General features: G+C 57.6%; 48 protein-coding genes and 1 tRNA gene. 29 read left to right on the top strand and 20 right to left on the bottom strand.

The features are described from left to right. The first annotated feature begins 516 nt into the window (after positions 1–516). From ABJZ52_RS05485 to ABJZ52_RS05470, 4 genes are all read left to right on the top strand, one after another. Positions 517–593: transfer RNA gene (locus ABJZ52_RS05485), tRNA-Arg, on the top strand. Positions 594–739: 146 nt separating this feature from the next. Then, complete coding sequence (locus tag ABJZ52_RS05480) at positions 740–1,813, top strand: glycosyltransferase family 4 protein (RefSeq protein ID WP_348184349.1); 1,074 nt, start codon at positions 740–742, stop codon at positions 1,811–1,813. Between the two features lie 88 nt (positions 1,814–1,901). Beyond that, positions 1,902–2,840, top strand: coding sequence for a glycosyltransferase (locus ABJZ52_RS05475; protein WP_348184350.1), 939 nt, complete (start codon positions 1,902–1,904; stop codon positions 2,838–2,840). A gap of 29 nt (positions 2,841–2,869) precedes the next feature. Continuing rightward, positions 2,870–3,607 (top strand): hypothetical protein, encoded by a 738-nt coding sequence (locus ABJZ52_RS05470; protein WP_348184351.1) that lies wholly within the window; start codon positions 2,870–2,872, stop codon positions 3,605–3,607. Between the two features lie 9 nt (positions 3,608–3,616). On the opposite strand, the gene ABJZ52_RS05465 is transcribed toward ABJZ52_RS05470, so the two are convergent. From ABJZ52_RS05465 to gcvA, 3 genes are all read right to left on the bottom strand, one after another. Beyond that, entirely contained in the window at positions 3,617–4,339 is a 723-nt protein-coding gene (locus ABJZ52_RS05465) for a glycosyltransferase family 61 protein (RefSeq protein ID WP_348184352.1), read from the bottom strand. Positions 4,340–4,794: 455 nt separating this feature from the next. Further along, complete coding sequence (gene yegS, locus ABJZ52_RS05460) at positions 4,795–5,709, bottom strand: lipid kinase YegS (RefSeq protein WP_348184353.1); 915 nt, start codon at positions 5,707–5,709, stop codon at positions 4,795–4,797. A gap of 36 nt (positions 5,710–5,745) precedes the next feature. Continuing rightward, positions 5,746–6,669, bottom strand: coding sequence for a transcriptional regulator GcvA (gene gcvA / locus ABJZ52_RS05455; RefSeq protein ID WP_348184354.1), 924 nt, complete (start codon positions 6,667–6,669; stop codon positions 5,746–5,748). Positions 6,670–6,855: 186 nt separating this feature from the next. On the opposite strand from gcvA, the gene ABJZ52_RS05450 reads away from it, so the two are divergent. Further along, the gene (locus tag ABJZ52_RS05450) at positions 6,856–8,073 is read left to right on the top strand and encodes an acyl-CoA dehydrogenase (RefSeq protein WP_348184355.1); all 1,218 of its coding nucleotides are present in this window, start codon (positions 6,856–6,858) and stop codon (positions 8,071–8,073) included. Between the two features lie 59 nt (positions 8,074–8,132). Then, positions 8,133–9,314 (top strand): FAD-binding oxidoreductase, encoded by a 1,182-nt coding sequence (locus ABJZ52_RS05445; RefSeq protein WP_348184356.1) that lies wholly within the window; start codon positions 8,133–8,135, stop codon positions 9,312–9,314. A gap of 19 nt (positions 9,315–9,333) precedes the next feature. On the opposite strand, the gene ABJZ52_RS05440 is transcribed toward ABJZ52_RS05445, so the two are convergent. Continuing rightward, positions 9,334–10,254, bottom strand: coding sequence for an N-formylglutamate amidohydrolase (locus ABJZ52_RS05440; protein ID WP_348184357.1), 921 nt, complete (start codon positions 10,252–10,254; stop codon positions 9,334–9,336). Between the two features lie 337 nt (positions 10,255–10,591). Between ABJZ52_RS05440 and mgrA the strand changes: the two genes are divergently transcribed. Next, entirely contained in the window at positions 10,592–11,620 is a 1,029-nt protein-coding gene (mgrA, locus tag ABJZ52_RS05435) for an L-glyceraldehyde 3-phosphate reductase (protein ID WP_348184358.1), read from the top strand. A 172-nt stretch (positions 11,621–11,792) separates the two neighbouring features. Next, positions 11,793–12,971 carry an alanine--glyoxylate aminotransferase family protein gene (locus ABJZ52_RS05430; protein ID WP_348184359.1) on the top strand — a complete coding sequence of 393 codons (1,179 nt, stop codon included), beginning with the start codon at positions 11,793–11,795 and terminating at the stop codon, positions 12,969–12,971. Here the strand turns inward: ABJZ52_RS05430 and pap are convergent. Then, positions 12,968–14,434 carry a polyphosphate:AMP phosphotransferase gene (pap, locus tag ABJZ52_RS05425; RefSeq protein ID WP_348199987.1) on the bottom strand — a complete coding sequence of 489 codons (1,467 nt, stop codon included), beginning with the start codon at positions 14,432–14,434 and terminating at the stop codon, positions 12,968–12,970. The genes ABJZ52_RS05430 and pap overlap by 4 nt on opposite strands. A 305-nt stretch (positions 14,435–14,739) precedes the next feature. Between pap and ABJZ52_RS05420 the strand changes: the two genes are divergently transcribed. Continuing rightward, positions 14,740–16,797, top strand: coding sequence for a VTT domain-containing protein (locus ABJZ52_RS05420; RefSeq protein ID WP_348192896.1), 2,058 nt, complete (start codon positions 14,740–14,742; stop codon positions 16,795–16,797). Here ABJZ52_RS05420 and ABJZ52_RS05415 read toward each other — a convergent pair. Then, positions 16,754–17,833 carry a DUF1176 domain-containing protein gene (locus ABJZ52_RS05415; RefSeq protein ID WP_348192893.1) on the bottom strand — a complete coding sequence of 360 codons (1,080 nt, stop codon included), beginning with the start codon at positions 17,831–17,833 and terminating at the stop codon, positions 16,754–16,756. The two genes, ABJZ52_RS05420 and ABJZ52_RS05415, sit on opposite strands and share 44 nt — an antisense overlap. 209 nt (positions 17,834–18,042) lie before the next feature. Here ABJZ52_RS05415 and ABJZ52_RS05410 point away from each other — a divergent pair, with 209 nt between their 5' ends. The 6 genes from ABJZ52_RS05410 (at position 18,043) to ABJZ52_RS05385 (ending at position 24,652) form a co-directional block, all read left to right on the top strand. Then, positions 18,043–18,471, top strand: coding sequence for a YeeE/YedE family protein (locus ABJZ52_RS05410; RefSeq protein WP_348192891.1), 429 nt, complete (start codon positions 18,043–18,045; stop codon positions 18,469–18,471). Positions 18,472–18,476: 5 nt separating this feature from the next. Beyond that, entirely contained in the window at positions 18,477–18,926 is a 450-nt protein-coding gene (locus ABJZ52_RS05405) for a YeeE/YedE family protein (protein ID WP_348192888.1), read from the top strand. A gap of 108 nt (positions 18,927–19,034) precedes the next feature. Beyond that, the gene (locus ABJZ52_RS05400; protein WP_348192885.1) at positions 19,035–19,928 is read left to right on the top strand and encodes an MBL fold metallo-hydrolase; all 894 of its coding nucleotides are present in this window, start codon (positions 19,035–19,037) and stop codon (positions 19,926–19,928) included. A gap of 32 nt (positions 19,929–19,960) precedes the next feature. After that, complete coding sequence (locus tag ABJZ52_RS05395) at positions 19,961–21,637, top strand: TIGR01244 family sulfur transferase (RefSeq protein WP_348192883.1); 1,677 nt, start codon at positions 19,961–19,963, stop codon at positions 21,635–21,637. 82 nt (positions 21,638–21,719) lie between these two features. Further along, positions 21,720–23,504, top strand: coding sequence for a sulfate permease (sulP, locus tag ABJZ52_RS05390; protein WP_348192880.1), 1,785 nt, complete (start codon positions 21,720–21,722; stop codon positions 23,502–23,504). 53 nt (positions 23,505–23,557) lie between these two features. Continuing rightward, positions 23,558–24,652: a hypothetical protein gene (locus ABJZ52_RS05385; protein WP_348188808.1), complete on the top strand. Its 1,095-nt coding sequence runs from the start codon at positions 23,558–23,560 to the stop codon at positions 24,650–24,652. Here ABJZ52_RS05385 and ABJZ52_RS05380 read toward each other — a convergent pair. Then, the gene (locus ABJZ52_RS05380; protein ID WP_348192877.1) at positions 24,630–24,986 is read right to left on the bottom strand and encodes a hypothetical protein; all 357 of its coding nucleotides are present in this window, start codon (positions 24,984–24,986) and stop codon (positions 24,630–24,632) included. The genes ABJZ52_RS05385 and ABJZ52_RS05380 overlap by 23 nt on opposite strands. A gap of 372 nt (positions 24,987–25,358) precedes the next feature. On the opposite strand from ABJZ52_RS05380, the gene ABJZ52_RS05375 reads away from it, so the two are divergent. Beyond that, entirely contained in the window at positions 25,359–25,868 is a 510-nt protein-coding gene (locus ABJZ52_RS05375; protein ID WP_348199986.1) for an MmcB family DNA repair protein, read from the top strand. A gap of 55 nt (positions 25,869–25,923) precedes the next feature. Beyond that, positions 25,924–26,061: a DUF2256 domain-containing protein gene (locus ABJZ52_RS05370; protein ID WP_348188802.1), complete on the top strand. Its 138-nt coding sequence runs from the start codon at positions 25,924–25,926 to the stop codon at positions 26,059–26,061. Positions 26,062–26,064: 3 nt separating this feature from the next. Here ABJZ52_RS05370 and ABJZ52_RS05365 read toward each other — a convergent pair whose 3' ends face one another. The 8 genes from ABJZ52_RS05365 to xylF all read right to left on the bottom strand — a co-directional run bounded on the left by ABJZ52_RS05365 (position 26,065) and on the right by xylF (position 36,364). Next, complete coding sequence (locus ABJZ52_RS05365; RefSeq protein ID WP_348192872.1) at positions 26,065–27,441, bottom strand: trehalose-6-phosphate synthase; 1,377 nt, start codon at positions 27,439–27,441, stop codon at positions 26,065–26,067. Between the two features lie 64 nt (positions 27,442–27,505). Next, positions 27,506–29,314 carry a glycoside hydrolase family 15 protein gene (locus tag ABJZ52_RS05360; protein ID WP_348192869.1) on the bottom strand — a complete coding sequence of 603 codons (1,809 nt, stop codon included), beginning with the start codon at positions 29,312–29,314 and terminating at the stop codon, positions 27,506–27,508. Between the two features lie 3 nt (positions 29,315–29,317). Then, positions 29,318–30,055 carry a trehalose-phosphatase gene (gene otsB, locus ABJZ52_RS05355; RefSeq protein ID WP_348192866.1) on the bottom strand — a complete coding sequence of 246 codons (738 nt, stop codon included), beginning with the start codon at positions 30,053–30,055 and terminating at the stop codon, positions 29,318–29,320. Between the two features lie 124 nt (positions 30,056–30,179). Continuing rightward, the gene (gene xylA / locus ABJZ52_RS05350; RefSeq protein ID WP_348192863.1) at positions 30,180–31,490 is read right to left on the bottom strand and encodes a xylose isomerase; all 1,311 of its coding nucleotides are present in this window, start codon (positions 31,488–31,490) and stop codon (positions 30,180–30,182) included. Positions 31,491–31,501: 11 nt separating this feature from the next. Next, the gene (gene xylB / locus ABJZ52_RS05345; RefSeq protein ID WP_348192860.1) at positions 31,502–32,953 is read right to left on the bottom strand and encodes a xylulokinase; all 1,452 of its coding nucleotides are present in this window, start codon (positions 32,951–32,953) and stop codon (positions 31,502–31,504) included. Positions 32,954–33,094: 141 nt separating this feature from the next. After that, positions 33,095–33,883, bottom strand: a complete 789-nt coding sequence (locus ABJZ52_RS05340) for an ATP-binding cassette domain-containing protein (RefSeq protein WP_209008638.1) — start codon at positions 33,881–33,883, stop codon at positions 33,095–33,097. Between the two features lie 4 nt (positions 33,884–33,887). After that, positions 33,888–35,183, bottom strand: a complete 1,296-nt coding sequence (locus ABJZ52_RS05335; protein ID WP_348192857.1) for a sugar ABC transporter permease — start codon at positions 35,181–35,183, stop codon at positions 33,888–33,890. A 149-nt stretch (positions 35,184–35,332) separates the two neighbouring features. Beyond that, complete coding sequence (xylF, locus tag ABJZ52_RS05330) at positions 35,333–36,364, bottom strand: D-xylose ABC transporter substrate-binding protein (RefSeq protein WP_348192854.1); 1,032 nt, start codon at positions 36,362–36,364, stop codon at positions 35,333–35,335. Between the two features lie 311 nt (positions 36,365–36,675). Here xylF and ABJZ52_RS05325 point away from each other — a divergent pair, with 311 nt between their 5' ends. The 4 genes from ABJZ52_RS05325 to ABJZ52_RS05310 all read left to right on the top strand — a co-directional run bounded on the left by ABJZ52_RS05325 (position 36,676) and on the right by ABJZ52_RS05310 (position 41,394). Next, positions 36,676–37,887 (top strand): ROK family transcriptional regulator, encoded by a 1,212-nt coding sequence (locus ABJZ52_RS05325; protein WP_348192852.1) that lies wholly within the window; start codon positions 36,676–36,678, stop codon positions 37,885–37,887. Continuing rightward, complete coding sequence (locus tag ABJZ52_RS05320) at positions 37,884–39,335, top strand: di-heme oxidoredictase family protein (RefSeq protein WP_348192849.1); 1,452 nt, start codon at positions 37,884–37,886, stop codon at positions 39,333–39,335. The genes ABJZ52_RS05325 and ABJZ52_RS05320 overlap by 4 nt, the downstream gene beginning before the upstream one ends. After that, positions 39,332–40,990 carry a CRTAC1 family protein gene (locus ABJZ52_RS05315; RefSeq protein ID WP_348192847.1) on the top strand — a complete coding sequence of 553 codons (1,659 nt, stop codon included), beginning with the start codon at positions 39,332–39,334 and terminating at the stop codon, positions 40,988–40,990. The genes ABJZ52_RS05320 and ABJZ52_RS05315 overlap by 4 nt, the downstream gene beginning before the upstream one ends. Before the next feature lie 119 nt (positions 40,991–41,109). After that, positions 41,110–41,394, top strand: coding sequence for a hypothetical protein (locus ABJZ52_RS05310; protein WP_348192845.1), 285 nt, complete (start codon positions 41,110–41,112; stop codon positions 41,392–41,394). A 37-nt stretch (positions 41,395–41,431) separates the two neighbouring features. Here the strand turns inward: ABJZ52_RS05310 and ABJZ52_RS05305 are convergent, their stop codons facing one another. Then, complete coding sequence (locus ABJZ52_RS05305) at positions 41,432–43,687, bottom strand: bifunctional diguanylate cyclase/phosphodiesterase (protein WP_348192842.1); 2,256 nt, start codon at positions 43,685–43,687, stop codon at positions 41,432–41,434. 174 nt (positions 43,688–43,861) lie between these two features. Beyond that, complete coding sequence (locus tag ABJZ52_RS05300; RefSeq protein WP_348192839.1) at positions 43,862–44,857, bottom strand: ABC transporter substrate-binding protein; 996 nt, start codon at positions 44,855–44,857, stop codon at positions 43,862–43,864. A gap of 442 nt (positions 44,858–45,299) precedes the next feature. Between ABJZ52_RS05300 and ABJZ52_RS05295 the strand changes: the two genes are divergently transcribed. The 5 genes from ABJZ52_RS05295 to ABJZ52_RS05275 all read left to right on the top strand — a co-directional run bounded on the left by ABJZ52_RS05295 (position 45,300) and on the right by ABJZ52_RS05275 (position 48,919). Then, a complete protein-coding gene (locus ABJZ52_RS05295; RefSeq protein WP_348192836.1) occupies positions 45,300–45,854 on the top strand; it encodes a carboxymuconolactone decarboxylase family protein in 555 nt (184 codons plus the stop codon). 64 nt (positions 45,855–45,918) lie between these two features. Continuing rightward, a complete protein-coding gene (locus ABJZ52_RS05290) occupies positions 45,919–46,572 on the top strand; it encodes a DsbA family oxidoreductase (protein WP_348192833.1) in 654 nt (217 codons plus the stop codon). A 63-nt stretch (positions 46,573–46,635) separates the two neighbouring features. Further along, the gene (locus ABJZ52_RS05285) at positions 46,636–47,238 is read left to right on the top strand and encodes a helix-turn-helix domain-containing protein (protein ID WP_348192830.1); all 603 of its coding nucleotides are present in this window, start codon (positions 46,636–46,638) and stop codon (positions 47,236–47,238) included. Positions 47,239–47,352: 114 nt separating this feature from the next. Continuing rightward, positions 47,353–48,216, top strand: coding sequence for a glutathione-dependent disulfide-bond oxidoreductase (yghU, locus tag ABJZ52_RS05280; RefSeq protein WP_348192827.1), 864 nt, complete (start codon positions 47,353–47,355; stop codon positions 48,214–48,216). A 25-nt stretch (positions 48,217–48,241) separates the two neighbouring features. Continuing rightward, positions 48,242–48,919, top strand: coding sequence for a glutathione S-transferase N-terminal domain-containing protein (locus ABJZ52_RS05275; protein WP_348192824.1), 678 nt, complete (start codon positions 48,242–48,244; stop codon positions 48,917–48,919). 177 nt (positions 48,920–49,096) lie between these two features. Here the strand turns inward: ABJZ52_RS05275 and ABJZ52_RS05270 are convergent, their stop codons facing one another. Beyond that, a complete protein-coding gene (locus ABJZ52_RS05270) occupies positions 49,097–49,882 on the bottom strand; it encodes a metallophosphoesterase (protein WP_348192821.1) in 786 nt (261 codons plus the stop codon). 248 nt (positions 49,883–50,130) lie between these two features. Between ABJZ52_RS05270 and ABJZ52_RS05265 the strand changes: the two genes are divergently transcribed. From ABJZ52_RS05265 to ABJZ52_RS05255, 3 genes are read left to right on the top strand one after another with little or no spacing between them, the layout of a single operon-like run. Next, complete coding sequence (locus ABJZ52_RS05265; protein ID WP_348312368.1) at positions 50,131–51,204, top strand: ABC transporter ATP-binding protein; 1,074 nt, start codon at positions 50,131–50,133, stop codon at positions 51,202–51,204. Positions 51,205–51,215: 11 nt separating this feature from the next. Beyond that, positions 51,216–52,151: an ABC transporter substrate-binding protein gene (locus ABJZ52_RS05260; RefSeq protein WP_348192815.1), complete on the top strand. Its 936-nt coding sequence runs from the start codon at positions 51,216–51,218 to the stop codon at positions 52,149–52,151. Next, positions 52,151–53,854: an iron ABC transporter permease gene (locus tag ABJZ52_RS05255; protein ID WP_348192812.1), complete on the top strand. Its 1,704-nt coding sequence runs from the start codon at positions 52,151–52,153 to the stop codon at positions 53,852–53,854. Before ABJZ52_RS05260 ends, ABJZ52_RS05255 begins: the two co-directional genes overlap by 1 nt. 165 nt (positions 53,855–54,019) lie before the next feature. Here the strand turns inward: ABJZ52_RS05255 and ABJZ52_RS05250 are convergent, their stop codons facing one another. Together ABJZ52_RS05250 and ABJZ52_RS05245 are read right to left on the bottom strand one after the other, a co-directional pair. Next, positions 54,020–55,453 carry an NAD(P)(+) transhydrogenase (Re/Si-specific) subunit beta gene (locus ABJZ52_RS05250; RefSeq protein WP_348192809.1) on the bottom strand — a complete coding sequence of 478 codons (1,434 nt, stop codon included), beginning with the start codon at positions 55,451–55,453 and terminating at the stop codon, positions 54,020–54,022. Between the two features lie 12 nt (positions 55,454–55,465). Continuing rightward, the gene (locus ABJZ52_RS05245; RefSeq protein WP_348192806.1) at positions 55,466–57,037 is read right to left on the bottom strand and encodes a Re/Si-specific NAD(P)(+) transhydrogenase subunit alpha; all 1,572 of its coding nucleotides are present in this window, start codon (positions 57,035–57,037) and stop codon (positions 55,466–55,468) included. Positions 57,038–57,671 lie beyond the last annotated feature (634 nt).

Here is a 57,671-nt window from a genome sequence, read left to right as displayed (position 1 = left end):
TGATAAGATCTTGCCGCCAATCAAACATCAAAACTGATTAATTGAGCTCGTGTGAATCAATTATTTAAATGCATATCGGTAATGACAAACCAATTAGACCTTTGTAGGATTGCCGCCGTGGTCGATGGGGCCATGTGCACAGTAACTTTTTCGCGCGGTCCTACGGGTACCGCGCGTTTTTTTTGAACATCTCAACACCTTGATACCTTTAGCGATTCCGCTACCGTCGCCTGGAGCGTAGTCGCACTTGGTTTTTGATTCCCCCGTTCACTCCGACTTTTCCTGCCCATGTAACAGACCGCCTCCGGCTTGCCGCATATGCGAACCGACATTGGTGAGCGGGCTGGAAATATCAACCGGCACTCTTTTTAGATGCCAGTCGACCTGCCGCTTTCACCCAACTTGCGACTTACGACCTGTCCCGTCTGTCCAAAATCGAAAGAAAGCAATTGAAGCCCGCAGGCCAATCGGCTATCAGAACCGTCTATCCGCCCGGCTCAGCCGGAAACCGGTTCTGCACCCGTAGCTCAGCTGGATAGAGCGCTGCCCTCCGAAGGCAGAGGTCACAGGTTCGAATCCTGTCGGGTGCACCATTTCTCTTTTTTCAATTTGAAATTCAGTTAGAGCCATAAGATGGCTGATCTGGACGTTCGGCCCCTCAGGCTTTAAGACGCGACGATCATCGTCCGATTGAATTGGGCGGGTTCTCAGCGTTCCAGGGACAGGCCACGAGTTCACCATGAAGATTGCCGTCATTTTGCCGAGAGGCATGCAATTTTCTCCTCAAGGTGCGACGTCAATAGACATCGTTGCCCGAGACCTTATCCTGAAGAGCCGTTTTCGCGACGCAACCTATGTGATCGGAGCCGCGACGCCCGAGCCTTTTGAGGATGTTGATTTTCGTCCCGTGCATGCCACGAACCAGGTCTCGCTGATCCGCGAATTCCTCAAGAAGCTGCGCGCGGATCTGCCAGATGTTGTCGTGGTGCACCAGCACCCGGAGACGGCTGCCAGGATCTCAAAAGCCCTTCCCGGGACTCCCGTCCTTCTTCATCGCCACGGACTATTAAAAGAAAGCCGCAGCGTCATTTCGAAATGGAAGAAGCGGCGTCAGTTTTCGCGGCTAGCCGGGATCGTCTTTGTCAGTGGTTTCATCCGGGATCGATTTCTGGCGCAATTCCCAAGCTTTGAAGACCGCGAGACCGTCGTTTTCAACGGCGTCGACACCTCGGTCTGGGCACCTGCGCAAGCCAAGCGACAAGAGATTGTCTACGTTGGGCGCGCGAGGCAGGACAAGGGGCTGCTTCCCCTCATCGGCGCCTATCGGTCACTTTCGGCCAATGACTGGAGCCTCAAGTTGATCCTGGGCGTGCAGACCGAGGCGGAAACTTCTTTTGCCAAGCAGATCGATGTGTCCTGCGCCGACCTGGCAAATGTTGCCATCTTCCAGAACGCGCCATCGGCCGCGGTTCAAAGACACCTCTCCGAAGCGGCCATCGCCGCGCTTCCCTCCATTGTTCGAGAAGGTTTCCCCCGCGCCGTCGTTGAAGCCATGGCATCGGGCTGTGCCGTCATTGCGACTAACCAAGGCGGGACACCCGAAGCTGCGGGCGATGCGGCCCTTCTGCTCGACGAACCTGACACTGAGGACTTCGAGACGCGGCTCACGAACAGCTTGGCAGAACTGATAAACGATGGTCAGCGGCGTAACCAGCTGGCAACTGCCGGCCGCCAACGTGTTGTCGGCGCACTGGGCCTCGAAGCGGTCGCAAATCGCTACGACAACCTCCTTGAAAAACTGGCTGAAGCCTGAGCACGATCAAGTTCCTTGCCGGTTGACAGAAAATTACTTTGTCGCCATTGCTCCACGCTGACACTCATACGCGATAGGCAAACGGCATATGCAACGCATCGGCATCATGATCTGTACGGCACGCCGGCCGCAAATGCTGGAGAACTGCCTGCGTTCTCTAACGTCTCAAAAGTTCCCTGCGAGCTTGAAAGTCGAGATCTGCGTCGTTGAAAATGACAGCGCGCCGCGGAGCCAGGCGCGTGTCGAAGCCGTCGCTGCAGCCACTCGCTTTCCCATCCACTACGCCCTTGAAGAGAGACGCGGCATCCCATTTGCCCGCAACCGCACGCTCCATGAAGCGATCAAGCACAAATTTGATTGGGTCGCACTGATCGATGATGATGAAATTGCGCTTTCCGGATGGCTCGAAGCGCATTTGCGCTCTGCCCAGGAGCATGGTGCGGATGTCAGCTACGGCGCGGTGACCAAGAACTTTGAAAAGCAGCCGCCAGACTGGTGGTATCCGGAAATTGCCAGCACGAACCCCGCCGGGACCCTCTTACCGCGTGCTTCAACCAACAACGTGCTGTTTTCGGCAAAGCTGATCCAGCCACCGGCGGAACTGCGCTTCAATCCCGCCTTCCTTTACGGCTACGAAGATCTCGATTTCTTCGAGGCTGCCACGGCCAAGGGTTTCAAGATCGTCTGGTCACCGGATGCGGTGGTTGAAGAATATGTACCCGCAAGCCGCGTCGCACCGGAGAGATTGCTTGGCTGGTCAAGATCCAGCTCGGCGGCTCACGTGCAGGTCTCCGTGCTGCGCAAGGGCTATCTGAAATCAGCCGTGAAATTCACCATCAAGGGTCTACGACGCCTACTCGGAGGTATTATCGGGTCGGCACTGTTTTATCTCCCGGCAAAACTCGGCAGCGAACGAGCGGTCTATCGCTACTACAAAAGCCGCATGAGATTGGCGCGCGGCCTTGGAAACCTGCAGGGTGTCATGCAAAAACCCTATCGCTACTATGAAGTCATCGACGGGCAATAATTGGGACCTGGGATCAAACAAGGCCGAGCATGAAGAAGAACATTTTCGTTTTCTGGACCGGTGACAACGAAATGTCGCCAGCACGCTCGGCTTGTCTCAAGACGCTGGCGAACAGCCAATGCGATATAACGCTTGTGACGCCTGAAAACCTTGCGGGCTGGATTAAGAATGACGCGCCGCTGCACCCGGCGTATCAACATCTGTCGGCGGTTCACCGGTCTGATTACCTGCGCCCCTATTTCATGCACCACTATGGCGGCGGTTATGCCGACATCAAGGAAACGCATAGCTCCTGGCTTCCTGCCTTCAGTGCATTGGAGGCGACTCCGGAAGCTTTTGGCATCGGTTATCGCGAAAAATCGGCCAAAGGTGTCGCCAACATCCATCGGCACCGGATCGACGGGACAAGCTATCATCTGGACATGCAGACAAGCGCGTTCGCGAACTATCTGCGCTATCGCTTTTACCGGGCGAACTGGCGTCACATGATCGGAATGTGCGCCTATGTGTTCCGGCCGGGAACAGATTTTACGGCGCTTTGGCTGGCGCATGTCGAAAAGCGGCTGGACTTGCTGATGCCCTGGTTAAGCGCGCACCAGGCGCCAGAGCCACGTGCGGCAGCCGACGCGGCGGCCGGTGATACCAGTGCCGCCTACCCGGTGCCCTGGTCATTCCTTTGCGCGGATGTGATCCACCCTCTTGTCTACAGACACCGGGACCGCATTCTGCAAGGCCTTCCTACGCCGAATTTCAAGAATTACCTCTGACATCCTCGGTCACAGGTTCTGGAAAACCCGCTTAAGCGCATCGATATCGACTTCGGTCGATGCGGTGAAGGCACGGCCCTGCGGGTTGAGCGTCATCAGACTCTCGTAGGCAAAACCAAGCTCCTTCGCCAGCATGTAATAATGTGGAGACCCCATTGTCGGGCTGAAGAGCTCGATAATTCTGCAGGGCGCACACCGTCGAAACAGGATGTTGGTAAGAGCGGCCCCATGAGCACCGGCAATGACGGAAGCCTGGCTGAACAGGTCGATCTGTTCCTCAAGGGATAGGTTAGACGGATCCACCAGATCAAACCCGTAGCTCTCCGCAAGCGCATTGACCTCATCCTGATTGCGGAACGCACGACCATTCGCAGCGCTCTGTCCCCGCAAAACGAAAATATGTCGGCCGTTCCCGGATGGAGCAGGCACATCGAGACGGTCGCACACCCACTCAAAATAGGGCTTGTGGCAGAAAAACGCCCGTATGACATAGGCCTGCTCAACAGCGATCGTTTCCTTCCGCCCCTGAATTATGACCTGCCGTTCACCGAAGACCCCAAGATCCATGGCCTGTTTGAAGAACCTGGTACTGGCCGTCTTCTCCGGCACCAGAAACGGGGCTTCGACGGGAAGGCCGTGCCTTTCAGCTACGGCTGCTTTGCTCAGGACATAGAGAAAGAAATGGAAATAGTTGTCGCCATGAAAATGGTGCAACAGGATTGCGGTGGGCAAACTTCTCTTCGCCCTGCTCAAATGCGAGAAGAAACGTGGATTGCGCTCACGGTCCGGAATGTCACTCGACCCCCACATAACGCGGCCGTTGGAGAACAGGATCCCCATTTTAGGATCAACAGTACATGGCCGATCAACACGCAAAATCGCTTCGCGATCAGATACTGTTGACCAATAATCCAGGAATTCTTTTGCTTGGGCAGGTAGCAACTCAGGTCCGGAATCCCTGACAGGGGCATGTTGCTGATCCGTGAGCGCCGTTGTCACATTCGCAAAATCAGCCCTTGGCCACAGACCGTCAAGCGTTCGGCCGACGGCTTTGCGCGCCCTGTGAAATTCATCTCTTAGTGGATAGCTCATCGATCCAAACCCCGCCAGCGGACCAAATCCAGGCCGCTGTTCCTGACACAAGACCCCTTAATCCGCGGTCGTGCTTTCTACCAGTGCCAATCCCGTCACGGCCGCCGGAAAAAAATGCGCCCGGGCAACGTGGCGACTTCCAGGCGCGTGTCATGCACGGGCTCGCCGTCGAGATTGATCTGGAGCGGTTCTTTGGTTTCGATCAGGATGTCGCGGACCTTCCACAAGACCAGTTTCTCCTTCAGGCCTTCCTGACCTTTTTCGAACAGCTGCGCGAGCACCTCCGGAACCTCGTCTGCTTCCGGATAGGGAATCACGGTCAGATCAAGCAGGCCGTCATCGAGGATCGCGTCCGGACACAGTTGAACCCCTCCCCCGGCTTGTCGTCCGTTGCCGATCGCCAACGCCAGAAAGCGGCCTTCCCAGTGGTGATCATCCGCTGTGATGCGCCCCTCGCAGGCGGAAAGCTCAGAAAAGCGATTGAGTCCGGTGAAGACATAGGCGGCACCACCAAGCAAACGCTTCAAGGTGGGGTCAGTCTCTGCAGTCACCTTGGTTCCAAAACCGCCTGTTGCAACATTCACGAACGCCCGGCCATTGACGACACCCACATCCATGGCCCGCGCCGGGGTTTGCGCCGCTATCATCAAGCAAGCTCTCAAATCGCGCGGGTCCAGACCGATCCCGCGCGCAAAGTCATTTGCCGTTCCGAGCGGTAGCAGCCCGAAGGCAAAAGGCGTCGCCTCGTGCTGTGACGAACCCGCCAGCGCCGCCGACACCACTTCATTCAAGGTGCCGTCGCCGCCACCGGCAACCAGCGTGTCAATTTTCTCCCGCTTCGCTTCAAGAAGCGCCTCTTGAACCAGGCGCTGCGCGTCGCCAGCCTCCCAAGTGACTCGGACGGACACCTTGTGGCCCCGCTCGCGCACGGCGCTGACGGCTGCGCGAACGTCATCGCGGGCTGCCGCCTTGCCGTGAAGGATAAGGCGCAAATGAGAGCCTTCTGCCATTTCTTGTTCTCCGTTTGCTCGTCTTCTTTGCCGATATTATCCGGGCAGCATGGTTTCCCGGTCCATACGGGCGGAACGCGCCTCTTCCATGAGCCAGTTGCGGAAATTTGCCACAACCGGACGCATTGTTCGGTTCTCAGGATAGACAAAATAATAGGCCGAGTGCTGCGCAAGAGACATGTCAAAAAGGCGAACGAGCCTGCCCGACGCAAGTTCCTCCTGCACGAAAAAACGCGGCACCAACGCCGCCCCGGCATTGTGCACGGCCGCCTCGGAGATCATCACAAATTGTTCGAAACGTGCGCCTTGAAAGGCAGCATCTGTTTCCACACCTGCTTGATCGAACCACTGTTTCCATGCAAGCGGCCTGGTCGCCAGCTGGAGGCGCGGCACATGTGCGAGATCTCCAGGTGTCCGGATGCCATGCCGATCCCTGAACGCTCGTGAGGCGACAGGAATAACTTCCTCTGGGAACAAAGGCTCGGCGATCGCACCCGCCCAGACCGGATCGCCGTGGTGGATGGCACCATCAAAGGGCTCAGCCTCGAAATCGAAAGGCTGCAGCCGGACGCTCAGGTTAAGACCTGCATTTGGGTGCCTTCGCTGAAATTCAACAAGGCGAGGTGCCAACCACCTGGTTCCAAACGTCGGCAGAACAGCAACATTCAGCACATCCTCGCTGCCGGCATATGACATGACCTGGCGCGTCGCGGCCGTCATCTGATCAAGCGCACCGCGAATATCGTGAAGATAAAGCCTGCCCGCATCCGTCAGGACAATTCTCTGGCGCACGCGTCTGAAGAGCTCGACACCGAGACGATCCTCCAGATGGCGAACCTGTTTGGAGATCGCCCCCTGTGTGAGATGCAACTCTTCTGCAGCGCGGGTAAAGCTGGAGTGGCGGGCTGCACATTCAAAGGCGATCAATGCATCAGCTGGCGGCACAAAGGCGCGTTTCATGTCCGGATCCGTTAGGCCTGTCGAGTTCATTCCATCCTGGCATGATTAGAGGAGAAGAAATCTCTTTTTTGCAAGCAGATCTTTCTGCACACTCCATCTCGAGCATCATTTTCATTCCATCCTGGCGCAGCGACGAAGAGCGCCCCCGGACGTGGAAACCAGCCTCACGGCGCAAGGGAGAGCCCCATGAACGCATCAACGACCGCAAAATCCGCCCCGGCCGGAGGCGGAACCTTTGACTGGCAGGATCCATTTAAAATCCGTGAGCAGCTGGGAGAAGATGAAGCGCTGATCATGGACAGCGCCCGGTCCTATGCGCAGGAGAAGCTTCTGCCACGGGTCATAGAAGCCTACCGTGAAGAAAAGACCGACCGCGAGATCTTCAACGAGATGGGTGAGCTCGGGCTGCTGGGCGTCACCTTGCCAGAGGAATACGGCTGCGCCGGTGCCTCCTATGTCGCCTATGGACTCGTGGCGCGTGAAGTGGAGCGCATCGATTCCGGCTACCGGTCCATGATGAGTGTTCAGTCCTCGCTGGTGATGTATCCGATCTATGCCTATGGATCCGAAGAGCAGCGCAAAAAGTATCTGCCGAAGCTTGCGACCGGTGAATTTGTCGGCTGCTTCGGCCTGACCGAGCCCGATGCCGGATCAGACCCTGCCGGCATGCGCACCCGCGCCGAGAAAATCGATGGCGGCTACAAGCTGACCGGTTCCAAGATGTGGATCTCGAACTCCCCAATTGCCGACGTTTTCGTCGTTTGGGCGAAGTCCGAAGCGCATGATGGTGCGATCCGCGGTTTCGTGCTGGAAAAAGGCATGAAGGGTCTGTCCGCCCCGAAGATTGGCGGCAAGCTGTCCCTGCGCGCGTCGATTACCGGCGAAATCGTCATGGACAATGTGGAAGTCGGAGAGGACGCGCTGCTGCCGAATGTTTCCGGTCTCAAGGGACCGTTTGGCTGTCTCAATCGCGCCCGCTACGGAATTGCCTGGGGTTCCATGGGAGCTGCAGAAGACTGCTGGACGCGTGCGCGTCAATACGGCCTTGACCGCGAACAGTTTGGCCGCCCGCTGGCCCAGACCCAGTTGTTCCAAAAGAAGCTCGCTGACATGCAGACCGAGATCACCCTCGGCCTTCAGGCTGCCCTGCGGGTCGGGCAACTGTTCGATGCAGGGAAAGTCGCCCCGGAAATGATCTCGCTGATCAAGCGGAACAATTGCGGCAAGGCACTCGATATCGCCCGCGTTGCCAGAGATATGCACGGTGGCAACGGGATTTCCGAAGAGTATCACGTGATGCGTCATGCCCAGAACCTGGAGACGGTCAACACTTACGAGGGCACGCATGATGTTCATGCACTGATCCTCGGCCGCGCCCAGACCGGCCTTCAGGCCTTCTTTTAGGGAATGACGTTGCCGGAGGCCTCCCCCCGCCTCCGGCGCTTTTTTTCAGGCGGTTGCGAATGAACACAAGATCTGCAGATGTTGTCATCATCGGTGGGGCCGCCATGGGCTCCGCTGTCGCCTGCCAACTCGCACAGCGAGATGACTTTACCGGCCGCATTGTCGTTTTGGAGGCGGATCCAACTTACCAGATCTGCGCTTCGGCCCGCTCTGCAGCCTCGATCCGCCAACAGTTCTCCAGCGCCATCAACATCGAGATGTCGCTTTTCGGAATTGAATATCTGCGGACCATCGGGGAGAACCTGGAGGTCGGCGGCGAACAGCCAGTCATCGACCTTCATGAAGGCGGATATCTGTTTCTCGCGACGCCGGACAAGCGCGACCTGCTTCAACAAAATCACGCTCTCCAGTCAGAGCTCGGAGCAGATATCGGTTTTTTCGATGTTGCCGGCCTGAAGCAGCGGTTTCCCTGGCTCAAGACGTCTGATCTGGCCGCTGGTTGCCACGGCCTGACCGGTGAAGGCTGGTTCGATGGCTATGGCCTGATGCAGGCGTTTCGAAAGAAAGCCCGCTCCCTCGCAGTGACCTACCTGCCCGCGAAGGCGGAGCAGCTTTGCAAGGATGGCGACGGCTGGTCAATTGAACTTGGCACCGGCGAGACGATCTCTGCCGGTGTCGTCGTCAACGCGGCCGGAGCATCTGGAGGCGCGGAGCTTTGCCGCCAGGCGGGTCTCGACGTGCCGATACATTCCCGGAAACGCTGTGTATTCAGTTTCGATTGCCGGGAAGACCTGCCAAACTTCCCTCTGTTGATCGACCCAAACGGCACCTATGTGCGGCCAGAGGGACAGGGCTACATCTGCGGTGTCTCGCCCGCTGAGCAAGATGACGTCGACTGTGACGACTTCGATGTCGACCATGCCCTGTTCGACGAGCAGATTTGGCCGACACTGGCCGAAAGGGTTCCGGCATTTGAGGCCATTCGACCAGGAAGCGCCTGGGCCGGTCATTACGACATGAATCTCTTCGACCACAATGCCTTCGTCGGCTCAGTCTCGGGCCTGGATAACTTCTATCTGGCTCTCGGCTTTTCCGGCCACGGATTGCAACAGTCACCCGCCGTCGGGCGAGGGCTTGCGGAACTGATCACAACAGGCGGATACGAAACGCTTGATCTTGCGCCCCTTGGTCTCGATCGCCTGGAACAGGGAAAGCCGCTGATTGAACGCAATGTGGTCTGAAGCTGGAGCGGTTTAGGTCCTACTCGGCCACAAGCGGATAAGGCGTCCACTTGGCGTCGTCGTCCGCTTGCGGAGATGCATCGGCGGGCTCTGCCGAGGAAAGTTCGCTAACAGAGGACTGCATTACCCCCTTCGGGGTCGCCAAATGGCTTTCAGATTTCGTCCAGTCGATGGCCCGCGAAAACCCATCAATCAAGGCAGTCTTCAGGCGCGCGATACGCGCCTTGTCCGGTTCAAACGGCGGTGACTCGTGGCGTAGATAGACGCGCTGTGCGATCACGAGGGTGAAACACTGCAGGCCATCGGCAGGAGAGCCGTATTTTTCGGTGATATAGCTGCTGCCCAGAACCTCGTCGACGGCCACCGAGAAACCACTCAACCCGGTAAAAGACCCAACAAACGTGCTCTTTAATCCCTCTGAGCAGGATTGGCCGTTGGCCGTACCAATGTTGATAACCGGCAACTCACCCTCGACAAACCCGCGAATGCGAGAACGCATCGACTGGCAATCGAACAGAACAACTTCGTCGTGCAAACGTCTCAGTCGGCCAATCTGCTCCTCAAGCGCCTGATGAAAGGGCTGATAAAACAGGTGCTTCCGTTGCTCGGTCTCAATCGGCCCGGGTTCTTCATCCGCCAGGTAGATCCGTTTGAGGTCAAGGGTCGAAAGCGGGCACAAGCTGTCCCTCGGCGAGATATCGGAATCAGCCATTTGATCGGCCGGCCGGTCCACATCAATCACATATCTTGAAATCGTCGACCGAATGATCGTTGCGTCCAATTCGCGTGCGATATCCAGCACCTGCTCCAACCGCCACGATATATCCGCCTGGAGACGACCGGTCGCGCTGAAACGCTTCTCGACAGCTGGTGGAACGTCGACCCCTGTATGCGGCAAGCAAAGGATCAGCGGGCTTTCGCCTTTTTCGACAATGATCATCTGCCCAGGCCCAATGAATTTATCGCATTATGCATGCAGTTTGTTTTCTTTACGATGCGGAAACAAGCCTCTTTGGCGTGGTGGCTGCCAAAAAGAATCCAGATAGCGCCGCATGGCACCATACCGTTGACACTTGAAGTTACGTTGACGCAGCTAGCCCCAGCGAGACACTTTGCAAGCCAACGTCAATCGAACTATCGTGAGTATCTCACAATGCAGACAGGCCCCAAGTCGGCCTTTTCCGATACACACAATTATCTGTCGATCGAACCGGGTCTGCCGCCGCGAAATCACGCACCGCGGCAGAGTGAACCGGGCAAACGTTTGAGGAAACGTCATGAGTTACTGTCCAGCCGCGTCTCGTTACGACGCAATGACCTACAATCGTTGCGGCAGGAGCGGTCTCAAGCTATCCGCCCTTTCACTTGGGCTCTGGCACAATTTTGGCGGCGATGCGGCACGTGAGACTGGGCGCGCCCTTTGTCGAACTGCATTCGATCTCGGAATCACGCACTTCGACCTTGCAAACAACTACGGCCCGCCTCCCGGATCGGCAGAGGAAGCTTTCGGCGATATTCTGCGCAATGATTTTCACGGTCTACGGGATGAACTCGTCATCTCGACCAAGGCTGGCTATCGCATGTGGCCCGGCCCCTATGGCGAATGGGGCAGCCGCAAATATCTTCTCTCCAGCCTCGACCAGAGCCTCACCCGGATGGGCATCGACTATGTCGATATCTTCTATTCTCACCGGGTCGACCCTGAAACGCCGCTCGAAGAGACCATGGGCGCGCTCGACAGCGCAGTCCGGCAAGGCAAGGCGCTCTACGTAGGCATCTCCTCCTACAATTCAGCGCGCACCCGTGAAGCCGCCAAAATTCTGAAAGAGCTGGGCACTCCCTGCATCATTCACCAGCCAAGCTATTCAATGATCAACCGGTGGGTTGAAGACGACGGACTGCTCGACACGCTCGACGATGAAGGCATTGGTTCCATCGCCTTCACACCTCTGGCTCAAGGCATGCTGACATCAAAGTACCTGAAGGGGGTTCCGGAAGGCAGCCGCCTGACAGCCGGCAAATCCCTCAAGCCGGAAATGATCAGCGACGAGAAAGTGGAGCGCCTCAGGGGTCTTGCTGCAATTGCCGAGGGGCGCGGCCAGACATTGGCGCAAATGGCGATCGCATGGGTCCTGCGCGGCGGCCGCGTCACCTCCGCGCTGATCGGAGCAAGCCGACCTGATCAGATTGTCGACTGTGTCGGCTCCCTGAAAAACCTTGAATTTTCCAGTGAAGAACTGGCGGAGATCGACCGGCTGTCGGCTGACTTCGATGTCAACCTATGGGCACTCAGCTCCAACTCCTGAACCACAAACATGCGACCGCGGATCTAGAGCTCGCGGTCGCACATCTGCCGCGAGCTTTGATCAATCTCGCTCATCCACTCATCAAGGATTGTGGCTTTATCCTCCCCAAGGGCTGGAATAAGCTCGCCACCAACAGACACAATATCTCTGACGTTTCTTGGAAAGGCAGCCCATGACATTGCGAAACGGCAAGGAATTCCTCATGATTCCGGGTCCGACCAATGTGCCGGATGAAGTTCTTCGGGCCATGCACCGGCCGGCCGTCGACATCTACGAAGGTCCGTTGATCGAGACGACCGAGTTTTGCATGAGCGGCTTGCGCAAGCTTTTTCGCTCCGAAGGGCAGCCTTACATCTATGCGGCCAACGGCCATGGCGCCTGGGACGCCGCGCTCAGCAACACTCTAAACGGTGGTGACAAGGTCCTTGTGCTGGAGTCTGGCCGCTTTGCGCTTGGCTGGGGTGAAGCTGGCGAAATCACAGGCCTGGAAATGGAAGTCTTGAAGGGCGACTGGCGCCTTCCGGTCAACCCACAAGCCGTCGAAGACAGGTTGCGCGCCGATACGAGCGGCGAAATCAAGGCTGTTCTTGTCGTTCAGGTGGATACGGCATCGGGTGCCTGGAATGATATTGCCGCCATTCGCGAGGCCATGACCGCGGCAGGCCACGATGCCCTGCTCATGGTGGACACGATTGCCTCGCTCGGCTGCATGCCTTTCGAGATGGACGCATGGGGCGTCGACATTGCCCTGACCGGCTCGCAAAAAGGTCTGATGACACCGCCAGGCCTGTCATTCGTCTTGGCCGGTGAGAGGGCAATCAAGGCGCATGAGACAGCGGATTTGCGAACCAACTACATGGACTGGACCTTCCGCAACGGTCCGGAACACTATGAAAAATACTGCGGCACGCCTCCGGAGCACCTTCTGTTCGCCTTCCGGGCTGCGCTCGAATTGATCGAGGCCGAAGGCCTTGAGAATGTGTGGCATCGCCATGCCCTGCTTGCGGAGGCCACGCGAAAAGCCATCGCGGTCTGGGCCGAAGGCGGCGTTCTCGACATGAACATCACTGATCCCAACGGACGATCAGACAGCGTCACCGTCGTGCGCTTCAAGGGCTCAGACCCAGCCCCTTTGCGCGCCTTCACCAAGGACGTTTGCGGGGTCACTGTCGGTGGCGCCATCGGCGACCTTGCTGGCCAGGGCATTCGCATCGGGCACATGGGACATGTGAACGCGGTCATGATGCTCGGTACCCTGTCCGCAATCGAGATGGGTCTTGCAAAACTCGACATCCCGCATGGCAAAGGCGGTGTTCAGGCCGCGATAGACTATCTGTCCGGCGCGCTTTAGAGCTCTTTCTCCAGCCTGTCGCAGATGGTTTGCAAAACCTCGATGCGAGCATGGCGCTTGTCTTCCGAGGAGACAAGCGTCCATGGCGCAAAATGGGTTGATGTCCGGTCGACCATATCGCCCGCCGCAACGGCATATTGATCCCACTTGAGACGGTTTCGCCAATCCTCGTCGGTGATCTTATGCTGTTTGTAGGCGATTTCCTCGCGGGCCTTGAAACGCCGCAGCTGTTCCTCGGCGCTAATCGCCAGCCAGAATTTGCAAACGATGTAGTCCGAGTTTGTCAGCTCTTCCTCGAACTCGTTGATTTCGTTGTAGGCTCTCAACCAGTCATCATGACTGGCAAAGCCCTCCACCCTCTCCACAAGGACACGTTCGTACCAGGACCGGTCGAAGATCGCGATATGGCCCTGGCGCGGAACTCGTCGCCAAAAGCGCCAAAGATAGGGCCTTGCTTTTTCTTCGTCAGTGGGCGCCGAGATCGGATGCACCTTGTAGATCCGAGGATCCAGTGGGCGGATTACCCGCCGGATCGCGCCGCCTTTGCCTGCAGCATCATTGCCCTGAAAAACCAGAATGAGCCCCTTTTTCGAGAAGGCTTTCGTATCTGACATGGCAGACAGCCGATCCTGAAGCTCCGTTCGCTTCTTCTCATAATCCGACTTTTTCAACTTCGCCGTGAGATCAATGGCGTCCACGGCCGTTTGCCGGGTCAAGCCTCCGACAACGGGAGGCGCGGCAACAGAAGCTGCCTCGCCATCTTCCAACTTCAGCCGCATCGCAGCTGCTATGGTCTGGGCGAGAGCCGCGTCGCGAAACTCCGGATCCTGGGACGGGATAACGAACCAGGGTGCATGTCCCCGGCTTGTCTCGACAATGATCTTCTCGCCGACTTCCGACGCCTTTGCGTGGTTTTTCAAGGCCGCCCAGTCGGCCAGCACATGGCGTGCTGCATGCTTCTTGTCGATTTTCTTCAGACGCCGCTTTTGGTCTTCGCGAGGCAGCATGAACCAGAATTTCAGCAGCAAGATGCCTTCATTGGCCAGCATCTCCTCGAAACGCCGGATCTTGCCGAGCTCGTGCTCGAAGCTGTCGTCATCAATCTTGTCATAGATGCGATCGCGCAGGGCTTTTTGGTACCAGCTTCCGAAGACAACAGCCGTCTGGCCCTTGGCCGGCAGGTCGCGCCAGAACCTCCAGAGCCTGGGACGCAGGCGCGCTTCTTCCATCGGATCGCCATAGGCGTTGCAAATCAGATGGCGGGCATCCATCCAGCCGTACAGGCGGGCAACAGCCTCTCCCTTACCGGCACCATCGAGGCCATCCACCACGATGATCGTGGAAAACGGCTTCTTTTCAATAATTTCAAGCTGAGCAGATAACAGGGCCTCACGGAGTTCAGGTTCGAGTTTTCGGAAAGTCTTCTTGTCCATCTCTTGAGGCAATCGTGCCGACTCAAACATCTCACCCAATCTCCACTATCCGTGCCTGTCTATTCTCAGATCACGCCGTACCCGCCAATGCAAACGGACATCTTCGGAAACGAAGCTTACGCACCGGAGGTTCCGATTATCAATTCATTCACCATAAGGCTGCATTGATTTAGACCACTGATAGCTACTCAAGAACGATTCCGACATCTGAATCGTGATTATTGCTCTGTTGAGCGGTGCCCAGGTTGCCTATATGAAGCGCAACAAAGGTCACAATCGTTGTCTGATCGAGATCGTGTCGCCAGGCCTTCCAAAGAGAGACGAGCGCAAATCCGTTGACTGATCTTCTGGAACAACTCGTCAATTTCATCGGGAACAATCCCTCCCTGGCCGGGGTCATCTGCTTTGCAGCGGCCATGGGCGAAGCGCTTTTCATCATCGGCCTCGTTGTTCCCAGCACGGTTGTGCTTGTCGGCGCGGGAACGTTTGTTGGCCTCGGCAAGCTCGATGGCTACTCCATCTTCGTCTGGACGACCTGCGGCGCAATAGCAGGCGATGCCATTTCCTACTGGTTCGGCTATTTCTACAAGGATCAGGTCCGAAAACTCTGGCCCCTTTCACGCTACTCAAGCCTGATGGACCGGGGCGAGGCGTTTTTCAAGGAACATGGCGGAAAGAGCGTTTTCATCGGCCGCTTCGTCCCCGGCGTCAAATCCGTTGTTCCTGGCATCGCCGGCATGGTCGGCATGAATGCCACGCGCTTCACCATCATAAATGTGGTTTCCGCCTTCGCATGGGCCATCGCCCATCTGGGGCCAGGCATCCTGGCCGGAACTGCCCTGAGTGCCATCGGCGAAGTCAGTGGGCGGCTCGCTCTCGTGCTCGGCGGCCTGCTGCTGATCGCCTTTGTCACCATCATGCTTGGACGTTGGCTGATCCTGATTATCCTGCCGCTCTTTCCAAATGCGCATACGGCCATTGTCAACTGGTTTGCAATGCGGCCAGACCGGGCATCAAAATGGATCGCCGCGACCTTCGACCCACAGCACCCACGCTCGACGGGCATGCTGGTTTCGGCACTGCTCCTCCTGGTGACGATGCCGCTCTTTTTCTGGTTCATGGGCGAGGTCGCACCTGGCGAACCCATGGTTCGGGCCGATGTTGCAATCCTGAACCTTTTCGAGAGTCTGCGCTCGCCGATCGGCGACCACATCATGGTGGCCATCACCACGCTCGGAGACGGTATCGTGGTCGCGCTGGTCACAATAGCCGTCGCGCTGTATCTGTTCGCGCGCAAGGCTTGGCGCAGGGCAACGGGCTTTGTCATTGCCATGTGCGGAACCGCGATTTTCGTTCCAGTCATCAAGGCACTTCTGGAACGCTCCCGTCCAATCGACCTCTATACGGGCGCGGACGCCTTCAGCTTCCCAAGTGGCCACGCAACGCTGAACACCGTACTTTTTGGAATCTGTGCGGTTCTGATTGCGCATGATCGCAGCAGATGGGTCAAAGCCGGAATTTTCACGATCACTGCCACCTATGTGATCGCAATCGGTTTTTCCCGAATCTATCTTGGTGCGCACTGGATGTCGGACGTCCTGGCAGGCTTTCTCTTCGGCACCGCCATGGTCGCTGCCTTCGCATTTGTTTTTGGTCCAATCCATAACGAAAAGGTCGGCCGGGTCACTCTGGCGGCGATTGTCGTTGGATCCCTGGCAACATTCGGCAGCTGGCATGCGGTGACAAGCATTGACGCTGCGATGGCCACCTATGAGCCGCGCAGTGACCGCAAATTGCTGACGTCACATGAGTGGCTGACCTTCGGCTGGGCGAGTCTACCGGAAAACCGTATTGAGCTGAGCGGAGAGACCAAAGAACCTCTCGTTGTCCAATATGCGGGCGAAACCGCCGGATTTGCGAACGCCCTGGCGGAGGATGGCTGGAAGCCCGCACCAGAATGGTCGCTCACGACCGCATCTGGTTTTGTCGTCGGGCAAACCCCTGCAGAGAAGCTGCCAGCCCTTCCGCGGACCCAAAACGGCCGTCAACCTGCGCTCATCCTGATCAAGAACGACCACATGCAAGACCCTCAAAGCAGCCGCTGGATCCTGCGCCTTTGGCCAAGCCGCTATCAGGTCCTGCATCGGGGCTCGCTTTTGCCGCTCTACACCGGCAGCGTCTTGCACGAGGAAATCCTGCGGCCAATGGGCGAGTTTTCAGGCCCCAAGATTGACCGTGAGGAGCCCGCATTGGCCGACAATCCGGCACTTCTGGTAGACGGTGCGGCAGCCAGAACCAGGACGGATGGAACGGAGGTTGTGCTTGCTCTCGAGCCTCCCGCCTCCCCCGTCAGTAGCTCTGATAAGCCAAGGGCCAATTCTCGGGGTCGGTAGCGTTGCCGTCGCAGTCATATTTGTCCCGATACTCAAGAAGTTCAAACTCCAGAACTTCGCCTGGGCCATCCGTCAATCGGTGAACCTGATGGACACCGCAGTCTCCTGCGCCGCGGCTCAAGGCGGTCATCTTGATGATGCCCTGCCCGGGAAGAACGTCTGCATTCATCGCAGCATAGTTCTGCTGCCCTTCCAATCCCGGCGGGTTGGGCAAAGTCAGAAGCTCGGCCCAGTCTCGCGCCGGGTTCTGGGTCACGCCAAAAACGCTTGATGCCTGATAGGCGCCCATCGTGCATGGCACCTCCCAAAGCAAATAGTTCTCGTTGATGACATAGCGGGCACCCGCCCAGGCAAAGGAGCCATCAATGTCGCAGTCCTCGCTGGCATAGCCCCGCATTGTTTGGCGCAGAGCCGCCGGAACCTCCGACATGTCAGCCAGCATCATGGGTGCGCCAAAGGGAATTCCTGCCGGACCAGCCCATCCGGCACTCGGAACAGGAGCCGCCGCGCTTTCCTCATCGCCCGCATTCAGACCGGCGCAGCCGAACGTACCTCGCGCCCGGGCCTGGAACGGAATTTTGCCGGATTGCACCACATAGACCGTGGCCCGATCAATTCGGCTGTGATTGCCGACGTCTTCAGCTTCAAGAACCTCGATGTGCACCCGCGTATCGCGATCGCGCGTGGCGTAGAGCGCGTTTTTCGCCATGCCGGCGATCCACTCCCCATCACGCAAAAGCTCCTCCAGCGCGAGCACATCTCCGCCAATCTCGAGCCGTGCTGGTTGAGGAGCGCCGTCGGAATCAAAAGGCATGTAGAAAAGATAGGCGTATTTGTCATCGCCCGGATCCCGGTTGTGCTGCCAAAGCGCATAGTGGCAGGAGGCCAGACCGCCCGCGATTTCAAACTCACCAAACAGCTTCAATGGAATTTTGTAAGCGTCATCATCCGCCGCCGCGGGCGGTGACACAACAGATGCAAAGAGCAGCCCTGCACACCCCAAGGCGCATGCCGCTCTCTTCCAAACCTCACTCATTCTCATGACGTATCCCCCTCTAGCCCCGAAGAAGAATGGGCAAATTGACGCCAAAAATCCACCTGCTCCTGCTTCTTACCGATTGAACTGCCGGCGATCTGCGCATTCCTCCCGACTTTCCGCTGCGGTGAGTGCGTGTTTTTATCCCTTGCGCGTTCTGGCTCAATTACTATATTCAATTTATTGAAACTATTGGATGGGTGGGAAGAATGACCGAATTCACTCCGGTGATGTCGCTACTGGGCGGTGCTCTCATCGGCATCGCGACAGTGGTCCTGATGGGAATTCATGGCCGGATTGCCGGTATCAACGGAATTGTTGGCGGTCTGCTGACCTCGCCAGCTTCCGGTGACTGGTCTTGGCGCGCTGCCTTCATTCTGGGAATGATCGTCTCGCCAATTGCAATGAGTGCAGTGACAGGTGACCTGCCCCAGATCACCGTTCCGGTCGAGCCCATCATGCTCGCCGTTGGCGGGTTTCTCGTTGGTGTCGGGACATCGCTCGGATCCGGCTGCACCAGCGGCCATGGGGTTTGCGGCATTGCTCGCCTTTCGGCCCGGTCAATCGTCGCGACCTTGACCTTCATGGCAACCGGCCTGTTGACCGTTTACCTCACTCGTCACGTGATCGGAGGCTGATCGCCATGCTCAAGACGCTCTCAGCATTCGCCATCGGGCTCGTTTTCGGCACCGGGATCATGCTTTCCGGCATGGCAAACCCGGCCAAGGTTCTGAACTTTTTCGACATCTTCGGGACCTGGGACCCCAGCTTGATGTTTGTCATGGGCGGCGCGCTCATCGTGACCGCCATCGGCTACCGGCTGGTGTTCCGCATGGGCCATCCACTGCTCGCTGACGGCTTTTCACTGCCAACCCGGAAAGACCTCGACGCGAAACTGATCGGCGGATCCGCAATCTTTGGCATAGGCTGGGGCCTCAGCGGCTTTTGCCCGGGCGGTCTGGTCCCTGCACTTGGCCTTGGGCGCATGGAGCCCGTCGTCGCCGCGACAGCCATTGTTGTCGGCATGATCGCTGTCCGGATAGTCAACCGCCTGCGCGCTGCCACTCCGGCAGCTTCCGCGAACCAGGCCTGAAAATGCTTCTTGAGATCCTGACGACAATGCCGGGGCATTGAACGACCAAAACGCCGAGACCACTCCGCCTCTCACGTGCGCTGCTGGTCAGAAAAGGGAGATGACGAAATGACTGAAGCGACCTACCCCGTTGACATGTCCGTAACGCCGGACGTCAAGGCATTCTTCGATCCGGCCACCAATACCATCAGCTACGTGGTGAAGGATCCTGGTTCCAAGGCTTGCGCAGTAATCGACAGTGTCATGGGCATCGACTACGCAGCCGGCCGGATCACCTATGATCACGCCGACGCCATGATCGACTACATCGAACAGAACGGCTTGAAGCTCGAATGGCTGATCGAAACGCATGTGCACGCAGATCACCTGTCCGCCGCACCCTATATTCAAAGCAAGCTCGGCGGGAAACTCGGCATCGGTGACAAGATCACCGTCGTTCAGGACACATTCGGCAAGGTCTTCAACGAAGGCACCGATTTCCAGCGTGACGGCAGCCAGTTCGACCGACTCTTCCAGGACGGTGACACCTATGAGATTGGCGGCCTCAAGGCTTTCGCCATGTATACGCCCGGGCACACACCGGCTTGCATGGTTCACGTCATCGGTGACGCAGCCTTTGTCGGCGACACCCTGTTTATGCCGGATGGCGGCTCCGCCCGCGCGGATTTCCCCGGCGGCGATGCTGCAACGCTTTACGATTCCATCCAAAAGGTCCTGAGCCTGCCGGACAGTATGCGCCTGTTCATGTGCCACGATTACGGCCCGAACGGACGTGACATCAAATGGGAAACGACGGTTGGCGAAGAGAAAGCGCACAACATTCACGTTGGCAGCGGCAAGACGAAAGAGGAGTTCGTCAAATTCCGTCAGGAGCGCGATGCTCAGCTCGACATGCCGAAGCTGATCATCCCGTCCCTTCAGGTCAACATGCGCGCGGGCAAACTTCCCAAGGAAGACAAAAGCGGCAAGCGCTTTTTGAAAGTGCCGGTCAACGGCCTCTAAGCGCAAATCAAAGAGCTTTCGGGAGGAACCGCATGGAAGCGAAACGGATCACCAGGCACCTTTCGGTCAGCCCGCAGATTGCGGCGACCGACTTGTGGGAAGCTGCTAGCCAGGGTTTCCGCTCTGTCATCTGCAACCGTCCAGACGGCGAAGGTGCCGACCAGCCGACGTTTGAGGAGATCGAGGCAGCTGCGAAGAAGGCTGGCCTTGAGATCCGCTATCTGCCAGTTGTCGCGGGCAAGGTGTCTGACGACGACGCCACCGCGTTCAGCGCAGCTCTGGAAGAGCTGCCCAAGCCGGTCTTTGCCTATTGCCGGACCGGAACCCGGTCAGCGACACTCTGGTCACTTGCTCAGGCCGAAACACGACCCGTCGCTGACATCCTGGAGCGGACGAAAGCAGCCGGATATGACATGGCAGGTGTCGTGCGGCGTATCGCCAATGGCGGCAGAACGCCGACAGAGACAGCCGAAGATGCTCGGTTTGATGTGGTGATTGTCGGCGCAGGAGCTGGCGGCATCGCGGTCGCTTCCAGCTTGAAAGCGCGGAAGTCAGACCTTGAAATCGCGATCATCGACCCGGCAGACATTCACTACTACCAACCCGGCTGGACCATGGTGGGCGGCGGCGTCTTCAAGGCTGCAGAAACAGCCAAGACGATGGGATCGCTGATACCGTCCGGCGTCCACTGGATCAAATCGGCTGTCGCCGCATTCGAGCCAAAGGACAACGCGGTGATCCTGGACGGCTGCCGGATCGTCAAGTACGGACGCCTGGTCGTTTGTCCCGGTCTCAAGCTGGACTGGCACAAGGTGGAGGGACTGGTCGACACACTGGGCAAGAATGGCGTCACCTCAAATTACCGCTATGATCTCGCACCCTACACCTGGCACCTGGTCAAAACGCTGAAGGCGGGTCGCGCCCTCTTCACGCAGCCGCCCATGCCGATCAAATGCGCGGGCGCGCCGCAAAAGGCACTCTATCTTTCAGGTGATCACTGGAAGCGCTCGGGCAATCTCGACAAGATCAACATCGAGTTCATGAACGCAGGCGGAGCGCTCTTCGGCGTCAAAGACTATGTTCCCGCGTTGATGGATTACATCAAACGCTATGACGCGAAGCTGAACTTCTTCCACAATCTTGTTGCCATCGATGGATCCGCTCGGATTGCAACGTTCGAGGTCAAGGAACCCGACCAGGAAATGCGCCGGATCGACGTCGATTTCGACATGATCCATGTGACGCCGCCACAGGTCACACCGGACTTCATCAAGGTCTCGCCGCTGGCAGATGGTGCCGGTTGGGTGGACGTCGATCAGGCCACGCTGCGCCACAAGCACTATGACAATATCTGGTCGCTCGGCGATGTCATGAACGCACCGAACGCCAAAACGGCTGCTGCGGCACGCAAACAGGCACCGGTCGTCGCAGAGAACCTTGCGGCCGATATCGATGGCAGGAGCGCCGACGCGCAATATGACGGCTATGGCTCCTGTCCCCTGACCGTGGAGCGCGGGAAGATCGTGCTCGCCGAGTTCGGATATGGCGGCAAACTCCTGCCCAGTTTCCCAAGCTGGCTGATCGACGGCACCAAGCCAAGCAAGGCGGCCTGGCTTTTGAAGGAGCGTCTTCTGCCTCCGATCTACTGGAAGGCCATGTTGCGCGGTAAGGAATGGATGGCAAAGCCGGAGAAAGTAACCGTCGGCTGACCGTTTTTGACACCACTGAAAGAAACACTTGCGGGCCGGACAACCGGCCCGCAATTATGTGAAAAGCCATGCACAGGATCAGATGAACCATTTGAAGCGCTATTTTCCGATCCTGACCTGGGGCCGGACCTACGACAAGGAAGCCGCGACCAGCGACCTCGTTGCGGCGATCATCGTGACTATCATGCTCATCCCGCAGTCGCTGGCCTACGCACTACTTGCGGGGCTCCCGCCCGAAGTTGGCCTTTATGCTTCAATCCTGCCGTTGGTGGCCTATGCCATCTTCGGAACCAGCCGGGCTCTGGCTGTCGGGCCCGTCGCCGTTGTCTCTCTCATGACGGCCTCTGCAGTCGGCGAGTTCACTCAGCAAGGAACGGCAGAATACCTCGGTGCCGCCATTGTGCTGGCTTTCATTTCCGGCCTGATGCTGATGGCCATGGGCTTCTTCCGCCTCGGCTTTCTTGCGAACCTGCTCAGCCACCCGGTCATCTCGGGCTTCATCACGGCGTCCGGTCTTCTCATCGCCTCAAGCCAGCTAAAACACATCCTCGGCGTCCCGGCTTCAGGCCACAATCTCTACGACATCCTTCCATCCATCGCGTCGAAGATTGATGAAACCAATCTTGTCACGCTTACCATCGGCGTCCTTGCGACCGGCTTTTTGTTCTGGGTTCGCAAGGGCTTGAAAAAGCTGCTGCTCAGCATCGGCACCAAGCCGTTTCTCGCCGATATTCTGACCAAGGCAGGTCCGGTCGCCGCAGTCGCCGCGACCACTTTGGCCGCCGCCGCATTTGATCTGGGTTCGCAGGGAGTGCGCCTCGTTGGTGACATTCCCTCCGGTCTGCCGATGCCCCATTTGCCAAGTTTCGACAGTGCGCTCTGGCTTCAGCTGGCACCGGCCGCCCTTCTGATTTCGATCATAGGGTTCGTCGAATCCGTTTCGGTGGCCCAAACCCTCGCGGCCAAGAAACGACAACGCATCGAACCGGATCAGGAACTGATCGGGCTTGGTGCATCCAACATCGCTTCTGCCATTTCCGGCGGCTATCCGGTTACCGGTGGCTTTGCCCGCTCGGTTGTCAACTTCGACGCAGGCGCTGCAACACCTGCGGCAGGTGCATTCACTGCCATCGGCATTGCCGTCGCGACCTTGTTTCTCACACCACTTTTGACCAACCTGCCGCAAGCGACCCTCGCCGCAACCATCATTGTTGCTGTCTTGTCCCTCGTCGATCTGGGCGCGATCAAACGCACCTACGCCTATTCCAAGAGCGATTTCGCCGCCATGGCCGCGACGATCCTGATCACCCTGTTCTTTGGAGTCGAGCAGGGTGTTGTGTCGGGCGTCGTGCTTTCGATCGCACTTTACCTCTATCGCTCCAGCCGCCCGCATATGGCTGTTGTCGGTATTGTTCCGGGAACCGAGCACTTCCGAAACGTCGACCGCCACACTGTGGCGACGGGAAAAAGCGTTCTAACCTTGCGTGTCGACGAAAGCCTGTTCTTCGCAAACAGTCGTTATCTGGAGGACCGGATTTACGCGCTCGTGGCGGACCGGCCGGAAATCAAGCACGTCGTACTGATGTGCCCGGCGGTCAATGAAATCGATGCAAGTGCGCTGGAAAGCCTCGAAGAGATCAATCACCGCCTGTCAGACAGTGGCGTTTCCTTCCACCTTTCCGAGGTCAAAGGTCCGGTCATGGACCGGCTGCAAAGAACTGAGTTTCTGACACACCTCACGGGAAAGGTGTTCCTCAGTCAGTATGACGCCTTGTGCGAACTGGATCCCCTGACAGCCCACATCTCGGAATCGCATACACCCAAGCGCACTGCCCAATCCGGCATCTGGTCCGGCCCGGAAATCTGAGCACAACGTGACACGCTGTTGAGTTTGATGGATCTTGCCTGCACTGTCGGCAAATGAACCATCCAACAGCTGCTTCAAGCCGGGCTCGGCTCCACAGCCTCCTGAAACGCGGTGAGAGCGAGCTTCTTGTCGTTGTTTTTTCCCAGGTGCGCGTGCCAGCTGGAAAGTTCGGACTGGAGCGGCTATTTGCCAAGACACGTCACAACTGCCTGTTTTTGAATGACGCTGATTGCGAGTGGTATCTTGGGCTTGAGGACGACATCGATGCGGCCATCTCAGCAGCAGTCGGAGAAGTCAGTCCGGCGCGGATGATCTATTACGGATCATCCATGGGCGGCTACGGGGCGCTTCTCACGGGTTTGAGACGTCAAGACGGCGAAATTCATGCTTTCGGGCCGGAGCTCCGCCTTGGCAGACCGGGCTATCAAAGCACCGGATATGGAATTTGCGCCAACGATCAACGACTTGTCGATCTCGCGAGCCTCGCAGACGCATTTTCTCGTGAGCTGAACTTGTACTTTGGATGTTTCGATGCCGTAGATGCTGCTGGTGCAAGTTCTGCGAAGGAGCTGCTGCCAAAAGCGCGCCGCCACCTGCTGCGTTCAACCCACGCAAACCACGATCATCTCTATTCGCTCAACATCATCCGGCGCCTCATCCGCACATTCGAACGTGATCCAGCTCGCGAGCTTGCTTCCAAACAGTTGAATTGCGGCATCGCAGAATGCGAGCTTCGGATTTTTGGAAACCTTGGCGAGGCATTTGCCTCAGGCGCCGTGGTCGATCCACCGGACCTTGCCCAACTCGAGGCGTTTCACCTCAATCCAGGGATCATGCAGCTCGCAGCAAAGGCCCAAGCCAGGGCCGGCGACCTAGATAAAGCGCTCGACACCATGGCAGAGACTGAAGCTCTGATCGAGAACGACCCGGTTCTCCGCGGATTGCCAAAGCGATGGCGCAAGCAGTTGCCGCTTCAACGTGTCAATTGGTTTCTCGAAGCCGGACGGCCTGAGATGGCGCGGCGGCTTCTGACCGAAACGCTGGAACGCTTTCCCGCAGACGAAGCAATGCTGACGCTTGCAAAGCAACTCGAGCTCCGCTGCATCGCATTGCCACACACAGGCGCTACTGACTTACCGATTGAGTGACGGGAATAATGCCACGGCAGAAACGATAATATTCCGGCGGCCTTTCACCATCCTGCACCATCAGGCCCTGCGACCCGCGACGACGAACTGTCAAAAGGCTCAAGGCATCACCACCGGCAACAAGGTCACAGTTCATCGCAGCGCGCTGCGACTCCACAGCGCCCTGCTCTGCTCCGTAGACCGTACAGATCCTGTCGGGAGTTTCCATAAGCCCTCTGAATATGGCAACCGTAGACCCCGGCTGGCTGCGATCAATGGAGCGCAGATCTGCGCAAGCTTCCCGATCGGTCGTCCAGATCCCCTGCGCAAAGTCGGCAAAGCGTAGATCCAGCACTTTTCGCTCCAACAGCGGAGATCGCCTCTGAACCGAAACGACACGGTCTCCTTTGACAGCAAAAGCCTGGTCGGCAAATTCAAAACTGAACGCCAACACCAAAAAACAAGCTGCCAAAACACACTTCACGCCCTGCTTCTCCCACGCACTGCTCATCCCAATTGTCGCTAACCTATGGCCGGAAGGCCTGTCATCGCAACACTAATGCTTTGACTGTGTCGTCAAAGCTGAATCTCCCTTGAACGCCAATCGCGAACCAGGGCGGCTTTAAAGGCTCATTTCCTTATGAAGACACTCGCATTTGAGCCTATCTCATTAAAAGTTGGACGCAAAATTCTTGAAAAACACGAACATATATAGAACTAATCAGGAATGAACGATAAAATGACCCCCTCGGGCCAGCGCGTGACGCTTGACGATCCGTTAACGGATGGCCGCCAGTCGGAGACAGCTCTCAAGATCTGGCGTGGCACCGCGCGCATGCTGAGGGCTCTGAATTTTGCCTGTCTTCCCGAGATCACTCTTGCATCAGGTCGCCGCGCGGACCTGATTGCGCTCGGGCCGAAACACGAACTTTGGATCGTCGAGGTCAAGTCATCTGTCGCTGACTTTCGCTCCGACACCAAATGGCCCGACTACCGGGAACACTGCGACCGGCTGTTCTTTGCAACTCATACGGATATGCCCAATGAGATCTTCCCAGAGGATGCCGGGCTAATCATCTCTGACGGGTATGGCGCTGAGATTCTGCGTGATGCTCCCGAACACAAGGTCGCGGCAGCCACCCGAAAGGCCGTCACGCTGCGATTTGCCAGACTGGCGGCGCACCGTCTTCACGACCTTTCCGACCCCGACGGACGGCATCAGTTCCGCGGTATTTAAAATCCGGTTGCTTCGTGCTCGCGTAAATCGGCTGGAACGAAGGAAGCCAACCACAATGAAAATGCGCAAGAAAGCCGACCTGCCCCAGAAGATCTGCCGGGCATGTGGCCGACCTTTTTCCTGGCGTCATAAATGGAAACGCGACTGGCACGCTGTCCTCTATTGCTCGGAGCGATGCCGGAAAATCGCCTAGCCCCTAGGCTTTCATCGACGCCACGTCGTTCATGATCGCACGGGACCAGGCGATGGCGTCTTCCTCGCAAAGTCGGTCGAACATGATCTGCCAGCGATCCCTTCGCTCCTCCAGAGGCATCGTTATGGCAGACTGAAGACCAGCAGCCACCTCTTCGGCGGAATGCGGATTGACGATCACCGCTTCCTTCATGCCTTCTGCAGCACCGGCAAACCGGGACAGAACCAAAACGCCCGGGTCTTCTGCCCGTTGCGCTGCGATGTATTCCTTTGCGACCAGATTCATACCGTCGCGCAAGGGGGTCACAAGACCAACGCGGCTTGCGCGATAAATCCCTGCAAGCGCTCGGCGTGGGAAAGACTTGGTCAGAAAACGGATCGGCGTCCAGTCGAGGTCGGCAAATCGGCCATTCACATGGCCCGTCATCTCATCGAGCTCCCTGCGAATATCAATATAGGCATCAAGCTCGGCGCGTGAGGGCGGGGCCACCTGCATGAGCGACACGCGTCCGCGGTTTTCCGGATAATCCTCCAAAAGCCGTTCGAAGGCCCGAAAGCGTTCCGGCAGGCCTTTTGAATAGTCGATACGGTCGACGCCAATGATTTGCTGACGGCCACCCAGCAGCTTTTCAAGGCGCGATATGTTCCGGCGAGCGTCCGGGGTCATTCCGAACTTCGAGAATGCCTCCGCATCGATCCCGATCGGATAGGCACGCACGATGACTTCCCTCCCGCCGATGGAGATCCGGCCATCACCCAGATCGGTCGCATCCAGCTCCTCTATCACGAAACGGCGGAAGTTGTCGGCATCCCGCCGAGTCTGGAAACCCACGAGGTCATAGGCAAGCATGGCACGGACGATTGAGCCGGCATTCGGAAGGGCTGCAAGGATTTCGGGGGCAGGAAAGGGAATATGCAGGAAGAAGGCGAGCGGATTGTTCACCTCCATCGCGCGCAGATTCGCGGCAAACGTCAGGAAGTGATAGTCGTGCACCCAGACGACATCGTCATCCTGCAACAAGGGCCGGAGGCGGGTTGCAAACCGGTCATTGACGTGCCGATATCCCTGCTCGAAGCGCCGATCGAAGACCGCAAGGTCGAGCCTGTAGTGCAAAATCGGCCACAGCGTGCGATTGGCATAGCCGGCATAAAACTCGTCGTAGTCGGACTGCGTCAAGTCCATCTGGACCATCTGAACCTTGCGCGTCTTCTGGGTCTTGAGTTGCCCGAAAGAACCTTCCTCAGAGATCTCTCCGGACCAGCCGAACCAAATTCCTCCGGTCTGGGTCAATGCGTCGACTAGGGCCACAGCCAGCCCGCCAGCCCGTCCCGTATCCTTCAGTGGTCCCACTCGATTCGATACGACGACAAGCCGTCCCATTTGATGCTCTCCCAACTATGTTTTTGAAGTCTCGCAGCTTCATTTTACGGTCCGCAGTCGAACCTTAGATGACTTTCTCCCATCCAGCGCTGAGGCGAACGGCCCCGTTGATGATGCCAACCATGGAATAGGTCTGGGGGAAGTTGCCCCAAAGCTCGCCGGTCGAAGGCGTGGTATCTTCCGACAGCAAACCGACGTGATTGCGGCAAGACAGCATGGTCTCGTAGATTTCGCGTGCCTCTTCCTTCCGACCGATCCGCGCAAGGGCATCGATGTACCAGAAGGTGCAGATGTTAAATGCGTTTTCAGGTGCTCCGAAGTCATCGGCAGCGTGATAGCGGAACAGATGATTGCCACGCCGGAGGGTCTCGCCAATCTTGTCGACCGTCGCAATGAAACGCGGGTCGTTCGGCGGCAAAAAGCCGACCTCCGCCATGAGGAGCAGGCTCGCATCAAGGTCATTGCCCTCGAAGCTCTCGACGAAGGCACCTTTCTGCTCGTTCCAGCCCCGCTGGCAAATGACGGAATGGACCTGTTCAGCCCGTTCGCGCCAAAAGGCCGTACGATCCGACAGTCCAAATTGATTGGCGATCTTGGCAAGTCGATCACAGGCAGCCCAGCACATCAACGAAGACGATGTGTGAACTCTCGCCCGGGTCCGCAGCTCCCAGATGCCGGCATCTGGCTGATCATGCATGGCAAAGGCTCGTTCGCCAATCTGCTCGAGACGGCGGAAGTCATCCAGTCCCGGTTGATGCAAAAGCCGCTTGTCAAAATAGGCCTGGGACGCACCAAGAACGATCTGACCGTAAACATCATGTTGGAAATGTTCATATGCCTGATTGCCAACCCGTACCGGACCATTGCCCCGATAGCCCGGCAGATCGACCGTGGTCTCTACAAGCTTTTCTTCCATGCCGATGCCAAACAAAGGCTGAACGTGGCCACCCTGGGTAATCGCGGCGATGTTGTTGAGATAGCGGAGATAGTTCTCCATCGTCTCCATTTCGGAGAGCGAGTTGAGCGCGCGCACCACGAAGAATGCGTCCCGGATCCAGCAATAACGGTAGTCCCAGTTGCGTTGGGTCCCCATTGCTTCAGGGATCGATGTCGTGGCGGCTGCGATAATCGCGCCCGTTTCCTCATAGGTACAGAGCTTGAGCGTGATCGCTGCCCGGATCACCGCTTCCTGATACTCCAGCGGTAAGCCGAGCCGGCGCGTCCAATGCTTCCAATAAGTCTCTGTGTTTTCCTCAAAGTCCCGGCAAATCCGGTCCGGATGATCTGTCAGAGATTCATCTGGGCCGAGGTAGAAAGACATAGGCCCGTCCAGCAGGAACGGGGTCTCGTCGCGGATGTAGGTGACGGATCCATTCGTCGTCATGCGCAGGGTTGTACCATTGCCCACCCAGCGAATGTGATTGGAGCCGAATGTCACATCCGGAACGCGCTGCCCCCAGGCAAAGCGTGGACGACAGCGAACCTTGATGCGCGGATGGCCGGACAGCGGCCGCACGCGCCGGACAATCGCATTGGGCCGGAACATGCGGCCCTTCGTCGTGAACCGTGGCGCAAAGTCGGTAATCTCGATGGCGTTGCCCTGGCCGTCGAAGATCCGCGTCTTCACGATAGCTGTGTTCGGCACATACTCCTGTTCACTGCGGACAGCACCGTTCAGGTCGATGTTGAACGCGCCATCACCCTCATTGCCGCGTGTTCCCAAAAGGGAATGAAAAACCGGATCGCCATCGAACCGGGGCAAGCAGCACCAGACGAGCGAGCCCATCTTGTCTATCAACCCGGCATAAGAGCAGTTGCCGATCATCGCCAGATCCAGCGACGGGGACAGTTCAACAGGCGGCGTCCAAACCATGCTTCAGGTCTCCGATACAGTCATCCTACCGACCAGCCAGTCGTGTACGGCGGCCACATCCTTCAAGCGGTGCAATGCGCCGGTGTTCCCGGGCCCAACCTTGATCCCAAAGCCCCCAGCATCCTGAGCTGCGGCTATTCCGTCCTCATCGGTCACGTCATCGCCGATAAAGACCGGACGACGCCCTTTAAAAGGCAGCTGTTCGAGGAAAGCGCGAACCGCATGACCCTTGTCGCTGGAAAACGGCTTGGCCTCGACCACCATCTTGCCATGGACAAGATGAAGTGCCGGCAGGGCCTTGAGAGCCTCTTTCATCAAGGCGACGACGGCTGCTTCCAGCTCAGGCGCGGCGCGGTAATGCACTGCAACGGCCGGGCCCTTGTCTTCAAGCGTTGCGCCTCGCGTCAAAATGTCGGCGTTCTTCAGCAGGCCTTTCAACGCGCGAATGTCGGGGCTTGGCGGATCGCGCAGGATATCCCGGTCTGCAGCCATGCGGTGCTCCAGGCCATGAAGACCCGCAGCCGGCAAGTGAAGTGGCGCGAGGAAATCATCAATTTGCGCGATAGGGCGGCCTGAAATGACCGCAACCGCCCCGTCGAGTCTGGTCTGAAGTTGCTGCAAGGAAGACACGACGTCGCTAGCGACCTGAACTTCTTCAGGGCGCGGAGCCAACTCGGTTAGCGTTCCGTCGAAATCGAGAAAAAGAGCCATGTCCGGCTCAAGCTGCGGCGCATCGTTCATGCCACATTCTTAGGTCTTGCCGAGGATGGATGAAAGACGACGCAGCGAAATTAATGGCCAGCAAGGGCACAAAATAACAGCAGAGTGTTTGCCGCGCGCCAGGATCGGCGCGCGGCGGCCTGTTTTAGACGTAACGGTTGACCACGTTTTCCAGATATTCCTGACGTCCGGAGACCGGCTGCGGGTTGATTTCCTCATTGAGGACCCGCTGCTCGATATCCTCGAGTGACGATGTCGTCAGCATCGCCTTGGCGTCTTCGCTCTGCCAACCCGCGTAGCGATCCTTGACGAAGTCTGTCAGGACGCCATCCTCGAGCATGCGCCCGGCCGCCTTGAGACCACGGGCGCAGCAATCCATTCCACCAATGTGGGCAATGAGAAGGTCTTGAGGATCAAGGGACTGGCGGCGCAGTTTGGCGTCAAAATTCGTCCCACCGGAGGTGAAGCCTCCACCCTTCAGGATTTCGTAATAGGCGAGCGCCATTTCCGGAACATTGTTGGGGAACTGATCGGTATCCCAACCGGATTGATAATCGTTCCGGTTCATGTCGATGGACCCGAAGATCCCCAAGGCGTTTGCCATAGCCAGCTCATGTTCAAAGGAATGGCCTGCCAGGATCGCATGTCCCTGCTCGATGTTGACCTTCACCTCATTCTCGAGACCGTGGCGCCTCAAAAATCCGTAGACCGTTGCAACGTCATAGTCGTATTGGTGCTTGGTCGGCTCCTGAGGCTTCGGTTCGATCAGGATCGCGCCCTTGAAACCAATCTTGTGCTTGTAATCGACCACCATGTTCAGCATCCGACCAAGCTGCTGATCTTCCTGCTTCAGGTCGGTGTTCAAAAGGGTCTCATAGCCTTCACGGCCGCCCCAAAGGACATAGTTCTCGCCGCCCAGCTTGAGGGTGGCATCCATACAGGTTTTCACCGTCGCCGCGGAGAAGGCAAAGACGTCGGGATCAGGATTGGTCGCAGCGCCCGACATAAAGCGGCGGTTCGAGAACAGGTTCGCCGTACCCCAGAGAAGCTTCAGGCCGGTCGCAGCCTGCTTTTCTGCAAAGTAGTCGACGATTTCGTTCAGGTTACGGGTGTTTTCGGCAAAGCTCGTGCCTTCCGGACGGACGTCTGCATCATGAAAGCAGTAGTAGGGAACACCGAGCGCAGTGAACATTTCAAAGGCGACATCGGCCTTCAGCTTGGCAAGTTCCATGCTGTCTGCCGGGAACCACGGACGTTCGAAGGTCTGACCTCCGAACGGATCCCCGCCGGGCCAGGCAAAGTTGTGCCAATAGCAAACCGCAAAACGCATGTGATCTTCCATGCGTTTTCCCATGAAGACCTCATCCGGGTTGTAGAAGCGAAAGGCCAGCGGATTGGTGCTGTCGGGCCCTTCAAACGGGATTTTGGTGATATCGCCGAAAAATCCGGTGGTCATGAGCGTTCTCCTTAAAATCCGGCCTGCTTGAGGGCCGGGTATAATTTACGCCAGCGGGAATAGGCTTCCGAATAGGCGCTTGTCAGTTCTGGGCGGGGCTCGATGCTGGTTCGCATCGGAGGAGGTGTGAAAATGCCCTCGGTGGTGCCGGCTGCAGCTGCCTGACTCAGGCGTGCGGCTCCCAAAGAGCCACCAAAATCACCATCGGCGGGGACATCTACCACCACATCAAGAAGGCTTGCGATGATCTCGAGCCAGGCTGTCGAGCGCGAGCCACCACCGACCGCGGTTACCCGTTCAACCGATGTTCCCGCGACGGCGAGGGCCTCCATGCAGTCCTTGAGAGCGAATGCAACTCCGTCGAGGACAGCGTGGGTCAGTTCGCGGTTGTCGGTTTCGTGCGAGATGCCATAGAAACCCGCGCGGATCGAAACATCGTTGTGCGGGGTGCGTTCGCCGCCCAGATAGGGCAGGAACTGAACGTCTGACGGACGTGAGATAGCACCCACTCCATCCGTCAGATCTGACGGCTTTGCACCAAGGGTCCCTGCCAGCCAGTTGAGGCTGTCGGTCGCCGACAGGATCACACCCATCTGGTGCCAGGTATCTGGCACGGCATGGCAAAACGCATGGACCGCGCTTTCAACGTTGGGCGAGAAGCGATCGTTGGTCACAAACAGTACACCGGACGTGCCGAGGGACACGAAGGCAGATCCCGGGGCCGTCGCACCAACGCCGCAAGCCGACGCAGCATTGTCGCCGCCGCCACCGGCAACAACTGGCGCAGACGCCATGCCCCAACGCTGGCAAAGTTCCGGGCGAAGCTGACCAGAGCTCTCGGCGCCCTCGACAAGTCTGGGCATGTGATCGCGTGTCAGTCCTGTTGCCGCCAGCAGGTCATCGGACCAATCGCGACGAGCTACATCGAGCCACAGCGTTCCGGCGCTGTCGGACATGTCGCCAACATGCTCGCCTGTAAGCTTGAGACGGACATAGTCCTTTGGCAGAAGCACCTTGGCCGTCTTCTCGAAGATTTCCGGCTCATTTTCGCGAACCCACTGAAGCTTGGGAGCAGTGAAGCCCGGCATGACACGGTTGCCACCCAGAGACAGGAACTTTGGCTCCGCGGCTTCAAGCTCTGCACATTGCTTTGCAGAGCGACCGTCATTCCACAGGATGCAGGGACGAAGGGGCTTGTCGTCTGCCCCCAGAAGAGTTGCGCCATGCATGTGCCCGGACAGGCCGATACCCTTCACAGCCGCCATTTCGCCGGCAGCTGTCCGGGCAAGTTCATCCATCGCCATTTCGCAAGCTGTCCACCAGCTATCCGGATCCTGTTCAGACCAGGACGGGTGTGGTCGCTGAACGGTCAGGTCCGACGTCGCCGATGCGACCAGCTTCTGGTTTTCATCGAGCAAGATGGCCTTGACCGAACTTGTCCCGATGTCGAGACCGATAAACATGAGGTACGCCCCTCAAATCAATTCGAAAGAAAGTGCCGAAAGGTAGCCCCATCGGCACTTGCGGTTCTTCAGCCACTCTCAGGAACAAGTCAAGAGAGGGTGAAAACGACCGCCCGGAAAGCCGGGCGGTCATGATTTTCGCTATCCGAGGACGGTGTCGTCGTTCAGGGCGCCGGGACCAGGCGTCGCGCCCTCCGGACATTTACCCAAGATGATCATGCCAAGCACATCATCGTCGGTCACATCCGTTGTCTTGGCGCTGCCAACGAGCTGGCCGTTTTTCATCACCGCCACACGATCACATAGCTGGAAGACATCGTGGATGTCATGACTGATGAGGAAGATGCCCAGACCTTGCTTTTTGAGCTCCTGGATCAGCTCCGCAACCATCTGGGTTTCATGGACGCCCAGCGCAGCGGTTGGCTCGTCCATGATCAGAATGCGCGCGTTGAAATAGACGGCACGTGCAATCGCGACAGACTGGCGTTGACCACCCGAAAGGGCTTTCACAGGCGCGTTGAACTTTTTGAAGTTCGGGTTCAACTTGCCCATGATCTTGCGGGTTTCCGCTTCCATGGCATCGTCATCGACAAAGCCCATCGCCGAGGTCAGTTCGCGGCCAAGGAAGAGGTTGGAGGCCGCATCCAGATTGTCTGCCAGCGCGAGCGTCTGATAGATGGTCTCGATGTTCTCGGCACGGGCATCACGCGGGCTGTTGATGGTCACCGGCTTGCCGTCAATCAGGATCTCGCCGCTGTCAGCCTTGTAGGCTCCCGACAGGATCTTGATCAAAGTGGACTTGCCGGCACCATTGTGGCCCAGAAGGCCGACGACTTCACCTGGGTAAAGATCGACGGACACATGGTCGACAGCGTGCACTCCACCGAAGGAGATGCAGATGTCTTTCATTTCGACCAGGGGAGTTGTCATTGGATCAGTCTCCCGTGCGCTTGCGGTAAAGGATGTCGACGAAGACGGCAAAGACGAGAACGATGCCGACGACAATGTTCTGAAGCGGTGCGTCCACACCGACCATGGCCATGCCCGACTGCAGAGACTGCATGATCAAGGCACCGAGGATCGCACCGTAGATTGTTCCAACGCCGCCAGACAAAGCGGTTCCGCCAATCACCGCGGCCGCGATGACCCGCAGTTCGTCAAGTGTGCCGATGTCATTGGTCGAAAAGCCAAGACGGGCGGCTGCGACCGCACCAGCCAGGGCGCAAAGACCGCCCATCAGCGCGAAGACCTTGACCGTCAGGAAACGCGTGTTGATGCCGGAGAGTTCCGCCGCGTCCGGATTGCCGCCGGTTGCGAAGATATAGCGGCCAAGACGGGTCCGTTGAGCAACGATGGTCATGGCAACGGCCACGGCGATCAGAAGCAGAACCGAATAGGGAATACCGTATCCCATGGTCAGACCTTCAGGCATCGTTTCGCCGGCAGCTGCGAAAATCCGCTTCAACCGCGCTGCCGGAATGTCATAGGCATTCAGTGTCGCGACAAAGCCGAGGATCGACGCCGCGATCAGGCCGGAAATCGTGAGCTCGGCCCAGAGCGGCTTGATGGGAAAGCCATGAGAGCTCTTGCGCTTGCGCGACATGACCTGCAGGGCAAAGGCCGCGGCCACCGCAAGGGCGCCAAAGATCCAGGACCAGGTCTCGCCCAGGGTGCCGCCGATGCCACCAATTTTCGTGAAGGTCTCGTCGAGCGGACCAATCGTCTGGCCGTCCGTGATGAACCAGGCTGCATTCCGCCAAACCAGCAGGCCGCCGAGCGTGACGATGAAAGCCGGAATGCCAAGATAGCCGACCATCCAGCCCTGAAACGCACCGATGATCACACCAACCACGATGCCGACGACGATCGACAGGATCCAGAGCATCGGATGCCCCAGCTCAATGCCCAGCGCATTTGGCAGAAAATCTGTCTGTGCTACCGCCATGACCGCCGCAACAGTCGCCAGAAGCGAGCCGACCGAGAGATCGATGTGGCGGGTCACGATGATAAAGACCATGCCGGTTGCCATGATGGCCACGGAAACGGTCTGAATCGTCAGGTTGAAGACGTTGCGCGGCGTCAAGAACCGGCCGTCTGTAAACACGTTGAAGACGAGACACAGCACAATGAATGCGCCGATCATGCCCAGAAGGCGCGTGTCCAGCTGCAAGGCGGAAAAGAAATTGCGTGCTGTCGGGGCTTTCGACCCAGACAGGGCGTCATCGGACATCGGGGAAACTCCTGCTTGGAGACCAGTCGCACGTGCAATAATCCGGATGTTATCGCCGGATAACCGTCCTGTCCAAGCAATCAGCTATCAGGACCCGCGCATGTGACTGCCCCGGCCAAATGGCCGGAGCAGTTTTAGTGTGCTGACTATCAGTTACAAGGAGCCGGACCGTTGGATACGCCCTGGCAGAGCGCGTCCTTGGTGATCCAGCCAGCATCGACAACAGCTGTCAGGTTGTCCTTGGTGATCGGCATCGGCGCGAGGAAACGAGCCGTCATCTCGGTGCCGGACGGAGACGTCCAGGTACCTGCACCATCGACAGCAGACATTTCGGTTCCGCCGGAAAGCGCAGCAGCGATTGCACCGGCAGCCTTGCCGAGCTCACGAGCGTCTTTCCAGACGGAAACCGTCTGAGTGCCCTTGGCAACACGGTTCAGAGCAGCGTGGTCGCCATCCTGACCGGAAACCGGAATACCTTCCATGCCCTGAGCCGTCAGAGCTGCAACAACACCGCCGGCTGTACCGTCGTTGGATGCAACAACAGCATCAACCTTGTTGTCCTGGGCTGTCAGGATCTGTTCCATGTTGCGCTGAGCGTTCGCCGGCAGCCAGCCATCTGTGTAGGCTTCAGCGACGATCTTGACCTTGCCGCCATCGATAGCGGCCTGGAGAACTTCCTGCTGACCACCGCGGAGGAAGTCCGCATTCGGGTCGGTCGGGGAGCCCTTGATCATGACGTAGTTGCCTTCAGGCGCAGCTGCGAGAACAGCGCGAGCCTGCATGCGGCCAACTTCGACGTTGTCGAAGGTCAGGTAGAAGGCGCGCGGGTCTTCGATCAGACGGTCGTAAGCAACAACCGGGATGCCTTCATCAGCAGCAGCCTGAACAGCCGGGCCAATTGCCTGCGCATCCTGAGCAAGGATGATCAATGCAGTTGCGCCCTGGGCGATCAGCGCTTCAACGTCGGAAAGCTGCTTGGCGGAAGAGCTCTGCGCATCAGCGGAAATGTAGGTTGCACCAGCAGCTTCGAGAGCGCCCTTGATGGCTGCTTCATCCGTCTTCCAGCGTTCTTCCTGGAAGTTGGACCAGCTCACACCAACGACAACATCATCTGCATGGGCAATGTTTACGGCTGTGGCGGACATAAGGGCGCCAGCCAGTACGGAAGCGATTTTACGCATATGTGTTTCCTCCTGCAGACGCTTACCCACCTCCGGGGTCACGTCTCGTATTTTCATCCCAAGGGGCTGCTCGCCCCCACGTCGACATCCTTAGCATTATTTTTTTCGATGTCCGAAAAAAAGTTGCTCCAAAGCGCGGCTCCTGTCAACATGGTTTTACAAAACTGTCACCTGCGTCCATAAATCGGCAGGGACCAAACAAAACGCTCCGGAAAACCGGAGGACGGGGAAACACCTTTGAGGAAGCTGCGGAGAGGATGACGAGGAAAGCCGACAGGGATCAAATACGGCGGCAAAACAGAAGCATAATTTTGCAGACCCTGCGCCGGAACGGTCCCCTCGCCCGAATAGATCTTGGCAAATTCACAAAGCTCAGTCCGGCAACCGTTACGGCGATTACTTCGGATTTGCTCGCACAAGGTCTTATTGAAGGGATCGAAAGTGACGAACCCAAGGCCCCCTTGTCCCGAGGGCGACCCAGATCGTTGTTGCGCCTCAATCCGGACGCCGCATGCGTTATCGGTTTGCGAATCTCGGTCAACACCATCGACATGTCGCTGGCCAATTTCGCCGGCGAAACCTTTCTGACCCAACGCATTTCGTTCGACAGCGCAGCCGCCGACCGTCACAATTTCCCAGATCTTTTGGTCGAAGCAATCAAGTCCTTCACCAAGCAAGCGGGTCTCGACCAAAATCAGATCAAGGAGATTGGGGTCGCAGCCCAAGGCGTGGTTGAATTGAACGCGGGAATGGTCGTCTGGAGTCCCGCCTTCAACGGCAGGGAAATCCCGATCGTGGAACCTCTCCAGTGTGCCTTTGACGCCCATTGCATCCTTTCCAACGACACCAACATGATCACAGAGGCGCTGCACTGGTCCGACCCGACCAAATACAGCGGCACCTTCGCGGTCGTGATGGTGGATTACGGCGTAGGGATGGGCCTTTACCTCGACAATCAACTGTTTGCGGGAGCAAGCGGCAAAGCCGCAGAATTCGGGCACGCCAACCACATCCCTGGCGGGGCATTGTGCCGGTGTGGCAAGCGCGGCTGTATGGAGGCCTATCTTTCCGACTATGCCCTCGTTCGCTCTGCATCGGATCTTCCCGAGGATACCGACCCAAAGGACATATCCGCCGGGGCCGGGGCACTCGAAGCATTGATCGAAAAAGCGAAAATCGGTGACGCGAATGCACTAAAAGCTTTTGCAGATGCCGGCAAGGTTCTCGGTTATGGACTCGCCAGGCTACTCGCCATGATAGACCCTAAACGGATCGTTCTGACGGGAGCCGGTATGCGTGCTTTCGACTATATGGAGGCAGGAATGCATGCCGGATTGGAAGAAGCACTCGTCACAGACCTGAGGCAGAACTTTTCCATCGACGTGATGCCATGGAACGAGGATTTCATCCGCAGGGGACTGATCGCCCAGGCGATGGAAAGACTGGACCAGGATTATACCGGGCCCGGCATTCCTCAAGCGTCAGTTCAGCGCCAAGACGGTGAGACTGAGGCGCTGGCATGACCAATTCCAGCCGGTTTTCGGTGATGATCCCCGCGTTGGCGGGATCGTTGCTGATCGCGCAGCTCTTCGCCATGTCAGTCCACGCCGATGAGGCAGGTTCCACACCGCCCTGGAACGAACAGGTCCTCGGTGAGCCAATCGACTATGACATGTTTGCAGGCGACCCAGAGAGTTCTCTGGACCTTCTGATCGAGCACGGTGAAAGGCTGTTCGAGGGCAAATTCACAGCGACCGATGGTGCCGGACGCCCTGAGGCCACACAAGCAATCGTTCCAACCAAACGCCGCAGGCCCTCGGCCTATGTTTTCCAACGAATGGCGGGTCTAGATGCCAATTCCTGCGCCTCTTGTCACAACGTCCCCGTTTCAGGTGGAGCTGGGGATTTTACGGCCAATGTCTTTGTATCGGAAGGCTTCGAAAGCGCCGACTTCGACACGATAGACCCCCAGTTTTCCAATGAACGCGGCACCAACGCGCTTCAAGGCTCCGGGCTCATCGAGATGCTCGCCCGGGAAATGACGCGTGATCTCCGCGCCCAGCGCCGTGAGACCCTGGCCAAGGCGCGCCACTCAGGAGAAACCGTCACCGTTGCCCTTTCGACCAAGGGGGTTTCCTTCGGAAAGCTGAGCGCCAAGGCCGATGGAACGCTTGATGTGTCCGGCCTCGATGGGATCGACGCCGATCTCACACTTCGTCCTTTCGGGCAAAAAGGTGTTTTCGCGTCCCTGCGCCAGTTCACCGTGAATGCCCTCAACCATCACCATGGCATTCAGGCCAGCGAGCGCTTTGGCGCCCAATGGACGGGAACGCATGACTTTGACGGCGATGACATTCCCGATGAGGTGGGTTCGGGGGAGGTCTCCGCCCTTGTCGCATGGCAGGCGAGCTTGCCTGCCCCAACGCACAAGAGCGACCTTCCGGACATCTGGAAATCTGCTGCCGACGCCGGCGAGACCCTCTTCGCGGATCTTGGCTGCACCGCCTGCCATATCCCGGCGCTGCCGCTCGAAAGCCTGATCTTTCAGGATCCCGGACCCTATGACAACGCAGGGACCTTGCGGCCGACTGACGTGGACCTTCCGATCGAATTGGACTTCTCGCAGTTCGCCTGGGTTCAGGCGCTGCCCAAGGATGCCGAAGGGCGTACACTTGTGCCGCTTTTTGGAGACCTTAAACGCCACCGGATTGCAGATGCGGCACGCGATACCTTGGGCAACGAACTGCTCAGCCAGCGCTTTGTGGCAAGAGACGTCTTCCTGACCGCCGAGCTTTGGGGCGTCGGAAGCACCGCGCCGTATGGACACAGAGGTGACCTGACGAGCCTGCATGAAATCATCGAAGCACACGGCGGCGAAGCAACCGATGCCCGGAAAGCCTATTCAGCGCTCGATGAATCTGAACGGCAGAAGATCATTGCATTTTTGCGCAGCCTGGAGATCGCGCAATGACCGCCATACTCAAGCAGGTGCAATGCGTCATAGCCGCGATTGTAACGAGCGCATTTTCTGCGCTTGCCCAGGATGCTGAGAGAAAGCCGTCAGTAGCTCCGGTGCCCAACTTTGTGGAAGAAGCATCGGCTGCCGGCCTCGACCACACCTATGATGGTCCCTGGGAATATTTCGTCGGCGGCGGTGTTGCGATTTTTGACTGCAACGGAGACCGGCGGCCGGATCTGTTTGTCGCTGGCGGCAAGGGCCGCGCGAGCCTGTTTCAAAACAACAGCTTGACCGGTGGCGCATTGTCCTTCGAAAAGGTGGAGACCGGCCTCAGCGAACGGCAGGAAAGCAAGGCCCTCGGGGCCTACCCTCTCGATTTTGACAATGATGGCATCATGGACCTTGCGGTTCTCCGTCTTGGCGAGAACCTGCTGCTCCGGGGGCTTGGAGAATGCCGGTTTGAAAGCGCCAATCGCGCACTCGGCTTCGACGGCGGGCGCGAGTGGACCACGGCTTTCTCTGCCACCTGGGAGCAGGGTGCGGAATTCCCAAGCCTCGCTTTTGGCAACTACGTTGACCGGTCTGCGCCCGGCGCACCCTGGGGAGCTTGCCACGACAACTATCTTTTCCGCCCGCAAGGCGACGAGGGCCTCGACTATTCTAGCGCCGAGCGCCTTAGCCCCGGCTATTGCAGTTTGTCGATCCTCTTTACCGACTGGAACCGATCGGGAGAACATGCTTTACGCGTCTCGAATGACCGGCATTACTACCGCGGCGGTGAAGAGCAGCTTTGGGCTGTACCACCGGGGCGACCCGCACGCCTTTACCGAAGGTCCGACGGCTGGCGTCACCTGAAGATATGGGGCATGGGCATTGCCTCCATCGATCTCAACGTGGATGGCTATCCCGAGTTCGCTCTCACCAGCATGGGCGACACGAAGTTACAAATGCTCGATGACGAGGCTGATGAAACAGTTCCGGTCTATCGCGACATTGCCTTTGACAAGGGCCTCACGGCCCACAGACCTTACACCGGCACCGACCTGCGCCCTTCGACAGGCTGGCACTCGGAATTTCAGGACGTCAACAACGATACACTCTGGGATCTGTTCATCGCGAAGGGAAATGTCGAAGCCATGCCCGACTTCGCAGCCTACGACCCAGACAATCTGCTTTTGGGGCAATGGGACGGCAAATTCACCGAAGTCGGAGATCACGCGGGCATCGCTTTGGACCGACGCGGACGTGGCGCAGGGCTGGCCGATTTCAACATGGACGGTCTGCTGGATCTCGTGGTCGTCAACCGCTCAGCGCCTGTCAGCCTGTTTCGCAATGTCGGAGCTGGCACATCGGAAACCCCGCGCCCACTTGGAAACTGGCTGAGTGTCGAGGTTAGGCAACCGGGGAAAACCAATCGAATGGCTGTCGGCGCAAAGGTCAGCGTCAAGATCGGCAACAAGACAATTGTCCGCGATGTGCAGGTTGGAGCAGGACATGCATCCGGACAGGCTGGCTTCCTGCATTTCGGCCTCGGCGTATCTGAACGGGCGCAGGTTCGTGTCCGCTGGCCCGACGGGGACTGGAGCCATGGCTATCGCGTCTTTGCCAATACCCACGTGTTGATTGATCGAGGCGCAGAGAGCGCCGGGCTCTGGTTTCCCGAATAACCCTTGAGGCGTGCAGGCTCCGGCAAAAACAACCCTTTCATTGCTGACCCGATCTGGGCATGTTACTGTTTGTTAACCACGTCCACGCTATCTGGATGTGGTTCGGAGATCGGGTCATCATGCTTTTTCTTTTTATTTTAGCTGCAGTGCTTTACTGCGTCATTGCATTGTTTTTCCTGATCTTTTCCGCAGCTGAACTGATCGATAGCGGAAACAGCAGCAATCTTCGTTTGCTGGCTGCCCTTGCCACTTCGGTGGTTTGGCCCGCGACGCTGATCGTCATGACGGCGTTCGTTTTTGGCGCTCAGTGCGCTGCCAGGCTTCGTTTTTCCACAAAGTCCAATGAGCTGCATCACGTTCCGGCACGGACTCCAAACGTGATTGCCATGCGCCGCGCCGACTAATTGATCGGCACAAGCGAAAACTCTCAATTTTCTGAATTTACGCGATAAGCCGCGATCGTCTGGCGATATCGTCAAGCGGTGCGGGACGGCCAAACAGATAACCCTGCAAATAGTCGCAGTTTGCCTTCCTGAGGAAGTCGCGCTGCTCTTCTGTTTCAACGCCTTCCGCCACTACCTGCATGCCAAGCACATTCGCCAAGCCGATCATGGTGTGCATGATCTGTCCGGCGTCCACGTCCGCCTCTATCCTCGACACGAAGCTGCGATCGATCTTCATTTTTTGAAACCGATACTCGTGGAGGTAGCTGAGGCTCGAGAAGCCAGTGCCGAAATCATCAATCGCCACACTAATTCCGAGTTTATTGAGCTCGGCAAAGACGCCCCGAATTGTTTCAGGGTGCTCCATCATGACCGCTTCCGTAATCTCGAGAACCAGCCGCTCCGGCGGCAGGCCATATTCCACCAACAGGTTCGAGACCTTGCCGACGAAATTCTCTTCGACCAGCTGCGTGGCACAGACGTTCACGGCAACTCCCGCCGTTTGCCACAGGGAAGCATCCGTGATCGCCCGCCCCATGACCCAGTCACCAATGCGGTTGATGGTTCCGCCTTCCTGGGCCAGGGGCAGAAATACATCTGGCCCGAGCAACCCTCTTTCGGGATGCTGCCACCGGATTAGTGCCTCGAAGGAGGTCACCTCTTCCGTTTTTGCATCAACGAGCGGCTGATAAAAAAGAACAAACTCATCCTCCTCCAACGCCGTCTTGAGGTCATCGCGCATCCTCTGATGTTCACGCAATGCATCATCCATGACGCGGTCGAATACCTTGTACCGGCCACGCACCTCGGACTTGCACCTTTGCAATGCCACATCCGCCGCTCTAACGAGCGTCGACAGATCGTCGCCGTGGTTGGGATAAAGCGCAACACCGAGGCTACAGGAAGCCTGAAGGTGATGGCCATCCACATCGACTTGCCGGTTTATTGCTCGGCTCAGCTCACCTACTTCCGAAACCAAATCTTCTGGCGAAGCCCGATCGGTCAAAAGCAGCAAGAATTCATCGCCGCCGATCCGTCCGACAACGTCTGACGAGCGCGTTCGCTTTTGCAAGGACTCGACGATCATGGTCAGCAGCCGATCGCCCACGACGTGGCCATGGGCATCATTGGTCTGCTTGAGATAATCGACGTCCATGTAGACAACCGCCGCATAGCCACCGGTTTCTGCCTGAGAGGACAAAACCGCTCCGGCATCCCTGTAAAACAGGTCGCGTCTCGCCAGGCCGGTAAGAGCGTCATGCTTTGCGGCATAAAGCGCTTCCTGCTCTCGCCTGGCCAGTAGACGCGCCGCTTGAAAGTTCTGCCAAAGGATCCAAAGGGTGATCGCCAGGATTGCGATCAAGGCAGCGCTCAGGATCGGCGCAGACGCCAAAATGATCCTCGAAGCCTGCGCCATCGGGCGCCAGGCGAGGTAGGCAAGGGTTTGCTTCTCAGCATTCTTGATCGGAATGCCGATCATGTCTGCGGGGATCGTCTCTTCGACCTCAAGGTTTCCCAAAGAAAGCGCGGCAAGTATCTCCTGCAGATGATCCTCATGCAGGGGATAAACAGACAAGAGTACGAACGGTCTATCCCGAACCATGGTGATGCCGCCTGGGTCCGGGGCAATTGCATAGGCTGCCACCAAGGCAATCTGCCCGTCGAGATCGACATGTACGACCCCGGAGATATCCGCGAGCGAACCGGAAAAGACAATCTCTCCCGATTGGTCTGTTTCAAGACCCATGAGGTAAGACTGGGCGATTTGTTCAACCAGCGTTCTGACTTCTCCCGTGACAATCTTGTCTTCTGCGGCAAGAATGGAGCTGTTGCTGTTGCTAAAAACCGGCCTCTTGTGACGGTCAAGCAATACGATCAGGTCATGACTGAAATCGGCTGCCATGTCGCCGCCAAAGCGACTTTCGACCCAGGCCGTTGAATAATTCGTGTCGATATTGACGTAAGCCGCATTGGAAACCGCATAGCGTTCGATCTCCTGGAGAAGGTCTTTCTTGTGATTTTCAAAGACCCGGCTGACAGAACTGATTTCGCGTTCTTCAGCCTCTTCTTCGAAAATGACGATCGCTGACAGTACAAAGAGGAATGCAGTTACAATTGCGGCAAACATGCCCAAGATGAGCAAGGCAAAAGTCAGGTGCTTTCGGCCAGAAAAGACTCTTCCGTCCTCGCCGTCGCCACCCTCCGCCCTGAACATACTTCCCGACTGGATGACTTCATCTGACTGAAAAGCCATTGCTTTCCGACTCGCATCATTTCGCTATCATCCAGGTTAAGCTGCAACTTTTAATATTCCGTCTCCACGAACTCTTCGGTACGGCACACTGTGGAAGACTGCGACAAGAGGGAGTGCACCAAAGAAAAAGGGCGCCCTTGCGAGCGCCCTCAAACATCCTCAGTCCTGAGCTGATCAGAGGCCGTCGGTAACGACCGTTGTGGTCGCGCCTTCCGGCTCTTTGGTGATCACGGGATCAGAGCCACCAGAAAGGAGCGACTTGACCGTCCGCTCGTAGGCAGCCATGTCCAGCTTGCCGTCAGAACCGTCAACCAGCTTGTTGATTTCACCGACCATGCGGACCTGATGCTTTTCCGTCTGTGCGCCGGTTGCATCATTTTCCAGGACGATTTCTGCAGCTTCCTCGGGGTGCTCAGCAGCGTAGGCCCAACCCTTCATGGAAGCGCGAACAAAGCGGGTGTACTTGTCGACCATCGCAGCGTCATCCAGCGTGGACTCAAGCACATAGAGCCCATCTTCGAGCGTTGCGACGCCCTGATCTTCATACTTGAAGACGATCAGCTCTTCAGCGGGGAGACCTGCGTCGATGACCTGCCAGTATTCGTTGTAGGTCATGGTGGAAACGCAGTCGGCCTGCTTCTGCAGAAGCGGGTCAACGTTGAAGCCCTGCTTGAGCACCGTTACGCCGTCCGCACCACCTTCAGTCGGCAAGCCCAGCTGACTCATCCAGGACAGGAACGGATATTCGTTGCCGAAGAACCAGACGCCGAGGGTCTTGCCCTTGAAGTCATCAGACGAGGTGATGCCGGTGTCCTTGCGACACGTCAGCATCATGCCCGACTTCTTGAAAGGCTGTGCAATGTTGACGAGAGGCACACCCTTTTCGCGAGATGCAAGCGCGGAGGGCATCCAGTCGATGATCACATCTGCGCCACCACCAGCAATGACCTGTGGCGGAGCAATGTCCGGGCCGCCGGGCTTGATGGTTACATCGAGGTCTTCTTCATCGTAGAAACCTTTGTCCTTTGCAACGTAGTAACCAGCAAACTGGCCCTGGGTCACCCATTTAAGCTGCAATGTGAGTTCATCGGCAGCCTCGGCGGCACCGGTTGCCAGACATGCCGCAAATACCGACGATGCTGCCAGTGCCTTCAATGCTTTAAACGCCATTCCCCTACTCCTTTGGTCGGCTGCCTCTGGACAGCCTTGATAATCTCGGACCCATGGCCTTGACCCTTCGGTCTTCACCTCGTCCAACGCCTCGCAAAAAGGTTCGTCGGATACGGCATCCAGGCCGGTCGGGTGAAACCGGAACGGGCAGTTTAACGCCTTCTTCCCGGCAAATCGCTCACCTGACCAATTGGTCAAGAAATCGTAGGGAACTGGCGCGGGAATGGTCAAGGTGATTTTTTAGCCAAATCCTTATTTTCCGAATTTGATGCGCAACATAGCCCTGTTGAATACGACCAAAGGCCCATCGCCCTCTCGTGAAACCTGATTTCCGCCTCACATTTGAGTGATCACTCAAATTCTCACTTGAGCAATCACTCAAAGAACCAATATCTGGCAGGTGTCCAACAGGGGCACTACATCGAACGATCGAGGACAACCGATGACAGATTTTACCCTGCACGATGAAAACACTGCGCCCCAAGACAGCAAGCCGCTGCTCGCGAAATCACAAGCCGCCTATGGCATGATCCCAGGCCTTCATGCGGTGATGGCCGAAGCACCAGGCCTTCTGGAGGCCTATCAGCTGGTCCACGAGCTGTTCGCCAACTCGAGCTTCGACAACGATGAGCTGACGGTCGTCTGGCAAACGATAAATGTTGAGAACGAATGTCACTATTGCGTCCCTGCCCACACCGGCATTGCCAAGAGCATGGGCGTCGACGACGCCATCACCAACGCCCTGCGCGACCAGACGCCACTCCCGAACGCCCGATTGGAAGCTCTTCGCAACTTCACATTGAAGCTCGTTCGCGATCGCGGCAACGTCGATGATGCTGCGGTGCAGGCCTTCCTGGATGCCGGCTTCACAAAGCGCAATATCCTTGAAGTCGTCCTGGGCTACTCGCAGAAGATCATGTCCAACTATACCAACCACCTGGCGCAAACGCCGATCGACAAGCCGTTCCAGAAGTTCGAATGGGATGCTGCAGCCTGAGGGGCTGGACTGGCCCGGCCCTGAGGCCGGGCCTCCACCTCTTGCTCAATCCTCTGGAGACATCATGAACAAACCAACCACTCCCCTGCGTATCGACATCGCCTCCGATGTGATGTGCCCCTGGTGCATTATCGGTTATCTCCAACTGGCGCACGCGCTGGAAGCGACCGGTACCGCCCATGAAATTCACTGGCACCCATTCGAACTGAATCCGGAAATGCCCGCCGAGGGTCAGAATCTGCGCGAACACATCATCGAAAAATATGGCTCGACGCCCGAGCAATCAGAGGCGAGCCGCCAGCAGATGACAGAGGTCGGCCAGGGACTAGGGTTTGAGTTCCGCTTTGCCGACGACATGCGCATGCACAACACCTTCAATGTCCACCAGCTTCTCCATTGGGCTGAACAACAGGACCGAATGCATGACCTGAAGCTGGCGCTTTTCGAAGCTCATTTCACTCATCGGCGCGACCTCTCGGACAACAATGTTCTTGCTGAGGAAGCTGCCGGAATTGGGCTCGACAAATCCGAAGCTCTTGCGGTTCTTGAAGATCAACGATTTGCCGATGAAGTCCGCAGCGTTGAGCATTTCTGGCTTCAACAGGGCGTGCGCGGCGTACCTGCCGTTGTGTTTGATCGCAAGCATCTCGTCACAGGCGCCCAAGGCGTCGACAACTACACACGGATTCTTGAACAACTGAACCAGGTACCGGCTTGAGCAATCACTCAAATTCTGATGTGATCAAGTAAGACACCCGGGCGCCATTGAGGCTCAACAGACATGAAACGCGCAGCACCCTACAATCGCGATGCCGCACTGGATGCGGCAATGTCCCTGTTTTGGGGCAAGGGTTATCATGCGACGTCGCTCAAGGACCTCGAAACGACGCTCAACATGAAGCCCGGCAGCATCTATGCTGCGTTTTCCAGCAAGGAGGCGCTCTACCTTCTCACTCTGGAACGTTACTTCGAAACGGCTAGCCGGAAGTTCCGCGAGCAGGTCGACCAGGCAGAAACCCCGCTGACCGGCTTGATCGAGCACATCCGTTCCTATGCAGGACTTTCGCCTGATCATGCGGCGCGGCAGGCCTGTATGCTGATGAAAACGATGGTCGATACCCGCTCGACGGAGCCGGCCATTGCAGACGCCTCGCGCACTTACATGGCAGAGATGCGGAAGGAATTTGCCATCGTATTCGCTCACGCCAAGGCGGCAGGTGAAATTCCGTCAGACCTTGATGAGGCGCGCCTTGCCCAGCGATATCAAGCCAATATCACCGCGCTTCGCTTTGAGCTCCATATGGGAGCTATCCAATCGCAGATCACAGCCTTGAGCGAAGACATCGCTCATGAACTCGAAACCCTGCGGAAGAGACAAACCTGACCAACCACACTCGCCGCACCGACCTTTTTCTGGCGCGGCCCCTCTCCTTAAAGCACCAACCTATCGGCTGGCCGGATCATCCCGGTTCGCCCTGAAACGAGAAAGATCAGCGACATGTCTGAAGCGAATACTTACGTTCCACCCAAGGTATGGACCTGGGACGCCGGCAATGGCGGCGAGTGGTCCAAGATCAATCGGCCAATCGCGGGCGCGACCCATGAGAAGGAACTGCCCCGCGGCAAACATCCCTTGCAGCTCTATTCTCTTGGAACCCCAAACGGCCAGAAGGTAACCATCCTGCTTGAAGAGCTGCTCGCCCTGGGCGAGGCAGGCGCCGAGTACGACGCGCATCTGATCAAGATCGGCCAGGGCGACCAGTTCTCGAGCGGCTTTGTCGACGTCAACCCGAACTCCAAAATCCCTGCACTCTTTGATACAGAGACAGGCAGCCGCGTGTTTGAATCAGGCGCGATCCTGCTTTACCTCGCCGACAAATTCGGCCGTTTTCTGCCCGAGGACAAAGCTGCACGGACAGAAGCTCTGAACTGGCTGTTCTGGCTCCAGGGATCGGCACCCTACCTCGGTGGCGGCTTTGGACATTTCTATTTCTACGCCCCGGCGAAATTCGAATATCCGATCGATCGTTTCACCATGGAGGTCAAGCGCCAGATGGATGTTCTGGACCGGCATCTGGCCGAGAATACCTTCCTTGGCGGTGACGAATACAGCATCGCCGACATTGCGACCTGGCCCTGGTACGGCAACCTTGCGCTCGGTCAGGCCTATGAGGCCGGCGAGTTCCTTCAAGTCGAAAGCTACAAGAACCTGCAGCGCTGGACACACGAGATCCTGGAACGCCCTGCAGTCCAGCGCGGCCGAAAGGTAAACCGGACCTCGGGCCCGCTTTCAGACCAACTCCACGAACGTCACGACGCCTCCGACTTCGATCTTCGCACCGAAGACAAGCTGGGCGCCTAATCCAAACCGAAATACGGATCCAAACATGTTGAAATTCTACTATCACCCGACCCCAAACTCGTCCAAGGTCGCGCTCTTCCTTGAAGAGGCGGGCCTGCCCTTTGAAATTGTCCCGGTCGATACCCTCAAGGGCGAACAACACGCGCCTGACTTTCGGAAAGTGAACCCGAACGGCAAACTTCCTGCAATCGACGACGAAGGCACCCTCGTTTTCGATTCCAACGCCATCCTGCTCTACCTGGCTGAAAAGACCGGCAAGTATCTTGGTGATAGCTCCGATCGCGGTGACCTCCTGTCCTGGCTTATGTTCATTGCGTCAGGTCTCGGTCCCTATTCCGGTCAGTCGGTTCACTTTAGTCACGCGGCACCTGAACAGCTTCCTTACGCCCAGAACCGTTATCTGCGCGAGACCGAGCGTCACTATGCGGTCCTGGATGAGCGCCTCAAGGGTCGCGACTTCATCGTTGGCGACAGCCTGACAATCGTCGACATGGCCGCCTGGGGCTGGGTCGACAAGGCCATGGTCACCTTGGGCGAAGGCCGACTTGCCGCCTATCCGGAGGTGGAGCGCTGGTTCAAGTCCATCGATGCGCTGCCGGCCGCAGCGCGGGCACGGACCGTCGCCAAGGACATCGCGTTCAAGACCGAACGCGACGAGGAAGCCGCGAGGGCACTCTTCCCGAGCAACTACGCCGCAGCTTAAGTCGGCGCCGGAACTTTTGTCGTTTCGGCTCGTATCATTGATAGCTGTGAGATACGCGACGCCAATGCAGAAACCCGCCAGTTTTGAGCTGGCGGGTTTTCATTTCGAAAGGTTGATATGCCGACCTTGGCGCATGGATCGAGATGCGTTGCTTCAAGATCAAGCCGCCTGCAACAACTACTCGGCAGCGACTGAGAAGAAGCGGGTCGTCTCTCCATTCAGGTGAAGCGCCGTCAGTGGGCCGCCGCCTACCGCCTTGGTGTCGATCCCGATACGCCCCGGCCCCATCCGAGGTGTCGGAGCCGGGCTATGACCATGAACGACCAGACGGTCAGACGCAGCCTCATCCACCAGGAAGTCCTCACGGATCCACATCAGGTCATGGTCCTCCTGGTCTTCCATGGGTACGCCGATCCGCATTCCCGCGTGGACAAAATAAGCCTCTGGCACGGTCAGGGCGACAGGTAGCGCTTCAAGAAAACGGACGTGCTCGCCCGGGATTGCCTCGGACAACGCCAGCGCGAGATCCTCGTCGTTCGCGCGTCCTGCAATTAGCTGATTAATATCGACGCCATAGGACATCAGCGTTTCCTGCCCGCCGAAGTCGAGCCAAGCTGCGCTCAGACTTGGCGCGAGGAGGAACTCGAAAAACAGCTGGTCGTGATTGCCGCAAAGGCTAAGTCGCTCGCAGCCCTCAGGTAGAGGGGACAGGCAATGATCGATCACGCCTTTGCTGTCCGGTCCTCGATCCACAAGATCTCCAAGGTAGAGGATCAGTTTGTTGCGGGACACATCGTTGCTCTCTTCAAGGATCAGCTGCTCCAGTTTCTTCTGAAGCTCAAGACAGCCATGAACGTCGCCGATGGCAAAGATGTCCGTGTTCGGAAGCTGTCTCTGCAAACGTCTTCGTCTTGCGCTCCTGACATTGCGATCATCGGCATGCTGTATGGCGTCTGTCGTCATGAGCTCTCCGGCGACATGGGTTTGAAGAACGGCTACGGGCGCCTCTTTAAAGGGTGCTTTGCCATCGCGCAGCAAGGTTTTTCTCAAACGCTTGGTCAAAGCACACTCAAGCGCGCTGTCGACGCACTGACAGCCCGATTCCGAAAGACATGCGAGTGTTACAATACTGTTATACTGATATCCTAGAAGTCGCCTGATTATTCATAAGCCCCCGTCAGGCATAGACTTTTATGACATCAAGCCCCTCAATGCCTGCCGCAAAGCACGCTTTGAAAATCCGCTCTGTTTCCATGAGTTACGGCGCTGAAAACGTGCTGAATGACATCAGCGTGGATTTGGCTGCCGGACAAGTGCTCGGGCTGCTCGGCCCCTCCGGCTGTGGCAAGACGACGTTGCTGCGCCTTATCTCCGGATTGCTTCTGCCCGATGCGGGAGAGATCGAGATCGCCGGCAGCAAGGTGGCCGCACCTGCAGTCGGCATCGCGCTGCCTCCGGAAAAGCGCGGCCTTGGCATGGTGTTTCAGGATTATGCCTTATGGCCGCATATGTCAGTGGCCCGGAACGTCGCTTTCCCGCTTGAAATGAAACGTGTCGGCGCGGCCGAGTGCAAGCAACGGGTGGCAAAGGCTCTGGACCGGGTCGGTTTGGGTGCGATGGCGGATCGCCGTCCGTCAGACCTGTCCGGTGGCCAGCAGCAGCGTGTGGCGATTGCGCGAGCGATTGTGGCAGAGCCACCGCTGGTTCTGTTTGACGAGCCGTTGTCCAATCTCGACCGTGAACTGCGCGAAACCATGGTTGAAGAGATTGCAGATCTTGTTGCCGAACTCAAACTTAGCGCGGTTTATGTAACTCATGATCATTCTGAAGCACTGACACTATCCGATCATGTGGCCGTCATGCGCGGCGGCAGGATTGAGCAGATCGCTTCACCTCATGACTTGGTCAATCATCCGGCAACTTCGGCTGTCGCGGATTTTCTACGCCTTGGATGCCTGATGCCTGTTGTTCGCGGTGCTGACGGCTGGACCATCACCGGGACCGATCTATGTTTGCCCGCGGCCTCCTTCGAGGGTTCGCAAGCGCAGGTTCTGCTTCCTGAAAAGGCGTTGCGGTTCGGTGCAACAGGTCCTTCGACGCTGAAAACAACAGTCGTTCGTGCGCAGACACGCAGCACCGGCCAGGCTCTCACCCTGCGCGTCACCGGCACTCCCCTTCTGATCCGACTCTCAAGCTCAAGCCCCGTCAATGTGGGCGACCTGCTCGACCTTTCCTTCTCACCCGAAGACTTGCGTTGGTTCCCAATTTCCGACCAACCGACTTAATGGAGACAGTTATGAAACGCCTATCTTTCGCCGCTCTTGCTCTCGGCCTTCTGGCCTCCACAGCCGCTCATGCGGATGTGACCGTCTATTCGGCCGGCCCCGGCGCCCTGATCAAGAACCTTGCTGCCGGCTTCACCGAGAAAACCGGTATCAAGGCCAACGTATTCCAGGCCACCACAGGCAAGGTCATGGCTCGCCTGGAAGCCGAGGCATCCAACCCTGTTGCTGACGTAGTCGTGTCCGCTTCCTGGGGCACGGCAACCGATTTTGCTGCCAAGGATCTGCTGCTTTCTTACGAAAGCCCGAATGCAGAGACAGTACCTGACTTCCTGAAGATGGACGGCGCTGTTGCGCAGGGCGTCGCCGGTCTCATCATCGCATGGAACACTGAATCGGGCACGCCGAAGCCGACTGACTGGTCCGACCTTGCAAAGCCCGAGTACAAGGACCTCGTCACTCTTCCGGATCCGGCAGCTTCGGGCGGCACATACACACTCGTTGAAGCCCTCATCGCCAGTGACAAGACCGACGTTCTGCAAGGCCTCAAGGACAATGGCGCAATCGTCGCCGGTGCCAACAAGGCTGCTCTGAACCCTGTTCTGCAGGGCGCAAAGGCGGCCGTCTTTGCGGGTGTTGACTACATTACCATGAGCGCTGCCGCCAAGGGCGAGACCATCGAAGCCATTTTCCCGGAGAGCGGTACAGTCGTGGCTCCACGCCCGATCATGATCCTCAAGTCTTCGCAGAACCAGGACGATGCGAAAAAGTTCATCGACTACGTTCTGTCGGAAGAAGGTCAGCAGGCCGTCGCAAAGGTCAACCTGATGCCGTCACGCACGGACATCAAGGTCGACCGTCCGCTGATTGGCGATCTGAAGCTTCTGTCCAACGAAGGCGCGCCTGCACGTGAAGACGTTCTGGCCAGCTTCAAGGCAATCTTCAACTGATGGCCAGGGGAGTCGTGGCGACAGGCGCTGAAGGCAGTGCCACTCTGAAGTGGATTGCCACCATCGGCTTGCTGCTTGTCGTCGCGATCCCCTGTCTGTTTATCGTCGTTCAGGCGATCTTTCCTGAATTCGGGAGCGGCTCGTTTGCCGCTCCTTTTTCCATGTTTTTCAAGACCCTCGCAGATCTGGATCTTTTCAGCCTTGCCGGCAACACATTGTTGCTCGGCGTTGGAACAGTGGTCTGCGCCGGCATCCTCGCGGTACCACTTGCCGCTCTGAGAGCACTGTTCCGGGTGCCGGGAGCCCTGATTTGGGACGCATTGTTGCTGATCCCTTTCATGCTACCACCCTACATCGCAGCGCTTGGATGGATCATGACGCTGCAGCCGCGTGGTTATCTGGAACAGTTGACCGACATTCACCTGGCTCCGCTGCTTTTTTCAGTGACCGGGATCATGCTGATCATGGGCCTCAACACCTTCTCCGTGATCTATTTCGTCCTCTCACGCACATTCGAAACCATTGGCGCGCGATATTCCGATGTCGGACGCGTATTCGGTGCCGGGCAATGGCGCTCGTTCTGGCGCATCACTCTTCCGCTTTCAATGCCAGGACTTGCAGCAAGCCTCTTGCTCGTCTTTGCGATGTCCATCGAAGAATACGGAACGCCTGCTGCACTTGGCCGGCGTATTGGCTTTGAAGTGCTGGTGACTGGCATCGAGAACCGCATTTCAGAATGGCCGATTGACCTGCCTGGCTCAGCCACCCTGTCTCTCGTTCTTGTCAGCATGGCGCTGGTCGCCTTCATGCTGCAGAGATGGCTGCTTACACGGCGCGATTACCGTATCGTCGGCGGCAAGCCGCAGGCATTCGACAAGAAAGAGCTTGGCGTGTGGGCCTTGCCGGTCTCCCTTCTGTTTGCGTTCATCGCCTTCCTCGCAACAGGCCTGCCGATCCTCGCCATTCTCGCCACGGCGTTGTCGCGCACCATATCCGGCGGCCTGGCGCCGTCCAATCTCGGGCTGGACCACTTCAAAGAGCTTCTGGGAGCAGGTAGCGACGGCCTGGTGGCACTCGGCAACTCGTTGGTTCTGGGTTCGACCACGGCTCTGCTTGCTGGACTGCTTGGTGCGATCACGGCCTATTCGGTCGTTAAGGGACGTGGGCGCTTCCGGATCGTCCTTGATGCCCTGTCAATTACTCCCAATTCACTTCCCGGCGTGGTGGTGGCCGTCGGCATCATTCTGGCCTGGAACCAGCCCTGGCTGCCGATAACGCCCTACAACACGCCATTTATCCTGCTGCTGGCCTATATCTGCATTCTCTTACCTCAGCCGGTTCGCTATGCCACGGCGTCTTTGCATCAGCTCGGAGACAATCTGGAGGCCGCGGCACGGGTCTGCGGTTCCGGGCCTTTGAAGGCCTTTGTCAGGATCATCTTTCCGCTCATTCTGCCCAGCATGGTCACCGCAATGATCCTTGTTTTTGCGGTCGCCTCGCGAGAGCTGGTGGCGTCTCTTCTCGTCGCGCCGGTCGGTTTCCAGACCATAGCAGTCTTTATCTGGCAGCAGTTCGACCAGGGATCTGCAGGGCTTGGCATGGCGATGGCGTTCTGCGCGGTTCTGATCACGACGCTTATCCCCCTGGCCCTGATCTCCCTCCTTCGATGGGCATCGAAGGGAAGCGTTGCGGGGCTTAGGTAGCGCATCCTCAGCTAGCAGTATTCAAGAGACATAAGTCTTTCGTCTCCGAGTTTCGCGGCAAAGGCGCCAATCCTGACTGGTCACGGGTAGACGCTGCCCAAAAGAAAATCGCCAAGGCCTCAAAGGCCTTGGCGACACACTTTCATTCAGGGCATTGGGACTCAGTCAGCTAAACGAGGCCAACAGCTTGTCTAGGCTGGCTTTTGCATCGCCGTAGTACATGCGGGTGTTTTCCTTGTAGAACAGCGGATTTTCGATGCCCGAATAGCCAGTGCCCTGGCCTCGCTTGGACACAAAGACCTGCTTTGCCTTCCAGACCTCCAGGACCGGCATCCCCGCAATCGGCGAGTTCGGATCTTCCTGAGCGGCCGGATTGACGATGTCATTGGAGCCGATGACGATCACAACATCTGTCGAAGCAAAATCCTCATTGATCTCGTCCATTTCCAGAACGATATCATAAGGGACCTTTGCTTCCGCCAGCAGCACATTCATGTGTCCCGGCAAGCGGCCAGCAACAGGGTGGATCGCGAAACGAACCTCCTTGCCCTTGGCCCTCAAACGGCGTGCGAGCTCGGCAACGTTTTGCTGCGCCTGAGCCACCGCCATGCCATAGCCCGGAACGATGATGATGCTGTCTGCATCTTCAAGCGCTGCCAAAACACCATCTGAATCGATGGCGATCTGCTCGCCTTCCACTTCCATGGCAGGACCCGTCGTATTGCCGAAGCCTCCCAAAATGACGGAAATGAACGAACGGTTCATCGCCTTGCACATTATGTAAGAGAGGATCGCGCCGGAGGACCCAACCAGCGCACCGACGACAATCAACAGATCGTTGCCGAGCGAGAAGCCGATGGCAGCTGCCGCCCAACCCGAATAGGAGTTCAACATCGACACCACCACCGGCATGTCGGCGCCGCCGATGCCCATGATCAGATGGTAGCCGATGAAGAACGCAAGCAGGGTCATGAGGATCAGCGTCCAGATGCCGGCACCGTTCAGGAACAGCAGCAGAAGAACGACACTGAGCGCGGCTGCACCTGCGTTCAGCAGATGACCGCCTGGCAACTTTGTCGCCTTGGAGGTCAGCTTGCCCGCAAGCTTGCCAAACGCGACGACCGAACCGGTGAAGGTCACTGCGCCAACAAAGACGCCGAGGAAGACCTCAACCTTCAAAATGGCCTGTTCGACAGATGTCTTGTGCGCGAGAAGTGCCGCAAAGCCTTCCAACGCTTCGCGCTCTTCGGCGCCCATCGCAAGGACACGCCCAAGCTCGAGATAGGCGTTGAAGCCCACAAAAACAGCTGCCAGGCCGACCAACGAGTGCATCGCTGCAACGAGTTGCGGCATCTCGGTCATCTGCACGCGCTGCGCCACGAAATACCCAATGATCCCGCCTGCCGCGATCAGGATGACCGACAGAAGCCAGAGGCCTGCACCAGGTCCGAGAAGCGTTGCGACTACGGCGAGGCCCATGCCGACAATGCCGTACCAAACGGCACGTTTCGCGCTTTCCTGGCCCGAGAGACCGCCCAGGGAAAGAATGAACAGAACAGCCGCGACAACATAAGCGGCGGTCGTGAAACCGAATTCCATCTCCTGGCCTCCTTAAGATTTCTGGAACATGGCGAGCATGCGCCGGGTGACAAGGAAGCCGCCGAAGATATTGATCCCGGCCATGAATACGGAAAGCCCTGCCAGCAGAATGATCAGGAATGATCCGGATCCGATCTGCATCAAGGCGCCCAGAATAATGATCGACGAGATGGCGTTCGTTACAGCCATGAGTGGCGTATGCAACGAGTGACTGACACCCCAGATGACCTGGAAACCGACGAAAACCGACAGCACAAAGACGATGAAATGCTGCATGAAGCTGGCTGGAGCAACCAGGCCCACCAGCAGCGTCAGAAGGCCGCCGATTGCAATCAGGGTGACCTGTTGCTTGGTCTGCGCCTTGAATGCAGCCGTCTCCTGCGCCCGCTTTTCCTCCGCCGTCAACTCCTTGGGCTTTTCCTTGGGCTTGGCTGCAATCGCCTGCACCTTGGGCGGCGGCGGCGGGAAGGTGATTTCTCCCCCAAAAGCCACCGTTGCACCACGGATGACATCATCCTCCATGTCATGCACGATCTGCCCGTTCTTCTCCGGTGTCAGGTCGCTCATCATATGGCGAATATTGGTCGAATAGAGCGTCGAGGACTGAGCAGCCATACGCGATGGGAAATCCGTATAGCCGATGATCGTGACGCCATTTTCGGTCACGACCTTTTCGTCGGCAACCGTGCCTTCCGCATTGCCGCCGCGCTCTGCCGCCAGATCGACGATGACCGAGCCAGGCTTCATGGCCTTGACCATGTCCTCAAGCCACAGCTTGGGAGCTGGACGGTTGGGGATCAGCGCAGTGGTGATGACAATGTCGATGTCTGGCGCAAGCTCGCGAAATTTTGCCAGCTGCGCTTCACGGAACTCTGGTGAAGACACACTGGCATAGCCACCTGTCGCCGCTCCATCCTGCTGTTCTTCCTTGAAGTCCAGATAGACGAATTCCGCGCCCATGGATTCGACCTGTTCGGCCACCTCCGGGCGCACGTCGAATGCATAAGTCACCGCGCCCAATGAGGTCGATGTGCCGATTGCCGCCAGACCGGCAACGCCCGCGCCAACCACCAGCACCTTTGCAGGCGGAACCTTGCCCGCTGCAGTAATCTGACCGGTGAAGAAACGGCCGAAGTTGTTGCCGGCCTCGATGACCGCTCGATAACCGGCGATATTTGCCATGGACGAGAGTGCGTCCATTTTCTGGGCTCGCGAGATCCGGGGCACCATTTCCATGGCGATGACGTTCGCGCCCGACGCTTTTGCCTTTTCGAGTCCGTCCTGATTGCCACCGGGGTTGAAGAAGGAAATCAATGTCTTGCCCTTGGCAAGATATCCGATTTCAGCGTCCTCGGGCTGGCGAACCTTGGCAATGATATCGGCTTTTGCCCACAAGGCATCCGCCGTGTCGAGCAGCTCAACGCCCGCTTCACGATAGGCGGCGTCCGAGAAACCCGCGGCGGCGCCTGCGCCACTTTGAAGGAGGCAGTCATAGCCCAGTTTCTGCAATTGCTTTGCGGACTCCGGGGTTAATGCCACGCGGGCCTCCCCGGGGAAAACCTCTTTAGGAACCCCTAAGTACATCATGCATCCCTTGTTCATTCAAAGATCTACAGCCTTGCGGTCTCAAGGCCCGCCCTTAAGGGCGTAAAACCAGTCGTTTCGACCCCCATCCGGCAAGGCCGGACTTTCGTCCGACGAGAACAGTTGCCTGCGCAAGCCGCCAGACAAGCATCAGCGCGGCCCTGAAGGATCATTCAAAGCCACACGCCTCATGCGCCAGGCTTGACGGACATGAGACTGGCCAAAACTTCCAATTTAATGATTGTCATGCAGCGCCTCCCACCTCGCCTTGAGGGGCGCGCACTCCCCCGCCCCTTTTCTCAATCCCTATGCATTCACAAGAAAGGGCATGTTTGCAAGGTCACCGATCGTTCAAAGCGTTGGTGCCGGGGAATGGTATTCTTTTTTTCGGTTTTGCCGCGTGTCTTATTTTGTTTTTTCGTCGATTTAGTTTTGGTCATGGAGACACCGTCTGCTTTGGCTCCGGGTGCCTCGTTTTGATGGTCCTGTTTTGTTCTCGTTTCGGTTTTAATATCCCACTGCCTTCCGAACGCGACGCTTAGGCAGCTCCCGGCTTTCTGCTTGAGTTGTTTTGCGGTTGTTTTTGGGGGGCAGGATTTGTTTTTTTGCGCTTCTGCGCCGTTCTATCTTGACG

Source organism: Roseibium sp. (assembly GCF_039982295.1).
Taxonomy (GTDB): Bacteria; Pseudomonadota; Alphaproteobacteria; order Rhizobiales; family Stappiaceae; genus Roseibium.
The sequence above is the reverse complement of the archived record's forward strand: the minus strand, read 5'-3'. Positions and strand labels throughout refer to the sequence as shown.

Bases quoted from the DNA above. Each gene is read 5' to 3' on its own strand.
- mgrA (WP_348184358.1), top strand. From the start codon at position 10,592: ATGAGTTACTGTCCAGCCGCGTCTCGTTACGACGCAATGACCTACAAT.
- ABJZ52_RS05365 (WP_348192872.1), bottom strand. From the start codon at position 27,441: ATGGGACGGCTTGTCGTCGTATCGAATCGAGTGGGACCACTGAAGGAT.
- ABJZ52_RS05285 (WP_348192830.1), top strand. From the start codon at position 46,636: ATGAAACGCGCAGCACCCTACAATCGCGATGCCGCACTGGATGCGGCA.
- ABJZ52_RS05335 (WP_348192857.1), bottom strand. From the start codon at position 35,183: ATGTCCGATGACGCCCTGTCTGGGTCGAAAGCCCCGACAGCACGCAAT.
- ABJZ52_RS05375 (WP_348199986.1), top strand. From the start codon at position 25,359: ATGAACGATAAAATGACCCCCTCGGGCCAGCGCGTGACGCTTGACGAT.
- ABJZ52_RS05295 (WP_348192836.1), top strand. From the start codon at position 45,300: ATGACAGATTTTACCCTGCACGATGAAAACACTGCGCCCCAAGACAGC.
- otsB (WP_348192866.1), bottom strand. From the start codon at position 30,055: ATGAACGATGCGCCGCAGCTTGAGCCGGACATGGCTCTTTTTCTCGAT.
- ABJZ52_RS05410 (WP_348192891.1), top strand. From the start codon at position 18,043: ATGACCGAATTCACTCCGGTGATGTCGCTACTGGGCGGTGCTCTCATC.
- ABJZ52_RS05430 (WP_348184359.1), top strand. From the start codon at position 11,793: ATGACATTGCGAAACGGCAAGGAATTCCTCATGATTCCGGGTCCGACC.
- yegS (WP_348184353.1), bottom strand. From the start codon at position 5,709: ATGGCAGAAGGCTCTCATTTGCGCCTTATCCTTCACGGCAAGGCGGCA.
- ABJZ52_RS05300 (WP_348192839.1), bottom strand. From the start codon at position 44,857: ATGGCGTTTAAAGCATTGAAGGCACTGGCAGCATCGTCGGTATTTGCG.
- ABJZ52_RS05450 (WP_348184355.1), top strand. From the start codon at position 6,856: ATGAACGCATCAACGACCGCAAAATCCGCCCCGGCCGGAGGCGGAACC.
- ABJZ52_RS05475 (WP_348184350.1), top strand. From the start codon at position 1,902: ATGCAACGCATCGGCATCATGATCTGTACGGCACGCCGGCCGCAAATG.
- ABJZ52_RS05315 (WP_348192847.1), top strand. From the start codon at position 39,332: ATGACCGCCATACTCAAGCAGGTGCAATGCGTCATAGCCGCGATTGTA.
- ABJZ52_RS05385 (WP_348188808.1), top strand. From the start codon at position 23,558: ATGAACCATCCAACAGCTGCTTCAAGCCGGGCTCGGCTCCACAGCCTC.
- ABJZ52_RS05415 (WP_348192893.1), bottom strand. From the start codon at position 17,833: ATGAGTGAGGTTTGGAAGAGAGCGGCATGCGCCTTGGGGTGTGCAGGG.
- ABJZ52_RS05305 (WP_348192842.1), bottom strand. From the start codon at position 43,687: ATGGCTTTTCAGTCAGATGAAGTCATCCAGTCGGGAAGTATGTTCAGG.
- ABJZ52_RS05480 (WP_348184349.1), top strand. From the start codon at position 740: ATGAAGATTGCCGTCATTTTGCCGAGAGGCATGCAATTTTCTCCTCAA.
- ABJZ52_RS05370 (WP_348188802.1), top strand. From the start codon at position 25,924: ATGAAAATGCGCAAGAAAGCCGACCTGCCCCAGAAGATCTGCCGGGCA.
- pap (WP_348199987.1), bottom strand. From the start codon at position 14,434: ATGTTTGAGTCGGCACGATTGCCTCAAGAGATGGACAAGAAGACTTTC.
- ABJZ52_RS05245 (WP_348192806.1), bottom strand. From the start codon at position 57,037: ATGTACTTAGGGGTTCCTAAAGAGGTTTTCCCCGGGGAGGCCCGCGTG.
- ABJZ52_RS05445 (WP_348184356.1), top strand. From the start codon at position 8,133: ATGAACACAAGATCTGCAGATGTTGTCATCATCGGTGGGGCCGCCATG.
- ABJZ52_RS05400 (WP_348192885.1), top strand. From the start codon at position 19,035: ATGACTGAAGCGACCTACCCCGTTGACATGTCCGTAACGCCGGACGTC.
- sulP (WP_348192880.1), top strand. From the start codon at position 21,720: ATGAACCATTTGAAGCGCTATTTTCCGATCCTGACCTGGGGCCGGACC.
- ABJZ52_RS05320 (WP_348192849.1), top strand. From the start codon at position 37,884: ATGACCAATTCCAGCCGGTTTTCGGTGATGATCCCCGCGTTGGCGGGA.
- ABJZ52_RS05340 (WP_209008638.1), bottom strand. From the start codon at position 33,883: ATGACAACTCCCCTGGTCGAAATGAAAGACATCTGCATCTCCTTCGGT.
- ABJZ52_RS05260 (WP_348192815.1), top strand. From the start codon at position 51,216: ATGAAACGCCTATCTTTCGCCGCTCTTGCTCTCGGCCTTCTGGCCTCC.
- xylB (WP_348192860.1), bottom strand. From the start codon at position 32,953: ATGTTTATCGGTCTCGACATCGGGACAAGTTCGGTCAAGGCCATCTTG.
- ABJZ52_RS05250 (WP_348192809.1), bottom strand. From the start codon at position 55,453: ATGGAATTCGGTTTCACGACCGCCGCTTATGTTGTCGCGGCTGTTCTG.
- yghU (WP_348192827.1), top strand. From the start codon at position 47,353: ATGTCTGAAGCGAATACTTACGTTCCACCCAAGGTATGGACCTGGGAC.
- ABJZ52_RS05265 (WP_348312368.1), top strand. From the start codon at position 50,131: ATGCCTGCCGCAAAGCACGCTTTGAAAATCCGCTCTGTTTCCATGAGT.
- ABJZ52_RS05255 (WP_348192812.1), top strand. From the start codon at position 52,151: ATGGCCAGGGGAGTCGTGGCGACAGGCGCTGAAGGCAGTGCCACTCTG.
- ABJZ52_RS05290 (WP_348192833.1), top strand. From the start codon at position 45,919: ATGAACAAACCAACCACTCCCCTGCGTATCGACATCGCCTCCGATGTG.
- ABJZ52_RS05405 (WP_348192888.1), top strand. From the start codon at position 18,477: ATGCTCAAGACGCTCTCAGCATTCGCCATCGGGCTCGTTTTCGGCACC.
- ABJZ52_RS05440 (WP_348184357.1), bottom strand. From the start codon at position 10,254: ATGATCATTGTCGAAAAAGGCGAAAGCCCGCTGATCCTTTGCTTGCCG.
- ABJZ52_RS05395 (WP_348192883.1), top strand. From the start codon at position 19,961: ATGGAAGCGAAACGGATCACCAGGCACCTTTCGGTCAGCCCGCAGATT.
- ABJZ52_RS05275 (WP_348192824.1), top strand. From the start codon at position 48,242: ATGTTGAAATTCTACTATCACCCGACCCCAAACTCGTCCAAGGTCGCG.
- ABJZ52_RS05360 (WP_348192869.1), bottom strand. From the start codon at position 29,314: ATGGTTTGGACGCCGCCTGTTGAACTGTCCCCGTCGCTGGATCTGGCG.
- xylA (WP_348192863.1), bottom strand. From the start codon at position 31,490: ATGACCACCGGATTTTTCGGCGATATCACCAAAATCCCGTTTGAAGGG.
- gcvA (WP_348184354.1), bottom strand. From the start codon at position 6,669: ATGAAACGCGCCTTTGTGCCGCCAGCTGATGCATTGATCGCCTTTGAA.
- ABJZ52_RS05310 (WP_348192845.1), top strand. From the start codon at position 41,110: ATGCTTTTTCTTTTTATTTTAGCTGCAGTGCTTTACTGCGTCATTGCA.
- ABJZ52_RS05470 (WP_348184351.1), top strand. From the start codon at position 2,870: ATGAAGAAGAACATTTTCGTTTTCTGGACCGGTGACAACGAAATGTCG.
- ABJZ52_RS05270 (WP_348192821.1), bottom strand. From the start codon at position 49,882: ATGACGACAGACGCCATACAGCATGCCGATGATCGCAATGTCAGGAGC.
- xylF (WP_348192854.1), bottom strand. From the start codon at position 36,364: ATGCGTAAAATCGCTTCCGTACTGGCTGGCGCCCTTATGTCCGCCACA.